Here is a 57,671-nt window from a genome sequence, read left to right as displayed (position 1 = left end):
GGGCCATGACTTCAGACCGAGCTATCAGAATATCATTCCCGTACTGAAAAGACTCGTACCGGATGCTGTTACAGTCGGATTGACGGCAACAGCGACTGAAGAGGTCCAGAAGAACATCCAGGAGCTTCTGATGATCGAGCAGCCGCATGTATTCACAACGAGTGTGGCACGGGAGAATCTGCACCTGAGCGTCGATCCCACCTATCAGCGTGAACAGTTCATAGAGTCGTATATCAGAAGCCACCCTGGATCACCGGGTATCGTCTATGCGGCAACACGTGCCGAGGTGGAGAAGATATCGCTTCATCTTGAAGAACACGGTATCCAGAATGTCATCTACCATGGCGGTCTCGGCAAAGAGGAGAGGAACCTCAATCAGAGGCTCTTCACTACAGGGGAAGTGGGCATCGCTGTTGCGACCAATGCTTTCGGAATGGGGATAGACAAGCCGGATATCCGCTTCATCATCCACCATAACCTGCCTGGTGACCTGGAGAGCTACTACCAGGAGATCGGACGTGCCGGCCGGGATGGGAAAGTGAGTGAATGCATCCTGCTGTCCAGTCCGCGGGATGTCAATCTGCACCAGTTCTTCATCGACCGTTCAAATTCCACAGAGCAGTACAAGGATCATATGCGTGCCAAGCTCGATCGCATGATCCAGTACAATCGTACAACCAAATGTCTGAGCAGTTTCATTACAAAATATTTTGATGCAGATGAGTATGTGGTCGAATGCCGGGAGTGTTCGAACTGCCTGAGTGAAAGCCGTACCTACGACATGACGATAGAGGCGAAGCTCGTACTGGATCTGGTGGCACAGAGCGAGATGCCTGTGACCAAGGAGCAGGCGATCCAGATACTCCGCGGGGAAGCGGCTGAAAATGTGCTGGCTTTCCAGCTCGATACACTGGGTGCGTTCGGCACCATGGAGAACTATCTGACGAGCGAAATCAACCATATCATCGAAGAGCTCATCTACAGGGGCTATGTGCATCTGAAGGCGGACCAGCTCCATATTGTGGAGAGGAGTCGGGAAGTACTGGGGGATGAAGCGACACTATATACAGTACCTTTCAGAAAGTACTTCAACGAGAAGGTCGACATCAGCACGGCCAGTTCGCCGAATGAGATACTGTATGAAAAGCTTGCGGATACAAGATGCCGGCTGGCCAGGAAGCATGGTATCCAGGAAGAGAATATCTTCACCGATAATATACTCAGGGAATTCGCCAAGAAAGTGCCCGAGACGAAACAGGATATGGTCCATATACAAGGTGTCGGCAACTATAAGCTCAAGCACTACTGCCCATACTTCCTCGAGACCATCACTGAATACAAGAAGCAGATGGCGGGGACAGAATAGAATAAGCCGGCCCATGGCCGGCTTATATTGGTGCTTATGGGGTGCTATCGTGCTTTCGGGGCCTGTTCCTCATGAACATGTAGAAGCCTGCCGAGAAGATGATGACATAACCGAGAATGGACAGCATATCCGGAATTTCGTTGAAGAAGACGATGCTGAAGATTGCCGAATACAGTATTGTGGAATAGAAGAATATGGAGATCTCCTTCGCTGGTGCATAGCTGTATGCAATGGTCAGGCCGAACTGTCCGAATGCCGCAAACAGTCCCGCCAGGACAAGCAGCCAGAACTGTGTCATGGTCATCGGCTCGAACTGCCAGATGAAGAATGGCAGAAGCACCACTGATGAGAAGAAGGAGAAATAGAATACCACTGTATAGAACTTCTCGCGGCTGCCGAGCACTCTTAGGACAGTGTAGGCCCCTGCAGCAAACAGTGCACCCAGCACGCCCACGAGAGCGTAGAGCGTGTCGCTCGAGAATGATGGCTTGATGATGAATATGGCACCGATGAAAGCGATGATGATTGCAATCATCTGGTACTTCCTTATGTACTCCTTCAGAAAGATGGCACAGAGGATGATGGTGAAGAAAGGGCTCAGCTTGTTGAGGATGTCCGCGTCACTCAGCACCATCCTGTCGATGGCGAAGAAATTGAGCAGGACACCCGCAACGCCGAATGCAGAACGCAGCATCAGAAGTCCCTGATTCTCTTTGCGACCAAAAAGCTTGGCTCTGTAGTACAATGCAAAAGAGAGGGAGACGAGCATTGCGACAAAGTTTCTGAAGAATGCCTTCTGGACCGTCGGCAGATCGCCGCTGTACTTTACAAGCAGTGCCATCAGGCTGAAGCCGAGGGAAGATATGAGAAGCGCGATGATGCCTTTTAAAGTATTATTCATGTGAAGGACTCTCCAGATTCATAATTAATTTCCAATTTATATTTTATTTCAGAGTTATATCGGGACATAATTTTAAAGAAAAAAATCAAAACAATTTTTGATACAGTATAACATACATATGGTGCGGATTCGGGTATATTTAAGTGACATTATTCCCAATGAAATGTCTATTTATGCCATTGATAATTATGGATGGTTATGGCATCATTGAACAAGTAAATCATATATGTTGTGTGTAAAATTTTCATAAGGCACAACATATTGTGTTTAATTCCCTGGGCAAAGGTGTAAAGAAAATAAGGTGGACTATATGATTGTCGGACGCAGGTTCGATTATTTTATTTTGCCAGAGTAAGGATAAAGGGGGGATGGCATGCTGATCGCATTCTATTCCATGACAGGAAATGTCAGGCGTTTTATCACGAATTCCGGAGTGGCCGAACAACATGATACTTATGAAATCCGGGCCGGGAACTGCCGGGAGCGCATAGAGGAGCCGTTCATACTTGTCACAGGCACCTATGGTTTTGGTGGTGTACCGGATGAGGTGAAGTCATTCCTCGAGGTGAATCACGGATCCATGCTTGCGGTCGCCTCAAGCGGCAACCGGAACTGGGGACAGAATTTTGCACGTGCAGGGGAACATATCAGCAACGACTATGGAGTACCATTGCTGATGAAGTTTGAGCTCCATGGGAATCAAAAAGACAGAGAAGAATTCATTGAAAAGGCAGGGGCTGTACATGAAAGTATTGGACGAGAAAAAATACAATCATATTGAATTGAACAACGAAGTGACGAAGCGCGATGATACGGGTTTCTATCAGCTGCATAAGGACCAGGAGGCACTGGCAGTATTCATGGAGGAGATCCAGGATAAGACGATCCATTTCGACACTGAACTTGAACGTCTTCATTACCTGGTGGATAACGACTTCTACTACAATCTGTTTGAGGAATATTCCGAAGCGGATGTCATGGAAATTTCGGACTATGCCGAAAGCATCCCTTTCCAGTTCAAAAGCTATATGGCTGCGAGCAAGTTCTTCAAAGACTACACATTGAAGACCAATGACAAGAAACAGTATCTTGAAGACTACAAGCAGCATGTCGTCATTGTCAGTCTCTATCTTGCGAGAGGGAACAAGGCGCAGGCGAAGCGTTTCGTCATCTCCATGATCGAACAGCGTTATCAGCCGGCAACACCGACATTCCTCAATGCAGGACGCGCAAGACGCGGGGAGATGGTTTCATGTTTCCTGCTCGAAGTGGATGATAGTCTGAACTCCATCAACTACATCGACTCTACAGCGAAGCAGCTCTCCAAAATCGGGGGTGGCGTCGCCATCAACCTGTCCAAACTCCGTGCACGTGGGGAAGCGATCAAAGGCATCGAAGGCGTTGCCAAAGGTGTACTCCCGGTAGCAAAAGCACTTGAAGGCGGATTCGGTTATGCCGATCAGCTGGGTCAGAGGCCTGGCGCTGGTGCAGTCTATCTGAACATCTTCCACTACGACCTGCCTGAGTTCCTGGATACGAAGAAAGTGAACGCAGATGAGGATCTTCGTCTTGCGACCATTTCGACCGGACTTGTTGTCCCGTCCAAATTCTTCGATCTGGCAAAAAACAATGATCCTTTCTATCTTTTTGCGCCACATACGGTTGAACGTGAGTATGGCCAGCCGCTCGATGATATGAATCTGGATGAGATGTACGATGAACTGGTAGCGAATGATAAAGTCAAAAAGCGCAGAATGGATGCGCGTGAGATGCTGAACACGATTGCCCAGACACAGCTGCAATCTGGATATCCATATATCATGTTCAAGGACAATGCCAATAAGGTCCACCCACTGAAGGATATCGGACAGATCAAGATCAGCAACCTGTGTACTGAAATTTTCCAACTTCAGGAAACATCCACAATCAACGACTATGGTACGGATGATGTCATCCGTCGTGACATCTCCTGCAATCTTGGTTCACTGAATATCGCCAATGTCATGGACTCCGGAAAAGTACGCGAATCCGTACATGATGGCATCGAGGCCCTGACTGTTGTCAGTGACTCCACAGCGATTGCCAACGCACCAGGTGTCAAAAAGGCGAACGATGAGCTGCATTCCGTCGGTCTCGGTGCAATGAACCTCCACGGCTACCTTGCCAAGAACAAGATCAGCTATGAATCCGAAGAGGCGAGAGACTTTGCCAACGTATTCTTCATGCTGCTCAATTTCTACTCTCTTGAGAAATCGATGATGATTGCCAAAGAGCGTGGCAGAACGTTCCAGGATTTCGATCGCTCCGACTATGCAACAGGCAAATATTTCGAACGCTACATCAATGAAGCGGTGGAACCGAAATCCGACAAGGTCGCAGCACTGTTTGCCGACATCCACGTGCCGACGCGCCAGGACTGGAAGGCCCTCTCTGAAGAGGTCATGGAATATGGGCTGTTCCACGCATATCGTCTGGCGATTGCACCGACGCAGAGCATCTCCTACGTACAGAATGCAACAAGCTCCGTCATGCCGATTGTGGACTCCATCGAGCGCAGAACATACGGAAACTCGGAAACGTTCTATCCGATGCCGTTCCTGTCTCCGGAGACAATGTGGTTCTATAAGAGTGCATTCAATACCGATCAGATGAAGATCATCGACATGATCGCAACAATACAGCAGCATATAGACCAGGGCATCAGCACCATTCTTTATGTGAATTCCGACATCTCTACAAGAGAACTCGCTAAACTATATATATACGCTCACCACAAAGGGCTGAAATCCCTCTACTATACAAGGAACAAACTGCTCAGCGTCGAAGAATGCACAAGCTGTTCCGTATAATCAATCGAGCGAAGACAAAGGAGTCATGACATGATTGCAGTAAACTGGAATAAAGAGGACGATATGACGAACGTCTTTTGGCGTCAGAACATCTCACAGATGTGGGTGGAATCGGAATTCAAGGTTTCAAAAGACCTTGGTTCATGGTCCAGCCTGACAGAAGACGAGAAGGAAACTTTCAAGAAAGTATTGGCAGGACTGACCGGGCTCGACACCCATCAGGCGGATGACGGCATGCCACTCATCATGCTCCATACAAAGGACCTGCGCAAGAAGGCGGTCTATTCCTTCATGGGCATGATGGAGCAGATCCATGCGAAATCCTATTCTCACATCTTCTCGACACTCCTGTCATCCAGGGAGACCAACGAACTTCTGGATGAATGGGTCATTGAAAATGAACACCTCAAATATAAATCCGATAAGATTGTACAGTACTATCATAAACTGTTCGGCAGAGAGGCCTCCGTCTATGATCAGTATATGGCACGTGTTGCCAGCGTATTTCTCGAGTCTTTCCTATTCTATTCCGGATTCTATTATCCGCTTTATCTTGCCGGTCAGGGCAGGATGACGACAAGTGGTGAGGTCATCAGAAAGATTCTTCTCGATGAATCCATCCACGGTGTATTCACGGGTCTCGATGCACAGTCACTGAGAGCAGAACTGTCTGCTGAAGAGCAGGCACGTGCCGACATGGAGATGTATGAACTCATGAAGGCGCTCTATGCCAATGAGGAATCCTATACGAAGTCCCTGTATGACAACCTCGGTCTGACGGAAGACGTACTCAACTATGTCCAGTACAATGCTAACAAAGCATTGGCAAACCTTGGCTTCGATCCCTACTTCGAAGAAAAGTCATTCAACCCGATCATCGAGAATGCACTGGATACGACAACGAAGAACCACGACTTCTTCAGTGTCAAAGGTGATGGCTATGTCATTGCACTCAATGTCGAGCCGATTCAGGATGAAGACTTCATCTTTGATGAAGTAAAATAGAAGCATTACTCTCCAGGTCCATTTTGGGCCTGGTTTTTTTATGGGCGTGCAGATCCAGGCAATTGTCTTGACAATTCATATGAATGGAATATGATTGAGGTAGAGTTTTTCAACTGAATACAATCATTCTTTCGGGGCAGGGTGGAATTCCCAACCGGCGGTAGGCCTTATGGCGAGCCCGCGACCTGCATCATTCTTTGATGGTGTGGCTGATCCAGTCAAAATTCTGGAGCCGACAGTGAGAGTCTGGATGGGAGAAAGAATTGCAGAACATACGATATGGATAGGTCTGTCCGATTTATCCACAACAGTAGGTTTTATTCAGCATTGCCTGACAATGCTTATTTCTGCATATATTTTTAAGCGCCGATGGATAACAATTCATCGGCGTTTTTTATATTCAGGAGGGAAAAACTTGAATCGATATATGAATATGGCGTTCGAAATGGCCCGCATGACCGTGGGCCAGACAGGAAAGAATCCTGCAGTCGGCGCCGTTATAGTCAAAGCAGGAAAAGTGATCGGAATGGGCGCGCATCTCGGCTACGGCAAGCCGCATGCAGAGCGGCAGGCACTCGCAAGCTGCAACGAAAGTCCGCAAGGTGCGGATATCTATGTCACTTTGGAGCCATGCTCCCATTATGGCAAGACACCGCCATGCACAGAAGCGATCATCGAAGCAGGAATCAGCAGAGTCTTCTATGCGTCAAAGGATCTCAATCCGAAAGTGAGCGGCCACAAGGTACTGCTGGATGCAGGTGTGCAAGTTGCGCACACACCGGATACAGCCATCGACCGGTTCTACGCACCTTTCTTCAGACATCTCGAGTCGGGCCGGCCGAATGTAACATTGAAGTGCGCCGTCAGCCTGGATGGCAAGCTTGCACTGGATGATGGCACAAGCACATGGATCACCGGTGAGGCGGCACGCACTGACGTCCACTATGAGCGGCATCTGCACGATGCCATTCTGGTCGGCGGCGGCACCCTCATGCATGATGATCCGAAACTGACAGCGAGAATTGAAGGTGGCGGAGATTCACCGGTGCCCGTCATACTGCTCGGGCGCGAAAAGCTTTCTGACGGACAGAAGATTCTCGATCATCCGAAACGGCCGATCATCTACACGGCGAATGAAGCAAATTTGAAATATGATGAAACCTGCGATGTCAGGGTCGGGGAATGGACACTCGATGCCATACTCGCCGACCTCTATGCCGAAGGCATCTCCTCTCTATTTGTAGAAGGTGGCGCCACGGTGCTGACATCGTTCATAAAGCAGCAGTTGTACGACCGGATATTGTTATACGTTGCCCCGAAAATATTCGGTGAATCGAGGCATGCACTATACAAGGAACAGATCTCCTCCATGGAGGAGATTGTCCAGCTTGAATTGATTGATGTTGAAAAGCTCGGGTCGGATCTTAAATTAACTTATGGAAAGGCTTGAGCACCATGTTTACAGGTATTATTGAGCAGATAGGAAAAGTGAAGGAAGTACAGGATACAGGAGAACATACGATATTCGAAATCACTACAGGTGCATTTGATGACCTGAAACTCGGAGACTCGGTCAGCGTAAACGGTACGTGTCTGACGGTGACCAGACTCACGGATGATGCATTTACAGTGGAGATGGTCAACGAGACGAAGCGGGTGACGAGCCTTGATCAGGTCGTCACCGGCATGTCCGTCAACCTGGAGCGTGCTCTGACGCTGAATACGCGTCTTGGTGGACATATCGTATCAGGCCATGTGGACGGCACAGGGGAGATTGTAGAAGTGCATAACGACGGCAGTGCAGTTGTCATGCATATTGCGTGCCCCCGGTCGCTTATGAAGTATATGGTACACAAAGGGTCGGTGACGATCGACGGCATCAGCCTGACATTGTTCGACATAAGTGTGGAGAATTCGGAGATCATCCTCAACCTGATTCCAGAGACGCAGGAGCGGACGACGCTCGCAGGCAAAACGGTTCATGACCGGGTCAATATCGAAGCGGATATGCTGATCAAGCACGTGGATCACCTGCTCGGCTTCTCCGGTTCAATGAAAGGCAATTCAATTGCGGAAATGGGTGAGCGGCATGTTTGATACGATCGAATCTGCTGTAGAAGATCTGAAGCAGGGCAAACTGATCATTGTAGTCGACGATGAGAACCGCGAAAATGAAGGTGACCTGGTCGGTATTGCAGAATACATCAGTGCCAGGGAAGTGAATTTCATGGCCACCCATGGACGGGGGCTGATCTGTACGCCGGTAACAGCTGAAATCGCGGAAAGGGCTGGACTCAACCAGATGGTGAACAACAACAGTGATCCGCATGGTACCGCCTTTACGACGTCCATCGACCACGTCTCGACCACAACCGGAATCAGTGCCCACGAGCGCCATGCGACAATGCAGGCACTGACTGCGAAGGACATCGGCCCCGAAGGCTTCAACGCACCGGGCCATGTATTCCCGCTGCTGTCCAGAAAGGGCGGCGTCATCGAGCGCATGGGCCATACTGAGGCGGCGACAGATCTGGCACGCCTTGCCGGCGCCGCACCGGTCGGTGTAATATGCGAAATCATGAATGACGACGGGACGATGGCCCGACTCGATGATCTGGTGGATTATAAGCAGGTGCACGGTCTTAAGATGATTACGATAGAAGACCTCAAGGATCATATGAAAAAGCATTCCGGCGTCACGCTCGAGAGCACCATCCAGCTTCCGACGGACTATGGCAGATTCAAAATGTATGGATTTGTCGACAATGATACCGGCAAGGAGCATCTTGCGCTCGTGCATGGTGAACTGAAACAGAATGCCATAGTCAGAATCCACTCCGAGTGCCTGACCGGTGATGTATTCCACAGCCAGCGCTGCGACTGCGGCGAGCAGCTCGATCGGGCGATGCATATCATCAATGAACAGGGTGGTGTCATCCTCTATATGCGGCAGGAGGGCCGGGGCATCGGTCTGATGAACAAGCTCAAGGCGTATGAACTGATCGAGCAGGGATATGATACTGTGAGCGCGAATGAACACCTCGGTTTCGATGCCGACCTCAGAAAATATGATGTAGCAGCAGAAATGCTGCACCAGCTCGGGCTCAGTGAAGTGACACTTCTGAGCAACAACCCGAGAAAGATCAAAGGTCTGGAAGAGGAAGGCATCAAGGTGAACCGCCAGAGCCATATCATCAAGGCCAACGTCAGCAACAAGGATTATTTGAAAACGAAAAAAGACAAACTCGGACATATGCTCTAGGAGGAAAAAACATGAATAGAATAGATACGAAAATGATCGGCACAGATCTTAAAATTGCGATTGTTGCAGGCAGGTTCAACGACTTCATCACATCCCAGCTTGTTTCAGGCGCGGAAGGTGCGCTCGTCAGCCATGATGTGAATACAGACGATATCGACCTCGTCTATGTCCCAGGTGCTTTTGAAATTCCACTGGCTGCGAAAACACTGGCCGAATCCGGCAACTACGACGCGGTCGTTGCGCTCGGATGTGTCATCCGCGGCAGTACGACGCATTACGATTATGTCTGCAACGAAGCGGCAAAAGGCATTTCCCAGGCTGGACTCCAGACAGGCCTGCCGGTCATGTTCGGCATCATTACAACCGAGAACATCGAACAGGCGATAGAACGTGCCGGAACAAAAGCAGGAAACAAGGGTGCGGAAACAGCACTTGGCGCCATAGAGATGGCCAATCTCATGAAGAAGATACGCTAGAATGAAAGAGCCGATCTAAATCGGCTTTTTATTTTGCCATGGATTTGCCATAATTACTTCAAACAACCTTCAATAAAAGAAAATTCAGCAGTGGATCATTCATGCTATGATTCTAGGTATGAGAGAAAAAGGGAGAGGATTATGTGAAGTTGAAACGACTACTGCCTGCTGCCATTCTGGCCATGGGCATCATGGCAGGCTGCGGTAATGAAGAGGCGCCTGCGGAAATGAACCATGACCATGCAAGCGAAGATGAAGTGCGGTCACTGGAAGTCGATCTTGAAGTGCCTGAAACGGCTGGAACAGGAGAAACGCTTGAATTTACAGCCCACGTCCACTCGAACGGTGAAGATGTACAGGACGCAGACAGTGTCATGTTCGAAGTGCTCGAAGGTGAGGAGAGCCTTGAAATGATCGAAGCGGAACATGATGAGAATGGCAACTACACAATCGAGCATACATTTGATGAAGCAGGCACGTATACAGTCATCTCCCATGTAGACGCATTCCAGCTCCATACGATGCCACAGAAGGAGATTACTGTGGAATAGCTGTGTTTTTCCTTCCGGATGCTGATTATTGTAATGAAGCCCTTTAGGGTTTACAATATGTATAGAAACTGGAAGCATAAATCAGGAGGAAAACATGAATTTGCAGGATAAAACTTATATTGTATCGAATGCTGTGACAGCGCTAGGAAAGGAACTCTCCATGCATCTGGCACAGCGGGGTGCAAACGTCATTCTGGCAGGTACTGAGCATGTGGAACTGGACAACCTCCTGGAGGCTATCCAAGGCAGTTCGGAGGGGAACCATAAGGTGGTTCTTCTGGAGCAGTCGAAGGAAATCGACTGGCTGGCTACTGTAGAAGAAATCGAGCAGGATTATAGTACATTGAACGGCATCATTCTCGTGCACACCATATTTACAGAGAACCGTTCCGTCTATGATGTCTCTTTTGATGAATTCAATACGGTGATGTATGAGCATGTATGGGGAACCTACCTCGGAATCCGTACACTGAGGCCATTACTTGAGGATGGCGGGAATGCCAAGATCATCAACGTGATCGGTCCATCATTCGAGGATGTATTTGAAAGAAACCTGTACTATACCGTCACAGGTGCAATCGAGGCATTGACACATTCCACTGCTGGTGAGCTGAGGAAGGAAGATGTGGATGTCTATGCATTGAGCTATCGTCCGCCATTCGGCGACGACGAGTCTCCGGAACGTACAAATCTGCAGGCGATCAATAAAGTCATGGCGATTCTTACAGGATCGGAAGATATCCCGAACGGAAACACCATAATCATCAGCTGATATTCAGCGGTATGCCACTCAAATTCAAATTGAGTGGTTTTTTGCTTTCTTCTCCTTGTTTCCCTTGAAAATATCATCTTTAAGTGTATAATTGTGGATATGATTATCGATGATAATCATTATCAATTAGGGTGGATTAATATGATACATAAACTTTTCAGATTGGACATCATGATTATATTATTGATTGTGTTATCCATCATTTCCATGTTTGTAGGGGTTGTCGATCTCGCTCCAGGAGATCTTTTCGACCTGGATGATAATCAGAAGAACATCATTCTGGATAGCCGGCTCCCAAGAACCATCGCCATCATCATTGCGGGGGCCTCTTTGAGTGTATGTGGACTGATCATGCAGCAGCTGACCCGCAACAAATTCGTTTCGCCTACAACGGCCGGGACAATGGACTGGGCTCGGCTCGGCATATTGATCGCACTGATGTTCTTCCCGACAGCAAGTCTTCTCGTGAAGCTGCTTTTTGCATCTGCATTGAGTCTTGCAGGTACGATTTTGTTCATGCAGATCATCCAGCGCGTCCAGTTCAAGGATGTTGTTTTTGTCCCGCTGATCGGACTCATGCTCGGCAATGTCGTCTCAAGTGTTGCCACCTTTCTCAGCCTGAGGACAAACTCGATCCAATCCTTGTCCAGCTGGCTGCAGGGAGACTTCTCGATAATCATATCCGGACGGTACGAAGTACTATACATAAGCGTTCCATTCCTGATTATCGGTCTGATCTATGCCAATCAGTTTACAATTGCCGGCATGGGGGAGGACTTCTCAAAAAACCTCGGGCTCAACTATAGACGGGTAATCAATATTGGTCTGCTTATCACTGCAGTAATTACAGCACTCGTTGTTGTTACTGTAGGCATGCTGCCTTTCCTCGGGCTTATTATTCCGAATATTATCTCAATATTCCGGGGAGACCACCTGAAGAACACCATTCTTCTGACTGCAGTACTGGGTGCAGTTTTTGTCATGATCTGCGACATTCTTGGCCGTCTGATCATATTCCCCTACGAAATATCCATAGGGTTGATGATCGGCGTCATAGGAAGCTTCATCTTCCTGATCATGATATTCAGGAGGGTGAAATCAAATGCTTGATAGAAAGAATAACCGTCTGCTGATAGTACTCTCAATACTTACGCTCGTCATCGGTGGATGCTATATCCTCTACCAGTTGAATTTCGACATACTGTTCTATCAGCTTCCTTCGCGTCTGAATCGGGTCGTAACGATGATCATCGTCGGTACAGCAATTGCCATCTCGACGGTAATCTTCCAGACAATCACCAGGAACCGCATACTGACACCATCCATCATGGGGCTCGATTCGGTATACCTGTTCATCCAGACAGTCATCGTATTCATCGGTGGGGCACAGTCCATACTGCTGATGAATGATTTCGTCAACTATATTGCAAGCATGCTTATACTTGTCCTGTTCACTGTGCTGGTCTTCAGGTATCTGTTCAAGTTTACCGGCAGCCATGTATTTCTTCTGCTGCTTATCGGAATCATCCTTGGAACATTTTTCAGCAGCCTGTCATCATTCATGCAGATGCTCATAAATCCGGATGACTTCCTCATCCTGCAGAGCTCGATGTTTGCATCTTTCAACGCAATCAATGAGTCGCTGATCTGGATCACCGGAGGGGTTGTACTGCTCATGCTGGTCATTGTACTGAAAGACTTCCATTCCTTGGATGTCATCGCACTCGGCAGGGATCACGCAGTGAATCTGGGCGTGAACTACGACAGGAAGATTTCGCAACTGCTGCTCATCATTGCAGTACTCGTGTCGGTAGCCACCGCCCTTGTCGGTCCAATCATGTTTCTTGGTCTTCTCGTTGTCAATCTGGCACATGAAATGTTCAGGACGTTCAAGCACCGCTACCTGCTTATCGGCAGTACACTGATTGCAGTCATTACACTTCTGCTCGGACAGATGCTGACACAGTACGTGTTCAAACAGGCGGTTGAAATCAGTGTCATCATCAATCTCGCAGGTGGCATATACTTCATCATACTAATGCTTAAGGAGAGTCGAAGATGATCGATCTTAAAGGGATTTCAAAAATCTACGGACAAAAGAAAGTGGTCAATGATGTTTCCGTCTCAATTGCCAAAGGTAAAGTTACTTCCTTCATCGGACCGAACGGTGCCGGTAAAAGTACGCTGCTGTCCATGGTGACACGGCTTCTCGACCAGGACAGCGGAGATGTGCTGCTCGAAGGCGAGAACATACTGCAGTCGCCGAGTGACAAGCTGGCAAAGAAGATCGCGATTTTGAAGCAGTCAAACAACCTTGATCTGAAAATAACAGTACGTGAACTGATCAGCTTCGGCCGCTTTCCATATACGAAGGGCAGACTCAATGACAAGGACCATGAAATCATCAATGAAGCCATCCGCTACATGGAGCTTGAAGATTTCGAGGACCGCTACATCGATGAGCTGTCCGGCGGTCAGAGGCAGCGCGTCTACATCGCCATGACAATCGCCCAGGATACGGAATACATCTTTTTGGACGAGCCGCTCAACAACCTCGACATGAAACACTCCGTCCAGATCATGCAGATTTTGAGAAGGCTTGTAAGGGAGCGCAATAAGACCATCATCATCGTCATTCATGACATCAACTTTGCATCCTGCTACTCAGATAATATCGTCGCGATGAAGGATGGCGAAGTCGTCATCAGCGGTAAGAAGGACGATGTCATACAGAAGCAGATCCTTGAAGATATATACGAGATGGATATCAATATCGAATGCATCTATGGCCAGCAGATCTGTGTCTATTTTGATGAACATAAGGACGCTTCCGTGGACGACTTCATCGAAGACCAGGTCCATCTCAGGGTGTAGTGCATCCCGGTGTACACTAAAGGAGGTGATGGGGACTTATCGGATATATGAATGTTTTTAGTGGGGGCTGAAAACACACTTTGGAAAGAGGAATGCAAAATGAAGAAACTATACTTATTGATTACTGTAATGATGATTATGATACTTGCAGCATGCAGCAGCACGGAAGAAACTTCCGAAGACACCGCAGCAGGCGCTGAAGAAAAAGAGACAGTGGCTGTAGAGAACAACTTCGCCATCTCAGGCGAATCGGCAGACGGAGAGGAAACAAGCGAGGAAGTATCAGAAACTGTGGAAGTTCCGGTAAATCCTGAAAAAGTGGCCGTATTCGACTATGGTGCGCTTTCTACGATCCACGCATTGGGAGAGGCGGAAAGTGTCGTTGGTCTTCCTAAAGGAGACGGGGGCAGCACACTGCCTGAACAGCTTGAGGAGTATAAGGGTGATGCATATGCAAATCTCGGCAGTCTGAAAGATCCGGATTTCGAAAAAATTGCAGAACTGCAACCTGAAATCATCATGATTTCAGGACGTCAGGCAAATTCCACAATCATCAGTGAGTTTGAAAAAGCAGCCCCGGATGCGCAGGTTCTCTATGTCGCACCTTCAACGGACAACTATTTTGAAGAAGTCAGACATTATACCCAGATGCTCGGCAAGATCTACAACAAGTCGGATGAAGCCGAAGCACTGATAGCAGATCTCGACAGTAAAATCGAGGAAGTGAAGCAGAAAGCTGCCGATTTTGACGAAACACTGCTATTTGTCATGGCAAATGAAGGTGAACTTTCAGCCCACGGACCAGGCGGACGCTACGGTTATCTCTATGATGAGCTTGGCTTCGCACCGGTAGATGAAGAAATTTCAACGACAAGACACGGACAGGCCATCAGCTATGAATATATCAATGATAGGAACCCAGGCATCATCCTCGCTCTGGACAGAGGCAGCGCAATCGGCGGACAGTCCGCTTCCAGCAGCGTGCTCGACAACGATGTACTCCAGGATGTGGATGCAATCAAGAACGACAGAGTCGTCGATCTGGATGCCAAACTCTGGTACCTTGCTTCAGGTGGCGTCGTGACGACAGTCGGTCAGCTTGAAGAGATCGAACAGGCACTTGAGCAGTAGACGGATATTAAAAGGCCCATCACAGTGATGGGCCTTTTTCCTATGCTGTCTAGATATGGTTTCCGGAGTTCCTGTACAATGGATCGCCGATGATTCTGACTTCACGGTTGAGCTCTACACCAAACTGACGATTTACAGTATTCTGTACGTGTTCAATCAGCGCTTCGTAGTCGCCTGCAGTCCCATGGTCGACATTGACCATGAACCCGGCATGTTTCCTTGAGACTTCGACACCGCCGATGCGATATCCCTGCAGTCCCGCTTCCTGGATGAGCTTGCCGGCGAAGTTTCCAGGTGGTCTCTGGAAGACACTGCCGCACGAAGGGAATTCCAATGGCTGTTTTGTTTCCCTGCGTTCCGTGAGGTCGGCCATACTGCTTTCAATATCGGCAATATCGCCCGGTTCAAGCTCGAATTTCGCTTCGACCACCACGTAGCCATTCTCCTGGACGATGCTTTTGCGATAGTCCAGCCCAAGATCTGCATTGCTCAATACGATCTTCTTTCCGGTTTCATCCAGGACGGTGACTTCAAGAAGGCAATCCTTGATCTCTCCACCGTAGGCACCGGCATTCATATACACAGCACCGCCGACACTTCCGGGTATGCCGCACGCAAACTCCAGACCGGACAGCGAAAGGTCCCGGGCGTAGTTCGAAACGTCTATGATGGCACGACCGCTGCCTGCAGTGATTATATTGTCCGACTCCGACAGGTCATCCAGTTCAAGCAGGTTCAGTACGATGCCACGGATTCCGCCATCACGAATGATGATGTTCGATCCATTACCGAGATATGTCACCGGTATATCGTTTTCATGGCTATACTCGAGGACACGGGAAGCATCTTCGATATCATGGACGGTAATGTGGATATCGGCAGGCCCGCCGGTACGCGTGTATGTATATTTTTTCAATGGTTCATAAAGTTTGATTTCAGAATGGTCCAGCAGAGCTTTCAGGTCTCGTTCAATTTGAGTATGGTTCACTATAATGTTTCCTTTCAGAAGAAAATGCTTAATACTATTATAAGGGAATGGGGGGCCGTTGCCAATCGAAGTTATGTCCGTTGTGAGGATTTAGGATGTATGCTATATTTTGTTTAGCAACCCGTGCACCGTGTCTGACTATACTACAGTGAAAGTGTGACTTTCTTTGCACAGAAAAATATTGATGAATGGTGTCCTTGTGCTGATGTTCGCGATGCTTGGTGCCGGTTGCGGCCCAGGTCTAAAAGAGAACTTCGAGGACTATATGACCAGCATGGAAGACGTTCATGCGCTGGATACTGAATACGAAAATAAAATGGGCCAGCTGGATATCGACGGTCTGCCAGAGGAGCTTTCTCCGAGAAATACGGACATCGATCTTGAAAAACTTACGGCAATCAGCGAAGCGCTGGACCAGGAGATCATGCCGGTGATCGAACAGATGAATGATAAGGTCGGGAATATAGAAGTCACGAATGACCAGCTTGCTGATCTGCATGATACTTATACTGAAAGTCTGGAAGTGAAGCAGAATTTCGTCCAAGGGCTGAATGACTATGTCGAGACATACGCATTGTCCGTCAGGTCGAATGAAGAACTCATACAGCTGAGTCAGGACTTTATGGAAAATCAGGAAGAACGGGATGAAGTGATCGATTCGGCCGGAAGCGGTGAGGAGGCTGAAGAAATCGATACGATCATCTCGCAGATCAATGAAAATAGTGCGGAGCTGGAAGCAGAATCTGAAATTCTTCAGCTGGATGAATCACAGGTCACCAAGATGGAGCACATAGAAAATGTGCTGCTGCCGCTGATCGATGGCCATATCCAGACGTTCAACCAGATGAACCTCGAAACCGACAGTGCTGTCCGTGTACGCAGTCTGACGCTCGAGATGTACTATGGGTTCAGAAAATACTACCAGGAACGCAAAAGTTCCATGGAGTACAACAATCGACTCCAGGAACTGCAGCTTCAGAATATACTGCCGCTCAGGGAAACCTATGAGCAGCTGGACGAGGACTATAATGCCCAGGTAGAAGAAATAGAGAGCGAACTGTAGGTTCGCTCTCTATTTTTCTTTGCGTTCTTTGGACTGTCCAGGATGCATCGGGTGGTTCGGGTCCTTCTGGATCTTTGATATGAAGATATTTCTGAGAATTACAGTAGTAATCCAGAAAGCAAATACAGCAAGAAGGATAAAAGATACTGCCCTGTTATTTTCAAAGTCGAGCATGAACAGCAGGACGACAATCAGCAGAGCTGCATTGATCGTATCCAGAAATGTCCATCTCTTAAGTGATCGATTATTCATGTCATGCCTCCAATCCATGTCATTATATCATAATGTAGAACGCGATTTGCTAAAATGAAAAATAAATGATAAGTTATTAACAGTTTAATGAGAAGGTGATGAAATGCTGACGAAAACAACATCGATTGAATCATTTCAAAAGTTGTTGCAAACGAATAAAGATTTCTTTTTTATGAAACATAGTAGTACATGTCCGATATCGGCCACTGCCTTCGAAGAATTTCAGAAGTTCCATTATGAAAGGGATATGGATGGCTATTACCTGGTCGTTCAGGACCATCGCAAGCTGTCAAACTATATTGCTGAGCATTTCGATGTCAGACATGAATCTCCACAGGCTTTCTACTTCGAGGATGGAAACCTCAAGTGGAACGACTCCCATCAGAATATTACACTCAGTAATCTTTCATCAGTTGAGGATTAGAGCCAGGGTTGCCAAGCGCAATCCTGGTTTTTATATGGGATTGAACATGACACGGTTCTGCCCATACTTCTTTGCTGCATGAAGCATATCGTCGGCTTCCTTGAAAAGAATTCCTTTCGTATCGGAAGATACGGTCTGATAGGCGATGCCGATGGACACGGTCAGATGGACGGTTTCCCGGTCGCTGATATGAAAATGCGCCCTTTCCACGCTGTTCCGGACGGCTTCCGCCAGCCTGACGGTCTTATCGAAGGAAAGATCCGGCATGATCATCGAGAACTCTTCTCCACTGCTTCTGAACAGCATGCCGCCATTCGGCACATAGTTGTTCAGAAGGTGGGCCATCTGTCTGATCAGTGCATCTCCGGATGCATGGCTGTGCTGTTCATTGATCAGACTGAAATTGTCGATGTCGATGAGCAGGAGGCTGATTGTCCTGCTTGTGCCGAGCATCTCTTCGGTGCTGTTATCAAGCGCCTTCACATTTCCAAGCTGGGTGAGGAAATCCTTGTATTCCTCCTCCTCGTACCGCTTAAGCAGACCCAGTATCTTATTGATATCCTCATACATCATCATGGCAAAGAACATCACGATTGTACTTGCCGATATGAATACCGCTACCTGGAAAAGCGTAAGCGGCTGGATGAAAAGATGGATGAGCAATCCATACAGTGCTGTAAATAGGATGACTGCTGCGGTCAGTTCCTTCAGCTTCTGAAAATCGAGAAACGGCAGTACCAGCATGATCAGCACATAAAGTATGAGAAATACAAGGTAGGGCTGCCAGTCGAAATTGAAGATCAGGTGATGGAACAGAAAAACGGCTCCAACGGATACGATCATCAGATAGGGGACGCTGTATTTGACGAGAATGAGCAGTGGGATGAAGTAGAGACTGAAACCCATCCCTTGGATTTCAATCGGCACCATGAGCAGCAGTACCGACAGGGTGGTCATCAGCAGCGCCTGGAATATGTCGGAATCAATGGTCCGGCGGTCTTCCAGATACTGAAGGCGGTGGAACAAGTATATGCCGCTGATGGTAATTGATATATTGAGTACAAAATCAATGAGCATATACTCTCTCCTCCTGTCCTGACTATTCCAGTTCCAGATTCTGGCGCATTTCATTCCTTACCTGATTGTAGGATTCATCGTTCGGCAGGAAGTACCATAGGCCGTCATCCAGTCTCTGATCCGTCCCTTCAAGCGTCAGACGTTCGATGTTGCGGGCCGGCTCCTGATAATTCGAACGCAAGGCGTTCAATTCACCGAATGGCACGTCCGTTCTTACATTGTTGGAAAGCACATCAAGAATGGAGTTGAAGTTTGTAATTGTCTGGACACTCAATATTTCCTGGGCAATGCTCTGTGCAATAAGCTGCTGTCTCATCTGTCGCCCGGAATCTCCGCCAGCACCTTCGGATTTTCTACTCCTTGAGAATGCGAGCGCCATGTCTCCATCCATTTCATATGTCTCTCCTGCTGTAAACTGGTAGCCTGACTGCTGGAATGTATCCTGGCTCGTTACAGTGACACCGCCGATGGCATCGATGATGGTTGTAAATCCATCCATGTTGATGGAAACGAAGTGGTCGATCGGCATATCAAGGAAGTTTTCGACAGTATCCACTGCCATTTCAGGACCGCCATAGGCGTACGCATGGTTGATCTTCTCGACAGTTCCCCGTCCTGCGATTTCAGTCTGTGTATCGCGCGGAATACTGACAATCTTCCCCTCGTCCGTATTCGGGTTCAGTGTAACAACCATGATTGTATCGGAACGCTGTCCCATTCCGCTTTCGTTGCGCTGCTCATCATCATCCGTTCCAAACAGTGCAACGGAAATCGGATCCTGGTTTCTGAAGCTGACTTCCGTTTCCCTGAGTTCGGAAGTCGAACTGGAGAATTCGTCATCAAACACCTGGTTGGCTGCACCTTTCAATTGGAAGTATACATAGGCGGCGATTCCGGCAAATACGATGACTGAAATCAGAATCACTGCAATCAGCACCTTCAGTACTGGGTGCATTCGTCTTTTCTCTGTTCTTTTCATTAGTAGATCTCCTTTGGCATAGTGACATAATTATACAACGAATCGACTATCAATGAAAAATATAAATGTACAAAAATGGGTGGACACACCATAAATAAAGTGGAATGTGATATAGTGGATTGGAAATATTTAAGACGGTGATGATATGTATACTCTATTCCTATTGACGGTGTCGTTTCTGATTTCCCTGATTCTGATGCCGATTTTCATATGGGGTAGTCGGCGATTTGGTTTCGTCGACCACCCAAATAACAGAAAAGTCCATGTAAAACCGATTCCATACATGGGGGGTGTGGCAATACTCATCTCCTTTGCCATAGGAGTTCTCATATCCCGCCCGATCGAGGCTGAATACAAAGCACTCATCATTGGCGGGATTGTCATTGTCGCAGTCGGCATCGTGGATGATAAATATGACCTGAAGCCGGGTCTCAAGCTGATCGGACAGATTGCAGCCGGACTTGTACCGGTTGCACATGGCATTGTCATCGACCGGATCACGCCTTTTGGTGTGGAGATCGAATTCGGCATTCTGGCCATTCCGATTACGGTTCTGTGGATTGTCGGCATCATCAATGCCATCAATCTTGTGGATGGGCTTGATGGACTGGCCACGGGTGTATCCGTCATTGCACTATCGACCATCGGATTCATCACCATACTGCAGGGCAATATTTTTGTCATGATGATATGCGTCATCCTGATCGGCGCCTGTCTTGGCTTTCTGGTGTACAACTTCCATCCGGCAAAAATATTCCTCGGAGACAACGGGGCGATGCTGCTCGGCTTCATCATCAGTGTGGTCTCCCTGATGGGTTTCAAGAACATTACATTGATTTCACTGTTCTTTCCGATCATCATACTGGCGGTGCCGTTCATAGACATGTTCTTTGCAGCATTGAGACGGTATCGGAGCAATGTGTCACTCGTCAAGGCCGATCGGAGCCATCTCCATCATCGGCTGCAGAACCTCGGCTATACCCATACTGAAAGTGTCGTGCTGATCTATTTCATTGCGGCACTGTATTCAGGAGCCAGCATCATTCTCTACCTTTCCACAATTCCGGGAGCGATCATCATCATACTGCTGCTCATCCTCACGACAGAAATCATTGTGGAGGCGACCAATCTGATCGATACGAATCGGCGCCCGGTGCTGGATTTTGCCAGGCGGCTGTTCCACCGTATTTTCCTATAGTTATTCCACGGCACTTTCGGCCCGGATCATGTCCAATGCTTCCAGGCTGAAAGTGTCTTTTGTGATTTCCTGGACACGTGCCAGAAACTGATCTGCTTCATTCTGCCTGACGTGTACTGTATAGGTGACCTTGTCCGTATAGGCGGTGTCCTTGATGGTGATGTCCGATCCTTCGAGTTCATGCTCGAAGCGGTTCGTATACGTATAGTCCATGGTGATCCTGTACGGCAGTACATCGATCTCCACTACTTTGCCCGCCGCGCTGACAGCGTCCGCCGCACTGCCTGAATACGCCCGGATCAGACCGCCTGCACCGAGTTTTATACCGCCGAAGTATCGGGTGACCACGACTGTTACGTTATATAGGCCCTCCCTTTTCAGCACTTCGAGAATCGGCACACCTGCGGTTCCGGAAGGCTCGCCATCATCATCGGCTTTCTGTATCAGCGCACTCTGTGTAATGATGTATGCACTGCAGTTATGGTTGGCGGCTTTATGCTCCTGCTTGATCGAATCGATGAAGGCCTTTGCCGCAGCCTCCGTCTCCGTACGCGCGATATGGGCGATGAACCTTGACTTGCTGATCACCGTTTCGGTGTTCAGATCCACCCTGTTCATATATTGCTGTTCCATGTATGTTCACCTCTAGAAAATATAGTAACACATGGACGGAATCGATAGGGGTGTAGTAAACTGAATATTGAGTGTGAATGGTGAAATTGGAGGAAGCAGTATGAAAATTGCGGTAGTAGTGGATTCAACATCCTATCTTCCAGGAAGATTGAAAGAAAAGTACGATATTCGTACCATCCCGCTGAATGTCATCATCGGGGAACAGTCATACAAAGAGGATGAAGAGATCGGCAATGACACCTTTTTCGACAGGATGCGCGAAATGGAGGAGCTGCCGAGAACGAGCCAGCCATCGATCGGCGACTACATCCTTCTGCTCGAATCCTTGAGGGAGGAAGGCTATACCGATGTCATCAGTGTCCATCTCTCAAGTCAGATCAGTGGTACATACCAGAGTGCAATGACAGCAGGACAGAGTGTGGAGGGCATCGAAGTCCACGCAATCGATTCCGAAATCGCATGCTATGTCCAGGGTTTCCTGGCGCTTTACGCCGCACAGAATAAAGACCGGATGCCGCTTGATGATCTTCTGGGCCAGCTTGAGGAAATGAAACGGCGCAAGAATACGAATGCATATTTCATAGTGGATACGTTGTCGAACCTTCAGAAAGGTGGGCGCCTGACGAATGCACAGGCACTGATCGGCAGTCTGCTCAAAGTGAAGCCTATTCTCGAATTCGAATCAGCCAGAATCGTACCATTCGAAAAGATACGGACGAAGAAGAAGGCGATGAAACGGGTGGAGGAAGTTTTCGCTGAAGAAATGGCGCTTCATAAAGACAAGCCAGTTACAGCTGTGATCATCCACAGCAACGCTGAAGAAGAGGGCCGGCGATGGATGGACAGTCTGAAACAGCAGTATCCCGGGATCACTTTCAGACTGAGCTACTTTGGTCCGGTGATTGCGACGCATCTTGGTGAGGGTGCGCTCGGTCTCGGCTACACCACCTATGAGGTGGACACGGAATATTGAATGACAGGTGGAGACGCAGCTATTTTTGCTGCGTCTTTTTTTATTATTATTAAGCAGGGAGGCAATTGATGATACTGGATCATAGAGGAGATGCCATATATAGAACAGCTGGAGTGGACGTGAAAGGGCCGCTGTGCCATCGATGCGGCAACACATCAAAAAAGTACTTCTACAGCTACGACGCACCGTTCGATGGGAGCCGGGTGACCTACTGCATGAAATGCATCAACCTTGGGCGTTCCGACAGCATGACGCCGCTCAGATGCAACCCGACTGTAAGAAGGAAGACTGCCAGTCCATATACGCTCGATTTCGAGCTCAGCAGTCAGCAGGCCTATGCTTCAGACCGTATCATGGATGCACTGAAGACAGGCAGATCGCTGCTGCTCTATGCTGTAACGGGTGCGGGAAAGACGGAGATGACGTTTCAGAGCATAGAATGGGCACGTGAGGCGGGGTTGAATGTTGCTTTCATCTCCCCGAGAATAGATGTGGTGAAGGAGGTGCATATCCGGCTCGGACAGGCATTCGTGTCGAGTGGCATCGATCTGATGTATGACGGTGTCAAACAGGTCCATGACTACCAATTCACCGTGTGTACGGTGCATCAGCTGTTCAATTTCATCGATCACTTCGATTTCATCATCGTGGACGAGACGGATGCCTTTCCATTACCGGAGGATCCCATCCTCATGCAGGCCATCCGCCGCGCTTCGACCCGTGCAGCAACCCTGATATTCATGACGGCGACACCATCCAGACAGCTGATCCGGGAAGTGGGGAAGGATGGTGTCATTACACTGCCAAGACGATACCACGGCCATGATCTGACCATGCCGAAGATGGTCTGGCATGACATCAGACGAGATCTCAGCCGGGACAGAGCCCCGAAGAAGCTGATGAACCTTATCAGGGATATTCTTGATGCCGAAAGGTTCGTGCTGGTCTTCGTTCCTGAGATTTCATTGATGGAGGCGCTGTTCAAAGTGATACATGAAGTGTTCCCCGAGTCCGCGGCCGTCCATAGCGGTGATCCTGAAAGAAACCACAAGGTTGAAAAGATGCGCAATAAGGAGATCAAAGTACTTCTGACGACTACGATTCTTGAGCGGGGTGTCACTTTCGACAGACTGGATGCGATCATCGTGCATGCCGAAAGATTCAATATGGAAAGCCTGATACAGATGTGCGGGCGGGTCGGCAGAAAACAGACCGACCCGGTGGGGAACATCTGGTTCTTCGCCCACTATCAGACGGGCGGCATCCGCCGCACATTCAGGACGATCCGCGAATTCAATGCAGCACGGGTGGATGCATGATCTGCTACTGCTGCCATGAAGCGCTTGCGGTCCAGCTGGACATCGTCAATCTGTTCAGCAAGCAGGTACCGCTGTGTGAAAAATGCCGCAGGGAGATTTCCGTCTGGCGGCCTGGCCGGCGCTGCGCTTCCTGCCACCGGAGAATGTCGGATGAGGAGGTGGAGTGCCTCGACTGCCTATTTCTTCTGGAACGATATCAGCCTCCAGGGAAGACGACATGTCTGCTCGATTACCATGAAATGAACAAGATGCTGTTCCATCGCTACAAGTTCATGGGCGACTGTGCACTGGCGGAAATAATTGCCATGTTTCTGCCGGGCCACTATGGGGAATATGATGTAATCACTCCAATTCCCATTTCCACTCAGCGCATGACGGAGCGTGGATACAACCAGACGGCGATGGTGCTTGATGCCAAAGGCATCCAGTACGAAGAACTGCTCGGGACCAGCAGGGTCAAGCGCCAGTCGGAACTTGGCAAAAACGACAGAAGTCGACAGGAGAACCCATTCTTCATCAGTAGACCGGCTGGAATCGAAGGCAGACGCATCCTTGTTGTCGATGATATATACACAACAGGGATCACAGTCCATCAGGCGATGGAGAAGCTCCACGCTTTCAGGCCTGCTGCTATCGACGTGTTAACGTTTTCAAAAGCCTGAGGATTTTGGTATAATGGGACTAGGAAGAATAACGTACTCAAGGAGGGGTTTCATCATGATCAGATGTGAAATTCGTGGAGAAAATATTGAGGTAACAGATGCAATCAGAAACCACATTGAGGAGAAGGTGGGCAAGCTGGAACGTTACTTCACAAATGCTCCAAATACACACGCCCACGTCAACATCAAGACCTACAGTAACAAGAAGGCGAAGACCGAAATTACAATCCCTATGAAGGACCTTACATTAAGAGCGGAAGAGAGGCACGATGACCTCTATGCTACTGTTGATCTGGTCATAGACAAACTGGAGAGGCAAATCAGGAAACATAAGACGAAGATCAACCGTAAATTCAGGGAAAAGAACCCTGAGCAGGAATTCTTCGCAGCGCTCGAGGCAAATGCCAGTGGTACGACTGAAGAGGAAACTGACGAAGGAATGGACATTGTGCGTTCCAAGCAGTTCCAGCTGAAACCGATGGATTCCGAAGAGGCAGTATTGCAGATGAATATGCTTGGTCACGATTTCTTTATCTTCAACGATAGGGAAACCGAAGGCACAAGTATTGTCTATAAACGAAATGATGGCAAGTACGGCCTGATTGAAACAAATTAGAAAGCCTGTTTAGAAATAGGCGACAGAAAACCCTGACTGCATGCAGTCAGGGTTTTGCCATGATGGCGATTCGTTTTATTTTTACCCTGTTTAGTGCTATTATTATTAGATGAATTAACAGTGAGATATAGCGAGGGAGAGAAATCCATGGGTATTTTGGACAAAGTCTACGACGGCAATAAACGGGAGCTGCGCTCTCTTCGGAAGACTGCCGATAAAGTGGAAAGCTATAAAGAAGAATTCGCCGGACTCAGCGATGAACAGCTGCAGGCGAAAACGGATGAATTCAAAAGCAGAATCAGTGAGGCCAAAGATGAAAAGCAGCAGGATAAGCTGCTCGATGAGATATTGCCGGAAGCATTTGCAACTGTCAGAGAAGCCGCAAAGCGTACCCTCGGTCTCGAACCCTACCCGGTTCAGATCATGGGGGGCGTTACGCTGCATAAAGGCGACATCGCTGAGATGAAGACAGGTGAAGGTAAGACGCTTACCGCGACAATGCCGGTATATCTGAATGCACTGACGGGCGACGGTGTCCATGTCATCACAGTCAATGAATACCTGTCCGCCACACAGATGGAGGAGATGTCGGTACTATACAATTTCCTCGGACTGAGCGTCGGATTGAATCTGAATGCTAAAAACAGCGAAGAGAAGCGGGAGGCATTTGCTTCCGATATCACTTATACGACGAATAATGAACTCGGCTTCGACTACCTGCGGGATAACATGGTCACATACAAGAAGGACCGTGTGCTCAGAAAACTGAACTATGCCATCATTGATGAAGTCGACTCCATCCTGATCGATGAAGCGCGTACACCACTGATCATTTCAGGCAAGGCCGACCAGTCGAATACGCAGTATATCCAGGCGAACCAATTCGTCAAGATGCTCAAGGAAGATGAAGATTTCACCTATGATATCAAGACAAAGAATATCCAGCTGAATGATGAAGGCATGGAAAAGGCCGAGAAATGGTTCAAAGTGGACAACCTGTATGATGTGAAGCATGTCAATCTGCTCCACCATATCAACCAGGCACTGAAGGCACACTTCTCCATGCAGAACGATATCGACTATGTCGTGGAAGATGAAAAGATCGTCATTGTCGACCAGTTCACTGGACGCAAGATGAGCGGCCGCCGCTTCTCGGATGGTCTGCACCAGGCAATCGAAGCAAAAGAAGGCGTGGATATCCAGAACGAATCGAAGACGATGGCATCCATCACATTCCAGAACTTCTTCAGGCAGTTCAACAAGCTCTCCGGCATGACGGGTACAGCAAAGACCGAGGAAGAGGAATTTCTGAACATCTACAATATGAAGGTGACGGTCATACCGACGAACCGCCCGATTGCCAGAACCGATCATACGGACAAGATCTACTCGACGAAGGAGAATAAATTCAAGCATGTTGTCGAAGAAGTGGTCGAGCGCCACCGCAACGGACAGCCTGTGCTGATCGGTACTGTAGCAGTCGAGACCAGTGAGTACATTTCCGAGATGCTGCGCAAGAAGGGTATCCGTCATAATGTTCTCAATGCGAAGAACCACGAGAGAGAGGCCGAGATCATTGCCAACGCCGGCAATAAGGGTGCTGTGACCATCGCGACCAATATGGCCGGACGTGGTACGGATATCAAACTCGGCGATGGTGTCAAGGAGGCCGGGGGTCTCGCTGTCATCGGTACCGAACGCCATGAATCGAGACGTATAGACGACCAGCTCCGCGGACGTTCCGGGCGTCAGGGAGATGTCGGTGTCAGTACGTTCTACCTGTCGCTCGAAGACGATCTGATGAGACGCTTCGGGTCGGAGCGCATGCAGAATACGATGGAGCGCCTCGGCATGGCAGAGGAGGAGCTGACATCGAAGATGATCTCAAGAGCGGTCGAATCTGCACAGAAGCGGGTGGAAGGCAACAACTTCGATGCTCGTAAACGACTGCTTGAATATGATGATGTATTGAGACGCCAGCGGGAGATCATCTATCAGGAAAGAAATGAAATCATCGACAAGGAAGATGTCCGCGACCAGCTCATGGGCATGATAGAGTCTTCCATCGAGCGTACGGTCAGCTACTATATACTGGATGATGAGGAACTGACGGACTACGAGCAGTTCATCCGGACGGTCAAAGATACGTATCTTTCTGATGAAAGCATCGAAATCACCGATATCAGAGGCCGCGAGAATGAAGAGATTGCTGCTCTGATTCTCGGTAAGGTCGATAATGAACTGTCGGCGAAGGAAGAGAAGCTCGGTACGGAAAGAATGAGACTATTCGAACGGATGATGATGCTGCGTACGATCGACCAGAAATGGGTGGAGCACATCGACAGCATGGACCAGCTCAGAACAGGCATCCATCTCCGCTCCTACGGACAGATCAACCCGCTGCGTGAATACCAGAATGAAGGTCTGCAGATGTTCGAGGACATGCTTGTGTCGATCGAAGATGACACTGCCAGATATGTTCTGAAGACGGAAGTGAAGTCCGATGAGGAAATCAAGCGGGAACAGGTCATCTCAAAAGGTGAAATGCAGGCTGGAGACAGCAAGGAAAAGGTCAAAAAGGGTCCGGTCAAGAAGGAAATGCGCATCGGACGCAACGACCCCTGCCCATGCGGCTCAGGAAAGAAATATAAAAATTGCCACGGTAAATAGACGAAAGAGGGATAATTATGGAATTGCATGAGATAAGACATTTCATTGCGGATATGCACGGGAAGCTCGATGACTTCAGGGGGTCTCTTTGACTTAGAGGAAAAAGAGACTCAGATTCGTGAGTATGAAGAGACGATGGCCGACCCAAGCTTCTGGAACAACCAGGAAGAGGCACAGAAGGTCATCGACAGCAACAACAATCTGAAAAAAGTGGTCGACGAGTTCCGTGAAATCGAAGCGGCAGTAGAGGATATCGAAGTATCGTACGAGCTGCTGAAAGAGGAGACCGATGAAGACATGCATCTGACGCTCGAGGAGAATGTCGATCAGGTCAAGGCGAGAATTGAAGCATTTGAACTGAACATTCTGCTGAACAGTGAACATGATGCACTGAATGCCATCCTTGAGCTTCACCCGGGAGCAGGCGGCACAGAATCCCAGGATTGGGCACAGATGCTGCTCAGGATGTATCAGCGCTATGCCGACCAGCAGGGCTTCAAAGTGGAGACGCTCGACTACCAGTCCGGGGATGAAGCAGGCGTCAAAAGTGTGACACTGCTGATCAAGGGACTCAACAGCTATGGGCTGCTCAAGGCGGAGAAAGGTGTCCACCGTCTGGTGCGCATCTCTCCATTCGATTCATCAGGCAGGCGGCATACTTCCTTCGTATCATGTGAAGTGACGCCCCAGTTTGAAAATACGGATATCAAGATAGAAATAAAACCTGAAGATATCAGCATCGACACATATCGCGCCAGCGGTGCTGGTGGACAGCACATCAATACAACCGATTCCGCAGTCCGCATCACGCACCACGAAACCGGCATCGTCGTTACATGCCAGAACGAGCGGTCACAGATCAAAAACCGGGAGCAGGCCATGACGATGCTCAAATCGAAATTGTACCAGCGCCAGCTGGAAGAGCAGCAGGCCGAAATCGATGCAATCAAAGGCGAGCAGAAGGAGATCGGGTGGGGCAGCCAGATACGTTCCTACGTATTCCACCCTTATTCCATGGTCAAGGACCACCGCACCAATGTGGAAAGCGGCAATACGGATAAAGTGATGGATGGAGACATCAGTCCTTTCATCGATGCCTACCTGCGGTCTACAATGGACGAAAATTAGAAGTGCAGATGCCTGTCCCGAAGGGGATGGGCAATTTTTATTCTATGGATACGAGGAACGAACGCGTCCAGAACAGTCACGGGATTTTTCATTAAATATCCATGATATGGTTTGAATGATCCGTGAATTAGGGTATGGTGCTACTATAAGCTGAAATCATCACCGGAGGATGTTTCTATCATGCCGTAAATGAAGTTCATCAGTAGCAAGCATGCCTGCATCCAGGGCATGCAATTATGATGCCGCGTATAAGAGACATACGATGTATTGAAATTTTCCAATCAAACCAGCAGAGGAGAATGAATGATGAAGAAGTTTTGGATACTTATGAGTTTTGCAATGGTGCTCGTACTTGGTGCCTGTGGTGGCAATTCTTCTGATGAAGGTACGGATCCTGATGCCGTGGATGAGACAGGAACCGAGCAATCAGAAGAATCGACGGAAGAGTCGACAGAGGAGGAGTCAAGCAGTGAAGAAGGCGATTCCGGTGCAGCTGCAGGGGATGCACAGCTTGCCCAGGAAGTTTATCAGCAGAACAACTGCATGGGTTGCCATGGTCAGAATTTGGAAGGCGGCAGTGGTCCGGCTCTGACTGATGTCGGCAGCAGACTTTCAGAAGATGAGATCCGTACGAGGATTGAAGAAGGTGGAGACGGAATGCCAGCGGGTCTGGTAACTGATGAAGAGGAACTGGATGCAGTGGTGCAATGGCTTTCCTCCCAGACAGGTGAATAGAAATATTACAGATTGAATCGGATGGGTGTTCAGATAGGCATTAATGGATGTGAGGACACCGTAAAGAAAACCGGCTGAGCATTGGGCTCAGCCGGTTTTGTCTTTTGTATACATGGGAAACCTGCAAGTATTACAGTGTATTTCAGTCTTTTCGTTTATATTACAAGTGGATTACAAACCCCCACAAAGTAATTTTTGTGTGCTATAGTGTTCAACGTAATCAGGACGGCATGAATTTACACATTCTTAACAATAGACAGAGTACCCGGTCGGGTCATAATATAAACAATAATTTTATCAAGGGTTTTTAGGAAATTAGGAGGATTTACTTATTATGAAGAAAACATTGCTATCAGTTGCAACGGTAACAGCACTTACAGGCATAGCGTCACACAACATCTCTGCAGCAGAATATACAGTACAGAATGGTGACACACTTTGGGGTCTGGCAAATGAAAGTGGTACATCCGTATCCACCCTCAAAGAAGTGAATGAACTCTCAGGAGATCTTATCTTCCCTGGAGACGTCATTGAGCTTGATGCTGAAGAGAAAGCTGCTGAAGAAGTAGTTGAAGAAACTGATAACGGTACATATCTCATTCAGCCAGGAGATACACTTTTCAAAATCGGCCAGAAGTTCAATGTCGACTATCATCAGATCATGGAATGGAACAACCTCTCCTCTGACCTGATCTACGCTGGCAAAACACTGATCGTTGCTGCAAGCGCAGCGCCGGTTGTTGAAGAAGCACCAGCAGTTGAGGAAGCGCCAGTTGTTGAAGAAGCACCAGCAGTTGAGGAAGCACCGGTTGTTGAAGAAGCACCAGCAGTCGAGGAAACTCAAGTGGTGGAAGCAGCACCAGCAGTTGAAGAAACTGTAGAAACTGTTCAGGAGCAGCCATCTGCACCAGCAGCACAAAATAATAACCAGCAGGCACAAGCGGCAGCAGAACAGCGTGCAGCAGAGCAACGTGCAGCAGAACAGCGTGCAGCTGAACAACGTGCGGCAGAACAACGTGCAGCAGAACAGGCTGAAGCTGAACGTCAGCAAAGAATCGAACAGCGTCAGGCTGAACAGGCAGCGGCAGAACAGCGTCAGGCAGAGCAGGCACAGGCTCAGCAAGTTTCCACTGGTGGCAACGCAGCAGCAGTTGCACACTCCGTAGCAGCCGGCAAATCCTATGTATATGGCGGCAACTCTGCAACAGCAGTGGACTGCTCCGCATTTGCACAGCAGTTCATGAAAGCATACAAAGGCAAGAGCCTTCCAAGAACTGCAGCAGCTCAGATGTCTGTTGGTACACCAGTTTCAAACCCGCAGCCGGGTGACCTTGTATTCTTCAACGGTGGATCCCACGTTGGTGTGTACATCGGCAACGGCCAGATGGTTGATGCACTCAACCCATCAGCAGGTGTTGGACAGCGCGCAGTAAGCTATGTACATGGTACAGTCGACGGATACTTCAGATACTAATATATATGAAATCTTTCAAGGTCAGAACTCTGTTCTGGCCTTTTTTGCATGTCTGAACAATGTAAGCATCGAGATGTTATGTTAAACTAGGCTAAATAAATAATAAGGTTTGTTGAAGGATGAAAATGAAAAATATCATTATAGTACTTGTACTCGCTGCATTCTTCATTCTCGTCGGCGCAGGTATAGCCGCGGTGATCAATATTTCGGAAGAGGGGCTCAGAGACCAGTCTCTCGAAACGCTGCAGAATTCCGAAGGACGTGACAATCACCACGCAGTCGGTATGAATATAATGGAGGAGCAGGTGGAAGGTGTCATCAATGACTCCGAATCTCTCGAATCGATCATTCGATCCAATGAAGTGACTGTCATCAACTTTTTCGCTTCATGGTGTGATCCATGCCGCAGGGAAACGCCGGAACTGAATGCATACCACCAGTCCCATGAGAATGAACCGGTAGAAGTCGTCGGCATCAATGTGGACGATAAAGCATCTAACAGGGATGCCTTTCTGGAGGAATTCGATGTCCAGTATCCGGTATATGAATTTACAGACGAATCTGCATCGATCGATGCACTCAAGACCAATCTGATGCCGACCACTTTCTTTGTAGACCAGGAAGGTGAAATTGTCAGAGCCTATATCGGCGAAGTGGAGCAGCAACTGATCAATAACTATATAAATTACGTCAAGGAGGAGTCCTAATGGGTGTTCACCAGTATTTTAAAAGTCTGAACGATCTTGAGAAACTGATCCGGTGTCCTGGTAAGTTCAAATACCAGGAGCACAATGTTGCGGCGCACTCTTTTAAAGTGACAAAGATTGCGCAGTATCTGGGAACAGTGGAAGAACATCATGGCAGTGAAATCGACTGGAAAAGTCTTTACGAAAAAGCACTGAATCATGATTATCCTGAAATATTCACAGGAGATATCAAGACACCGGTCAAGTATGCTTCCGGAGAGCTCAACACGCTGTTCAAGGAAGTGGAGGAAAGCATGACGACACGCTTCATCGAGGAGGAGTTCCCGCCTGAATACCAGGCAATCTACATGAAGCGTCTGCAGGAAGGGAAGGATGGTACGCTGGAAGGGCAGATCCTGTCGGTAGCAGACAAGATCGATCTGCTATATGAATCCTTCGGTGAAATCCAGAAACGCAATCCGGAGCCTCTGTTTTTCGAAATATACGAAATGTCGCTGATCACCATCAAAAAGTTCTCCCATCTTGTCTGCGTCCAGGATTTTCTCGACAATATACTTACAGACATGCTGAAAGAGCGTTTCATACCAAAAACTGAGCTGATGGACATTACAGAGTCCATCATGGACAAGGAGATCTGATGAATGGCGCTTTACTGGTATATGATGGCGATGGTCGTTCCAGCGGTTACTGTTGTGGTCTTTGCAAGACTGACACGCAACAAGTTCATTGCCGTTCTATTGACGTTCGTCATTTTCGGCGTATCGATATATCGAGGGTTCTATCATTCGGAATGGGTCATTTTTGTTGATGCCCTGTCCATAGTCATCGGCTATATGCTGGTGGAGATTTTCCAAGTAGATCAAATAGATGAAGAATAGAAATAACCGAACAAATGTTTGTTATTTCTATTTTTATTTTGGTAGAATAGTGTGTGAGTAAAAAATGGGGGAAGAGTTGAATGGCAAAATTCGAAGTCGTTTCCAAATTCAAACCAGCAGGCGATCAGCCTAAAGCGATAGCAGAACTGACAGAACAGATCAAATCCGGAAACAGGCACCAGACACTGCTCGGTGCGACAGGTACCGGAAAGACATATACGATGAGCAAGGTGATCGAGGCGGTCGGCAAACCGACGCTGATCATCGCGCATAACAAGACCCTTGCCGGCCAGCTGTACAGCGAATTCAAGGAGTTTTTCCCGAATAACCGGGTAGAGTACTTCGTCAGCTATTACGACTACTACCAGCCGGAAGCCTATGTGCCGCAGACGGATACATTCATCGAGAAGGATGCACAGATCAATGACGAAATTGACAAGCTGCGCCACTCGGCGACAAGTTCGCTTTTTGAACGGGATGATGTCATCATCATTTCTTCCGTCAGCTGCATCTACGGTCTCGGTAATCCGGAAGAGTACAAGGACATGGTTGTCAGCGCGCGGGTCGGCATGCAGATGGACCGCAATGAATTTCTGCGCAAGCTGGTCGATGTCCAGTACGCACGCAATGATATTGATTTTAGACGGGGAACATTCAGGGTAAGAGGAGATATAGTGGAAGTATTTCCAGCTTCAAGGGATGAACAGTGCATCCGTGTCGAATTTTTCGGCGATGAAATCGACCGCATCCGGGAAGTGAACCATCTGACAGGTGAAGTGATGGCGGAACGGGAGCACTTTGCAATCTTCCCGGCCTCCCACTTTGTTACACGTGAAGAGAAGATGAGGGTGGCCATCGAACGGATCGAGAAGGAACTGGAATCCCAGCTCAAGATTCTGCGTGATGATAACAAGCTGCTTGAAGCACAGCGTCTTGAGCAGCGGACCAATTATGACCTTGAGATGATGCGGGAGATGGGATTCTGTTCAGGCATCGAGAACTACTCGCTGCACCTCACGCTGCGTCCGATGGGGTCAACGCCTTATACCCTGCTCGACTACTTTGATGATTTTCTGATCATGATAGACGAATCCCACGTGACAGTCCCGCAAATACGCGGCATGTACAATGGTGACCAGGCAAGGAAGAAAGTGCTGGTCGACCATGGATTCAGACTGCCGAGTGCACTGGACAACCGTCCGCTCATGTTCGAAGAGTTCGAATCGAAGGCACAGCAGCTGCTCTATGTATCCGCAACACCAGGCCCATATGAAATGGAGCATACCGAAAAGATGGTCGAACAGATCATCCGGCCGACGGGTCTGCTGGACCCGACAATCGATGTGCGTCCATCCGAGCATCAGATAGACGATCTGCTTGAAGAGATCGTCGCACGTACCGAAAGGAATGAGCGGGTGCTCATTACGACGCTGACGAAGAAGATGTCCGAGGACCTGACCGCTTACCTGAAGGAGTCGGGCATCAAAGTGCAGTATCTGCACTCTGAAATAAAGACATTGGAACGTATCGAAATCATCCGTGAACTGCGCATGGGAACTTATGATGTGCTGGTCGGCATCAACCTGCTTCGTGAGGGCATTGATATTCCTGAAGTATCACTCGTTGCAATACTTGATGCCGACAAGGAAGGGTTCCTGCGCTCGAGCCGTTCCCTCGTCCAGACCATTGGACGTTCCGCACGTAACAGCAACGGCCACGTCATCATGTACGGTGACAAGATCACCGACTCCATGAGATATGCCCTTGACGAAACACAGCGGCGACGCGAAACGCAGATGGCATTCAATGAAGCCCATGGCATCACACCACAGACCATCCAGAAGGAGATCCGGGATGCCATCAGTGCAGAAGTCGAAGTGAAGGAAGACAGGGATGAAAAGGCGGGCAGCAAACGCAAAAAAGCCAAGATGACGAAGAAGGAAAGAGAAAAGGTAATGACTCAGCTGGAAGCAGACATGAAACAGGCAGCAAAAGACCTCGACTTCGAGACCGCTTCGGAACTGAGAGATGCATTATTTGAACTGAAAGCAGAAGGGTGATCATTTTTGAAAAATAAAAATATCAGCATCAGAGGCGCCAGACAGCATAATCTCAAAAATATCAATGTCGATATTCCAAGGGACCAGCTTGTTGTGATGACAGGGCTGTCGGGCTCCGGCAAATCATCGCTTGCGTTCGATACGATCTATGCTGAAGGGCAGCGGCGCTATGTCGAATCATTGAGCGCCTATGCCAGGCAGTTTCTCGGACAGATGGAGAAGCCGGATGTGGATTCGATTGAAGGATTGTCTCCTGCCATCTCCATCGACCAGAAGACAACAAGCAACAACCCCCGTTCGACAGTATCGACAATCACCGAAATCTATGATTACCTGCGTCTGCTCTATGCACGAGCCGGGACACCATACTGTCCGATCCATGGAATAGAGATTACGTCACAGACCATACAGGAGATGGTCGACCAGGTCATGACGCTTCCCGAGCGCTCCAAGATCCAGGTGCTTGCGCCAATTGTACGCGGCAGGAAAGGGATGCATGAAAAGATTTTCGAACAGCTTGCGAAAGAAGGCTATGCACGTGTCATCGTCGATGATGAAATGCATGATATCGAGTCTGTTCCAGAACTGACGAAGAACAAGAAGCACAGCATCGATGTCGTCATCGACCGTCTGGCTGTACGCGAAGGCATCGAAGCACGTCTCAGCGACTCGATGCAGACTGCTCTTGAAAAAGGTGAAGGGAATGTCACTGTCAATGTAATCGATGGTGAGGATATGCATTTCTCCGAGCACTTCTCCTGTCCGGAATGCGGATTCACCATTTCAGAGATGGAACCGAGGCTCTTTTCATTCAACGCACCTTATGGTGCGTGCCCGGACTGTGACGGCCTTGGCATGAAGATGGCTGTGGATGAGCGACTTGTCATTCCGGATCCTTCACTGACACTCGAGGAAGGGGCACTGAACCCATGGCAGCCGATCAGTTCGGACTACTATCCGACACTGCTCAGACAGACGTGCGACCACTTCGGCATCGATATGCAGAAGCCGTACAAGGATCTGACAAAGAAAGAGAAGAATATCATACTGTTCGGCTCAAAAGGTGAGATGATCAGCTATACCTTCAACCAGAACAACGGGGTTGCCCGGACACGCAAGATGCCATACGAAGGCATCATCAACAATATCGAGCGCAGATATAAGGAAAGCCCTTCGGAGTATACACGGGATGTCATGAGCAGATACATGCGGGAGATCGAGTGCAAGACGTGCGACGGCTACCGTCTCAATGCAGAAGCGCTGGCAGTCAAAGTCGATGGCCGCCATATCGGCCAAGCAGTCGATGAGCCTGTCAAAGAGGCGCTGCAGTTCTTCAGCAATCTGGAACTGTCCGAGAAGAACCGTCAGATTGCCGCACCGATTCTTAAGGAAGTCAATGAACGTCTGACCTTTCTCTTCAACGTCGGCCTCGACTACCTGACGCTCAATCGTCGCAGCGGAACCCTTTCCGGCGGCGAAGCCCAGCGCATCCGTCTGGCCACCCAGATCGGCTCCAGGCTGAGCGGCGTGCTCTATATTCTCGATGAACCTTCAATCGGTCTGCACCAGCGGGATAACGACCGCCTGATCAGTACACTGAAGGACATGCGTGATCTCGGCAATACGCTCATCGTCGTCGAGCATGATGAAGATACGATGCTCGCAAGCGACCACCTGATCGATATCGGTCCGGGTGCCGGCGAACACGGCGGCCAGATCATGGCACAGGGGACACCTGAAGAAGTGATGAATGATGACAATTCCATCACCGGCCAGTACTTGAGCGGCAAGAAGAAGATTCCGCTGCCTGAAGCATACAGGAAGCCGGATATGAAACGCAGCCTCGAAATAAAAGGCGCCAAGGAAAACAATCTCAAAAACGTAAACGTCAAGATTCCGCTGTCTGTACTGAATGTCGTCACAGGCGTATCAGGTTCAGGCAAAAGTACACTGATCAATGAAATCCTGTACAAGGGTCTGCATACTAAACTCTATAAATCCAAGCATATACCAGGTGAGCACAAGGAGATCAAAGGTGCTGAAAATATCGAAAAGATCATCGATATCGACCAGTCCCCGATCGGTCGGACGCCGCGAAGCAATCCGGCAACATATACGGGTGTGTTCGATAATATACGCGACGTGTTCGCCCAGACCAACGAAGCAAAAGTACGCGGCTATCAGAAGGGCCGCTTCAGCTTCAACGTCAAGGGTGGTCGATGTGAAGCCTGCAGAGGTGATGGCATCATCAAGATCGAGATGCATTTTCTGCCGGATGTGTTCGTACCATGTGAAGTATGTGATGGAAAGCGTTATAATAGAGAGACACTGGAAGTGAAATATAAAGATAACAGCATTGCAGATGTACTGGCAATGACAGTGGAGGAAGGGTACTATTTCTTTGAAAACATGCCCAAGATCAAGCGCAAGCTCAAAACACTGCTCGATGTCGGTCTCGGCTACGTCCGTCTCGGACAGCCTGCCACAACCTTATCCGGTGGGGAAGCACAGCGTGTAAAGCTGGCTTCCGAGCTGCATAAGCGTTCTGACGGGAAGTCGCTCTATATACTGGACGAACCGACGACAGGACTGCATTCCGAGGATATCGGCAAGCTGATCACCGTCATGCAGCGGCTGGTCGACAATGGTGACACCGTCATTGTCATCGAGCATAATCTGGATGTCATCAAAGTGGCAGATCATATTACCGACCTTGGTCCTGAAGGTGGTGATGGCGGAGGCACGATTGTTGTGAATGGTTCCGTCCAGGAAATCATGGCAGAAGCGGACAGCTACACAGGCTATCATCTAAAAAAATGGTTGGATAGAAACCATCAGGGGGATTGAAATGGATAACAAAGACCGTATTTTAAAAATGCTGGAAGAAGGAAAGATCACATCCGAAGAGGCATTGCGCCTGCTGGACGCAATGGAGTCCAAGTCGGACCAGGACCAGACTTCCCACCAGCAGGCAGGTGCCGGACGCAAGAGCAGCCGGCGCCAGACCAGCGACGGACCGAAAGATGTTTTCCAGCAGTTCGTGAATGAGTTTCAGAAATATGTCAACAGCGACAAGGCCAACGAAGCGTTCAACCAGGTCAAGAACAAAATGGAGAGCCAGAAGCAGACGGCACAGCTCTACAAGACTTTTGAAAAAGCATTCGACGGAGTCAAGAACAGCACCATCGATTCGATGTTCACACAAGGTTCGAAAAACCGACTGATCGAGACAGTCGAAGACAGCTACTCCAATGTATCCATCGACATTACGAACGGCAATGTCAAAGTGGTGCCGACAGACAAGGTGACCACTGCAAAATTCGAAGTGACACCATTCTACCGCAAGCTGGATAATGATAGGAACTACTTCCAGGACATCATCTGCGAAGTGAAGAACGATGAACTCCTCATCTTTTCCGATATCCGGACGGCGCGGGTCAATGTGGAACTTCAGATCAATCCATCCATCATCAATCGTCTGATCGTATCCGGATCGAACGGCAATGTCAGTATCGAAAGCCAGGAGTTCAGCGATCTGACAGTCGACCTGCTGAACGGCAATATCGAGCTCGATGCTGTTTCCAGCAATAATGCATTCGTGCGTACTTCAAGAGGCAACATCGATGTAAGAGAAGGGGCACATGGTGCCCTTGAAATGATTTCGATGCTCGGTACCGTCAATACCGAGACGCTCAATGCACAGGATGTCACTGTTTCATCCAACGGTTCAGTGAACATCTCACTCCAGGAGCACACGGAATCTGCGACCATCAATGCAAATATGGGCAGCATCAATATCAATGTGCCGCATGGCCGTGCACTGGAAGGCAGACTGAGTACAGTCGTCGGGCAGATCAACTATCCGCCTGATCTGGATGTCAGATTCATGAAGTCCCAGGATATCGGTTTCAAGGAACTCATGCTTGTCAACCAGTCGGATGACAAGGCGATGCTTCTTGAAGTGGGTACCAAGTTCGGCAGTGTAACACTGCACCGCAGCTGATGAAAATATGGCAGTAGCTGAAAACCCTGCATGAGTGCAGGGTTTTTCTTCATTTCTGTGTCTATCATACATAACCAAATGTGACTGGGGTGTGAATAAAAAACCAAATGCACATGAAATGATCCATCTTTACAACCCGATATATTGAAAATGATTTTTTGTTTCTTTATAGTTGAGGTAACAAATCACCGAGGTGACGGAATGCTTACAGTTAAGAAAATCATAGATAAATTCAATTTGAAGATCATCTCCGGTAACGAAGGCATCGATAAGGAGATTGTCAATATAGATGTATCAAGGCCCGGACTTGAAGTGGCCGGCTATTTCTCCCACTATTCATCCGACCGGGTACAGGTGCTCGGGATGACGGAGTCCTCCTTCTTTGAGCGTATGCTGACAGAGGAGGAACGTGAGGACCGTTCAAAACGTCTATGCCGCAAAGAGACGCCATGCATTATTGTGACACGCAACCTCGGAGCTCCACTTGAACTGATCGAGGCATGCAACCAGACGCATATCCCGCTGCTGGTCACGGAAGACAACACAACAAACTTCATCAGCCGCATGTCGAACTTTCTTGAGAAGGCACTGGCGCCTGAGACGAACATGCACGGTGTGCTGGTCGACATATACGGCATCGGTGTGCTGATCACCGGTGAAAGCGGCGTCGGCAAGAGTGAAACCGCCCTTGAGCTTGTGAAGAACGGTCATCGTCTTGTGGCGGATGATAATGTCGAAATCAAGGAAGTATCGAAAAATGTACTGATGGGATCGGCACCACCGCTCATCCGAAACCTGCTCGAAATACGCGGGCTCGGCATCATCAACGTCATGACCCTTTTTGGTGCAGGCAGCATCCTCGAAGAAAAGCGTGTCATGCTGAATGTCAGCCTTGAACCTTGGGAGTCCGACAAGACATATGAGCGCCTCGGTCTGGATCAGAAGAAGATGCGCATCCTCAATTCCGAGATCGATCAGAAGACGATTCCGATCCGGCCGGGCCGAAGCCTGGCAGGCATCATAGAAGTGGCCGCGATGAACCACCGCATGCAGCATATGGGATATGACGCTGCCCAGGAATTCAACGATAGGCTGAACCGGCAGATTCAAGTCAACGGAGGAATGATCGATGATCTATAGTACACCACCATTCAGTCCGATCGCATTGGAACTCGGACCGCTCAACATATACTGGTACGGCATCATCATTGCCTCAGGCATGCTGCTCGGCTACTTTTTCGCCAACCGGGAATCAGACAGGAAAGGACTGCCTGAAGGGCTGTTCATGGACATGATGTTCTATATCATCATCACCTCCATTGTCTGTGCAAGACTATACTATGTCGTCTTCCAGTGGGACTACTACAGCCAGAACCCGATTGACATCATCATGGTGAACGAAGGCGGGATGGCCATCCACGGTGGTCTGATCGGCGGTTTTCTTGCTGGTGTCATCTACAGCCGCATCAAGGGCTTCAGCTTCTTCCAACTTGCTGATATTGCCGCACCAAGCATCATATTGGGCCAGGCGATCGGACGCTGGGGGAACTTCATGAACCAGGAGGCCCACGGAGGCGAAGTGACTCGTGAATTCCTTGATTCGCTTCTGCTGCCTGACTGGATCATCAACCAGATGTACATAGATGGTGCATACTACCACCCGACGTTCCTGTATGAATCGGTATGGAATATCATCGGCTTCGTCCTGCTGATACTGATCCGTCCGAAGCTGAAAATAGGGCAGACGATCCTGCTCTACCTGATCTACTATTCTGTAGGGCGTTTTTTCATCGAAGGCATGCGCACGGACAGTCTGATGATCGGCGAGAGCCTGCGTACAGCCCAGTTCATTTCAATTCTGCTGATTGTTGCCGCTTTAGCGGTATGGATCTACCGCAGCATTAAGTACAAGCTGCCGAAGTATGGGGAAACAGAAGGCGTCTATAAAGGAAGATGATGGATGAGAAGAGTGAAGAGGATAAAAGCGGGTGCAATAAACCCGCTCTGGCATATGTATCGTACGGTGTCGAGGTTCAAAGTCGCTAAAAACTTCATTATAATTGAGCTTGGTCGATACTGTCCTTCGACGATATGGAAGCATCGGCTGTATGCGGGACTGCTCGGAATGAAGCTTGGAGAGAACGTTTCGCTTGCTTTCAAAGCCATGCCGGATCTGATGTATCCGGAGCGCATCCACATTGGCAAAAACAGTATAATCGGTTATAATACAGTAATATTGACGCACGAATATCTGGTGGATGAGTACAGGGTCGGAGATGTACGCATCGGGCATGATACCATGGTCGGTGCGAATGTCACCATTCTGCCGGGCGTTGTCATCGGAGATCATGCAGTCATCGGTGCAGGCAGTGTCGTATCAAAGGATGTTCCCGATCATTCAATCTGCTATGGCAACCCGCTTATAGTAAGGAGTAGGAATAATGAATAGGAAAGTGATTCCCTTTGAACAGAATGGAGAGTTCCATTTTAATCAGGGACTGAAAAAAACTGAACAGAATAAGAAGCATGCGGCACTGAAAAGTTTTCAGAAGGCCTACGAGCTCGATCGGAACAACCTGGCCTACCTTTCCCAGTACGCGTACCTGCTTGCTGAAAATGGACGTGGAGCAGAAGCTGAACATATATTGATAAACGCCTTCATTCAGCATCAGTATGATGCTGAATTTTATTTTATATTGAGCCAGCTCTATATCATCATGAACGACCCGAACAAGGCGTTCCTTTTCGGCGTGGAGTATGTAAAGTATGCACCTGATTCCGGGTATGATGAAGAGCTCGAGCAGATGTTCGAAGTGAGCATCCAGGATGAGGATGAAGTGGAGCGTGAAGCCACGCGCTTCACCGGCCAGCATCTGTTCCAGCATCTCTTCATGAATGCACGTATTGAGGAGGCACTCGACTTTCTCAGTACGATTCCCATATCCATCCAGGAGGAAAGGGAGTTCCGCAACCAGAAGGCGATGGCAGCCCTGTTCCTGAACCGCTTCGAAGAGGCGCATGAACTGCTCGAGCAGCTGCTCAAGGAAGACCGGACGGATATGCATGCACTGAGTCATATGACACTGCTCTACTATCATACAGGGGAAGAGGAGAAGTACCGGGCTTTCCTGAAAAAGCTCGAAGTCGTCCAGCCGCTTGATGACGATGCCAGGTTCAAAGTCGGTCTGGTACTCAATTTCCTGCAGCAGCATGCGCGCTCCTACGAACTGCTCCATCCACTCTACAAGGATCAGGTATTCATCAGCTTCCAGCTGCTGCATGCACTGAGCCATGCGAGCTACCATATCGGCAAAGTCGAGGAGTCGCGGATGTTCTGGGATAAGATGCAGACATTCCACCAGGTAAGTGAAATGCACAGCCCGTGGAAGCGCCATGAAGCGACAGCACGCATCACACAACTGGAAACGGAGTACCTGAAGGATGATGATCCGTACAGGAGACTGCTCGGGCTGTACAAGATTTACAATATTGTACCGCGCGACGCCATACTCGGCCATGAAGTATGGGATACCATCGAAGCGCTCGAAGATTACGAGAAGCTCTACATTTCATTTCTATTCCAGGGCCTGAAACTGGTCCGGCTCGGGCGCATGCATAAAGGTCTCGAAGCCATGACGCAGGCAGGCTATGAAGATGAGGATGACCAGCTGGCATGGATAGAGACGTTCCATACGCTGTACGACAGCAAGGTGGAACTTGAGGACATCAGTGCATTCACAGCCGCCACCCTATACTTCCACCAGCGCGGCAGAAAGATCAGCAAGCGGTCGCTCGTCGACAGTTTCGATACGAGCCTCTACCGGCTGAACAAGGCACTTGAAGCCGTCAGGCAGATTTAATGAAATACGGCTCGAATTTCTGTATAATATTTTAGAGTCGATATAGAAGAAAAGGAGTTTTGTCTCATGACTGAAGAAAATATCTATGATGTTGTCATCATCGGCGCAGGACCGGCAGGTATGACAGCTGCTGTCTATGCTTCCCGTGCCAACCTGAAAACGGTCATGCTGGAACGCGGCATGCCGGGCGGACAGATGGCAAACACTGAAGAAGTGGAGAACTTCCCGGGATTCGACTTCATTACAGGACCGGAACTATCCACTAAAATGTTCGAGCATTCCCAGAAATTCGGTGCCGAATATAAATATGGAGATATCAAATCCATTGAAGACCATGGAGAAATCAAAGTACTGAAAACAGGCAGTGAAGAGATTCACACGCGTGCGGTCATCATTGCGACGGGTGCCGAATACAAGAAGGTCGGTGTCGAAGGCGAAGATACGCTCGGCGGCCGTGGTGTCAGCTACTGTGCTGTATGTGATGGGGCATTCTTCAAAGAGAAGGAACTGGTCGTCATCGGTGGGGGCGACTCCGCAGTGGAAGAAGGCGTCTTCCTGACCAAATTCGCGAGCAAAGTGACGATTGTCCACAGAAGGGATCAGCTGCGTGCGCAGAAGATCCTTCAGGATCGTGCGTTCAAAAACGATAAGATCGATTTCATCTGGGATACGGAAATCCAGTCCATCAATGGCGAAAACCGTGTTGAAAGCGTGACACTGCTCGATAAGAATACCGGTTCCGAGTATGATTATAAAGCAGATGGTGTCTTTGTATATGTCGGAATGAAGCCTCTGACAGCACCATTTGAAGGCTTAGGCATACTGAATGCGCTCGGTTACGTGGAAACAAATGATGAAATGGAAACAGCCATACCAGGTATTTTTGCAGCCGGCGACGTGCGCAACAAGACATTGCGCCAGATTGTCACTGCAACTGGAGACGGCAGTATCGCCGCCCAGAATGTACAGCATTATATTGAACATCTTGCAGATATGCAGGAAAGCAAATAACCACCTCCCCAGGGTTCCTCCTGGGGAATTTTTTTGTAGTACAGATGAGCTGGCAGGTTGAAAACAGAGTCTGGTATGCGTATCATATGTTATTGCTACAAAGCTTCTGACATGATTTAATTAATAGAAAGCACACATAAAACTACTTAAGAGGACGTGGGGCAATGAAGCAGCTGATTATTGTAACAGGCATGAGCGGCGCCGGAAAATCCGTAGCCATCGAAGCACTGGAGGATATGGGATACTTCTGCATCGACAACCTGCCGCCCATCCTGCTTCAGAAAGTGGTCGAACTGATGGAGACGACGGACGGCCAGATGGATCGTGTTGGTCTTGGCATCGATCTGAGAGGCAAGGAATTCTTCGACCGCCTCGTTGCAGAGATCGAAAAGCTGAGGGACCACCCGGATCTCGCTCTGGAAATCTTTTTCATCGATGCTTCGGATGATCGCCTTGTCACACGCTATAAGGAAACCCGCAGGGCCCATCCGCTGGATCATGAGATGAATCTGCTGGATGCCATTACGAAGGAGCGCGAGCTGCTGGATGAACTGAAAGGCCATGCGACACATATTCTCGATTCGACAAATACATCGGCAAAGGAACTCAGAGGCATGATGTTCGACAAGAATGCCGGTGAGAACCGCCCCGTGTTCAATGTGAATGTGATGAGTTTCGGTTTCAAGCACGGCATTCCGATTGATGCTGATCTTGTATTCGATGTGCGTTTTCTGCCGAACCCGCACTATGTCGATGTACTGCGTCCCCAGACAGGACTGGATAAGCCGGTGTCGGACTATGTCCTGAAGTGGAAGGAAACGAAAGTATTCTATGCCAAGCTCTATGATCTGCTCAAGTACATGCTCCCGCAGTTCATGAAGGAGGGCAAATCCCAGCTCATCATCGCCATCGGATGTACCGGTGGCCAGCATCGTTCGGTGACGCTTGCTGAGAAGCTGGTGCATGATATCAGTGAGGATTTTGATTTTGCAATCCGGGCGGTGCATAGGGATGCGCCGGTCAAAGGTTCAGAAAATGAAAAAGATTAGGATCACACTTGTCGGTGGCGGAACAGGTCTCAGTGTACTGGCCAGAGGCTTGAGAAAATATCCTGTTGATATATCCGCCATCGTATCCGTCGCTGATGATGGCGGATCGACCGGAATCATACGTGACCAGATTGATATGCCGGCACCGGGGGATATCAGAAACGTCATGACCGCACTGAGTGATGTGGAAACGAAACTTGAGAACCTGTTCGCCTACCGCTTCAGAAAAGAGGCGCTTGGCGGCCATGCGCTCGGTAATCTGATGCTTGCCGCCATGTATGACATGACAGGCGACTTCGCTGTCGCTGTCAAAGAACTGAGCAAAATTCTCAATGTGAAAGGGACGGTCATTCCATCGACCAACATCAGTCCAAAGCTTGCCGCAAGGATGGCAGACAATTCGATCATCGTCGGAGAGAGCTACATTCCGGAAGTGAAGCAGAAGATAGAGGAAGTCTACCTGATACCGAATGACACTGTAGCGACACCGGAAGCCATCGAGGCCATCGAAAAGTCGGATGTCATCGTCTTTGGACCGGGCAGCCTGTACACAAGCATCATACCGAACCTCATACCTGAAGGGATGAAGGAGGCAATCGGCAAGGCGCGGGGCATAAAAGTATATGTATCCAACATCATGACCCAGATCGGGGAGACTGTCGGCTATTCTGCAGCAGATCATCTGGACGCAATCAACAAGCATATGGGACACAATGCCATCGATTTCATCATCCTGAATGAAGAGGACATCAAAGGTCGCATATCCGACTACTACAACCGCAACGATATGACCACTGTGGAAAGCGACAGGGAGCGTCTGAAAGAGATGGGCGCGACTGTTGTAACCGATCATCGACTCGTCGAAATCGATGCAGAAGGTGCAGTGCGCCATGATAATAAGGTGCTGGCGGAGATCATATATGATATTGCCCTCAGGGAAATCAGCACACTGCAGTATAAGAAATAAACGATAAGGGCGTGATCGCATGTCATTTGCTTCCGAGATGAAAAATGAATTATCTAGGATCGAAGTGGAGCCATGCTGCATGAAGAGTGAACTGTCCGCACTCATCAAGATGAATGGGGCATTGAGCCATTTCAACGGAGAATGGATCATCAACATACAGACTGAAAATGCGGCGATAGCCAGAAGGATATTCACACTGATCCGTAATCTCTACGGGGTGGAAATAGAACTGCTCGTACGCAGAAAGATGAAGCTTAAAAAGAATAATGTATATATATCGCGCATCAAGAAGGACAGCAGGAAAGTGCTTGAGGATCTCGACATCATGAAGGACGGCGTGCTCTCCCATGAGGTCAGTGATACTGTCAAAAAGAATGAATGCTGCATCCGCAGCTACCTGCGCGGTGCTTTTCTTGCCGGAGGGTCAGTTAATAATCCTGAAACATCGGCCTACCACCTGGAAATATTCTCCCTGTATGAGGAACATGCAGAAAGTCTGACCGAACTGATGAACGGCTATGAGCTCAATGCCAAACATATAGAACGCAAACGGGGCTATATCACCTACTTGAAGGAAGCGGAGAAGATTGCAGAATTTCTGAGTCTGATCGGCGGCTATCAGGCACTTCTCAAGTTCGAGGATATCCGGATTGTCAGAGATATGAGAAACTCGGTCAACCGGCTCGTCAACTGCGAGACGGCCAACTTGAACAAGACAATCGGTGCGGCGATGCGCCAGGTTGAGAACATCCAGTTCATTGATCAGGAGATTGGTCTTGAAGAACTGCCCGAACGGCTCAGGGAAATCGCACGGCTGCGTGTGGAACATCAGGATGTGTCTTTGAAGGAGCTCGGAGAAATGGTGTCGACAGGCACCATTTCAAAGTCCGGCATCAACCACCGGTTGAGAAAGCTGGATACCATCGCAGACAAGCTGAGAAGCGGCGAAGAGATCATATTCAAATAAAAACGCGTGTACTTATAATCAAGTACACGCGTTTTGCCGTTTCAGATATGATCAGTCGGAGACCGTCTTCTTCTTGTCTTCAAGGTCGAAAATATTCTCAAGCGCGATTTCCAGAGTAGGGAAAACAAATTTGAAGTCATTTTCCATCAGGACTTCCGGCAGTACATACTGGCCTTTAAGAACCAGAATGGATTGTTCCCCGAGAATCTTTTCAATCAGAAAAGCCGGTGTCTTGAAGAAATCCGGACGGCCAAGCGCGGAACTCAGATATTTGGAGAAAGTTTTCTGTCTCAACGGCATCGGTGCTGTCATGTTGACTGGACCTCTGATGCTCGAATGTACGCCGGTATAGAGGAGGGCATTGAGCACATCGTCGATATGGATCCAGCTGTACCACTGTTCCCCGCTGCCAAGAGGTCCGCCCGCACCCAATCGGTATGGTATGCTCATTTTCGGCAAGGCACCTTCCTTTGAATCAAGGATGAGTCCGAAGCGGGCACAGACCACCCTGACGCCGAGGTCCTCGAATTTTTTGGCTTCATTTTCCCATGCAGTCACTACAGTCGATAGGAAATCATGCGCTGCAAACGTATCCGATTCCGTATAGCGTACGCTTTTGCTCGCAGGATAGTAATTGATGCCGCTGGCACTGACAAGCGCACCCGGTGTGACTTCAGCCTGTGCCGCATAGCGTCTGAGCATGCGTGTCACATCCATTCTTGAATTATAGATGGCTTCCTTATGTTCATCCGTCCACTTATCCTGGAGTGAAGCCCCGGCAAGGTTGTATATGACATCAACTTTAAGCGGCATCTCATCCATCCATGCATCATCCTCCGGATGATCCGGGTCGTACTTTACATAATGGACATATGGATGATCGGAAGTGCGCTCGCTGCGGGTGAGTATATAGACATGATCGTATTCCTGCTTCAAAATCTCTGTCAGCCTTGATCCGACAAATCCTGTGCCGCCCGTAATCAGTACATTCATATCATCACGCTCCTTAATGTGATTATAACCTCTACGCACAGATCATAACCGATTTTTGGTCAAAAAAATAAAAAAGCCGGAAAATCTTCCGGCTTTTCGGGCAGTCCTCGACTAGCCCTGGAGTTTTTCAGGCTCCATGACTTCATCGACAAGACCGTATTCTTTTGCTTCTTCTGCTGTCATGAAGAAGTCGCGATCCGTATCCTTCTCGATTTTATCGAGAGGCTGATCCGTACGTTCAGCAAGAATCTTATTGAGCTTCTCACGTGTTCTCAGAATGTGCTTGGCTGCGATTTCGATTTCAGTCGCCTGACCTTGCGCACCACCGAGTGGCTGGTGGATCATCACTTCAGCGTTCGGCAGGGCAAACCTTTTGCCTTTGGCGCCTGCTGCCAGCAGGAAGGAACCCATGGATGCCGCCATACCGAGACAGATTGTCTGTACGTCCGGCTTGATGTGCTGGATTGTATCGTAGATTGCCATGCCGGCTGTAACGCTGCCGCCTGGTGAGTTGATATATAGGAAGATATCCTTTTCAGGGTCCTGAGCCTGCAGGAAGAGCAGCTGGCTGACTACGGAGTTTGCAACATTGTCATCGATGCCCGTACCGATCATGATGATCCTGTCCTTCAGCAGTCTCGAGTAGATGTCATAAGCACGTTCCCCGCGGTTTGTCTGTTCAATAACTGTAGGAATGAGATTCATTGTATTACCTCCTGGTATTGTGTTTGGCTTTCTTTCACTGATTCAGTTATACCATATTAGTCAAATAAGGTCAAAAGAAACACTTTGTGTAGAGAAGAGTAAAATTAAGGCTTTAATTCATTCTTATTTATTGCTATACTTATATTTGCTTTATTGCGTTCCGAAATATAATTTAATCATACCCCCGTGGTGTAATGGATAACACGTAAGATTCCGGTTCTTGAGATGGGAGTTCGATCCTCTCCGGGGGTGTTAGATCGAGGTGGGCCGTGTGAGTGGCGAACTTGAGGTTATGGAAGCTCCAGATAAAGTCCTTAGCGAAGATTTTGTGCGCGATGTATTCTACATTGCCGTCAATTGTGGCAAGATGCTGCTGGAAAGTGGAGCTGAAACATATCGGATTGAAGATACGATGCTGCGCATCGCATCCAGTTACGGTATTGAAAATGCCCAAGTATTCGTCACTCCCACGGTCATTATTTTTTCCATGAACGATTATGCGCTCACACAGACGGTACGCATCGATGAACGGGCCAACAATCTGGAGAAGATAATGAGCGTCAATGAGCTGTCGAGGCGTATTTCGGCAGGTCTGCCACTCAAGCGGGCAATCAGCAGTCTGGAAAAAATCCATAATACCGATTTTTTCCCCTTCTGGCTGGTTGTTCTCTCCGGTGGTGCCATCGGTTTTCTATTTCTGCTGCTTTTCGATGGTACAGCCGCCGACTTGCCGGCTGCTTTCATCGCCGGTGCCGGTGGGGTTTTCATCATGGAAGGCATCCAGCGCTATACAAGGGTCAAATTCTTTACTGAATTCTTCGCTGCCCTCTATATAGCGGTTGTTTCGATTGCGCTTGTCGAAAGCGGTTACGGCACCATGCTCGATACCATCATCATTGCCGGTGTCATGCCGCTTGTGCCTGGAGTACTGATTACGAATGCAATCCGGGAGATGATCCGCGGCCACCTGATGGCCGGCGTGATCAAAGGCGCGGAAGCCGCTCTGACGGCCATTGCCATCGGTGCAGGCGTCGGTCTGGTATTCCTGCTGGTATAGGAGGCGCACGAATGATCTATTTCTATCAATTTGTACTGAGCTTCTTCGCTTCTGCAAGTTTCGGCGTCCTCTTCAATGCGCCGAGGAAGGCACTGGCCAGCTGCGGCGTTACAGGGGCATTCGGCTGGCTTGTCTTCTACGCTTGCCGGGAAGCCGGGATGGATCTGATCCTGGCTACGTATCTGGGTGCAATCGCACTATCCATGATCGCAATCTTCTATTCACGCCATAAAAGAATGCCGATCATTGCGTTCATCACCTGCGGCATCATTCCGCTGGTGCCCGGCGGCCTTGCATATAATGCCATGCGTCACGTTGTACTGAAAGACTATATGACTGCTTTGGAGTATGGATTTGAAGCCGCACTGATTTCATTGGCCATCGCGATGGGCATCATCAGTACCGAAATGATCGATCAGGTATTGCAGGCAGTCAGAAAGAAACTGAAAAAAGAAAGGGTATGAATATGCTGGAACTGACATATTATACAAGAAAGAAATGTCCTTTATGCGATGAAGGAAAAGAACAGATCAACCTTGCACTGTCCGAACTCAGGTACAATGATGTCCAGATGAGGACTTTGGATATAGATGAGGACGAAGTGCTGCAGGAGGAATACATGATTCGTGTACCTGTGCTGATGCATGAAGGCAATGTCGTCCAGGAAGGCATCATCGATTTCGCCTATGTCTATGATTACTTGAAGACCCACCTGGGTAAATAACAGAATAGCGAAAGATAAATAATTGCATTATTTAATATGTATGATATATTAAGTGTGTAATTATTTTTTGTCCCTAGTGGGACGTAATACGTCTCACTTTAACGAGAGGTGTTGAGTCTCATGTGGCAAAAGCTATTGGACATCCAGAAACGCATAGCGCCGGAAATCATCATGGAATTGCAGAAACGCTCAAGCATACTGAAGCAGATTGAATCGCATCAGCCCATCGGACGCCGGACACTTGCCAGACAGCTCAACATGACGGAAAGGGTTCTGAGGAAGGAAGTGGATACACTTCAGAATCTCGACCTGATTGTCATTGATAAAAAAGGCATATCCATTTCCCGAGCGGGTATTGAAGTATTGCAGGATCTTTCACCTTTCATGACGACGCTCGACCGCAGAACGGATCTTGCACGCAGATTGAAGGAGAAGTACGCACTACAGGATTTCTTCATCATTCGTGGTGACGCCGATGACAATCCTGAACTTCAGCAGGCGCTGCCGAAGCTGATGGCCGAAGAGCTTCAGAAGATGCTCTTTGATGGCGCAGTCATTTCTGTAGCAGGCGGCTCTACGATGGCAAATGTAGGCAACCATCTCAAACCTGTCAAAGAGCATGTACTTTTTGTACCGGCCCGCGGCGGGCTCGGGGAAGAGATCGGCAACCAGGCGAATTCCATCGCAAGCCGTCTTGCTACTGCTGCCGGTGGGGAGCACAAGGTGCTCCATGCCCCTGATAACGTCGGAGAAAATGTCTTCGAATCACTGAAGGCCGAGCCTTCGGTGATGGAAGTTGCTGAACTGAACAGGAAGTCGCATTATGTCATCCACGGCATCGGCGAAGCATTCACAATGGCACACCGGCGGAATGTAAGCCGGGAGACGCTCTTAGAGCTTGAAGAGAAGGAAGCAGTCGGTGAAGCCTTCGGCTACTACTTCAATGCTTGTGGCGATATCGTCAGCAAAGTCAGAACGATCGGCCTTCAGCTCGAAGATCTTGAAAGCAAGCAGGCCATACTTGCCGTTGCCGGAGGCAGCAGCAAGAAGGAGGCGGTCGGCGCCTACATGAAGATTGCACCGAAGAATACCGTACTTTTCATTGATGAGACCATCGCGCAATTTCTGTTGGATAGCAAATAATATTATATATGAAATCAAGGAGGCCATTAAACATGGTTAGAGTAGCAATTAATGGATTTGGACGTATCGGAAGACTGGCAGCGAGAGAAATTCAGAATTACGATGATATGCAGGTAGTTGCAGTAAACGATCTTACAGATGATGATTTCCTTGCACACCTTTTCAAATATGATACAACTCAGGGACGTTTTGAAGGCGAAGTCGAGCAGATTGAAGGCGGCTTCAAGATCAATGGCAACGAAATCAAGTCCTTCAACCAGAAAAACCCGGCAGAACTGCCTTGGGGCGATCTCGATATCGATGTTGTACTGGAATGTACAGGTTTCTTCACAGATGAAGAAGGCGCAAGAAAGCACATCGAAGCTGGCGCGAAGAAAGTACTGGTTTCAGCACCAGGCAAAGGCAATATGAAAACAATCGTCTACGGTGTCAACGAAGATGTACTCGATGGATCAGAGGAAGTTGTTTCCGCTGCTTCATGTACAACGAACTGCCTGGCTCCAGTTGTCAAAGTGCTGAACGACGAGTTCGGTATCCAGAGCGGACTGATGACAACAATCCACGCATATACAGGCGACCAGAATACACTGGATGCACCGCACCCTAAAGGCGACTACCGCCGTGCACGTGCAGCAGCAGTGAACGTTGTGCCTAACTCCACAGGTGCTGCAAAAGCAATCGGTCAGGTGCTTCCTGAGCTTGAAGGCAAGCTTGACGGTGGTGCGCAGCGTGTACCGGTACCAACAGGTTCCCTGACAGAAGTAACAACAGTACTTGAAAAATCAGTCACAGTTGAAGAAGTGAACGAAGCGATGAAAAATGCTGAGAACCCTTCTTTCGGCTATAATGAAGATCAGATCGTCTCTTCTGACATCATCGGCATCAAAGCAGGTTCACTCTTCGATGCGACACAGACACGTGTCCTTGATGTAGACGGCAAACAGCTCGTACGTACAGTTGCATGGTACGACAATGAAATGTCCTATACTGCCCAGCTTGTCAGAACACTTAACCACATGGTGAAAAGCAATCAGTAAGTTTGATTAATAAAAACGGGCGGGGAACCGCCCGTTTTTATTTTATTCCGATTTATAGATGGGTATAATGAAGATGAACAGAAAAGCATAGGAGGCACGGCAATGAAAAAAACTGTAGAAGATGTTGAACTGAAAGGCAAGAAAGTATTGCTTCGCGCTGACTTGAATGTCCCGATGTCGGATGGGGAAATCACGAACGACAACCGTATTGTACAGGCACTCCCTACAATCAGGTATATCATTGAACAGGGCGGAAAGGTCATTCTTTTCTCCCACCTCGGCAAAGTGAAGACGGAAGAGGACAAGAAGGATAAGACGCTGCAGCCGGTCGCTGAAAGACTGACCGAACTGCTGGATACGGATGTCGCATTCGTTCCCCACACACGTGGAGAAGCGCTTGAACAGGGTATCAGCAATCTTGAAGATGGCGGCATCCTGATGTTCGAAAACACCCGTTTCGAAGATATCGATGGCAAGAAGGAAAGCGGCAATGACCCGGAACTCGGCAAGTACTGGGCATCACTTGGTGATATCTTCGTCAATGATGCATTCGGTACAGCACACAGAAGCCACGCTTCGAATGTAGGCATCGGCAATAATCTGGAGACAGTATCCGGCTACCTCATGCAGAAGGAGATCGACTTCATCGGCGGTGCAATCGATGCGCCTGAACGCCCATTCGTCGCCATTCTCGGTGGTGCAAAAGTATCCGATAAGATCGGTGTCATCAAGAACGTACTCGATAAGGCGGACCGTGTCATCATCGGTGGCGGCATGGCCTATACATTCTTCAAGGCACAGGGCAAGGAGATCGGCAAGTCGCTTCTTGAAGAAGACAAGGTGGACATGGCCAGAACACTGCTCGAGGAATCAGGCGATAAGATTGTGCTGCCTGTCGATGTCGTTGCAGCAGAAGACTTCGCTCCTGATGCCAAGCATAGAACGGTTTCTGTAGATGAAATTCCTGCGGACATGGAATGCCTCGACATTGGTGAGAAGACGGTTGAGAGATTCAAGGAAGTACTTGAAGGTGCGAAGACAGTCGTATGGAATGGGCCGATGGGCGTATTCGAAATGGAGAACTTCGCCAAAGGTACAATCGGTGTATGCAAAGCCATTGCTGAACTGGATGAGGCGACAACAATCATCGGTGGCGGCGACTCTGCAGCTGCAGCCATGGACCTTGGATATGCGGACGATTTCTCTCATATCTCTACAGGCGGCGGTGCATCTCTTGAGTATCTGGAAGGCAAGGAACTTCCAGGGCTTTCCGTAATCGACGATAAGTAGACAGCGTTTGATTTCAACAATATGAGGAGGAAGATTATGAGAACCCCATTTATAGCAGGAAACTGGAAGATGAACAAAACGATTTCAGAAGGCAATGAATTTATTGACGCACTTGGCGAACTGCCGAGAAGTTCCGAAGTGGAAAGCGCAATATGTGCCCCATTCATCCACCTGCCTTCACTGGTTGAAAAGACGAAAGACTTGGAAATCGGCGTCGGTGCACAAAACAGTCATTTCGAAGACAGTGGTGCATTTACGGGAGAAGTTTCTCCATCCATGCTCAAGGACATTGGCGTACAGTACGTCATCATCGGCCACTCCGAGCGCAGGGAGCACTTCAATGAAACGGATGAGACAGTGAACAGGAAGGCGCATGCACTCCATGCCAAAAATCTCGTACCGATCATCTGCTGTGGCGAAACGGATGAAGAGCGTGAATCGGGCAAGGCGACGGACAAGGTGAAGGATCAGATTTCAAAAGCATTGGATGGCTTGACTGAAGACCAGGTCAAAACATCCGTCATTGCATATGAGCCGATCTGGGCGATTGGTACAGGCAAGTCTGCAACAAGCGAAGATGCCAATGAAATGTGCGGTATCATCCGTGAAACGATCGCTTCGCTATACGATGATGGGACGGCGGAAGCGGTGCGCATCCAGTATGGTGGTTCCGTAAAACCTGAAAACGTCAAGGAGTATATGGCACAGGCGCATATTGATGGTGCACTCGTCGGTGGCGCCTCCTTGAAGCCTGATTCCTTCGTTCAACTGTTGGAAGGTGCTAAATAATGTCCAAACCAGTAGGTCTGATCATTCTCGATGGCTTCGCCAACAGGGATGAGGAAAAAGGAAATGCCGTCAAAGCGGCCGACAAGCCCAATTTCGACCGGTTCTTCGAAAAGTATCCGCATAACGAGCTTCTGGCAAGCGGACTTGACGTCGGCCTGCCGGAAGGCCAGATGGGGAATTCCGAAGTGGGTCACCTCAATATCGGTGCTGGACGTATCGTCTATCAGAGTCTGACAAGAATCAACAAATCCATTGAAGATGGGGACTTCTACAATAATGAAGTACTCCTCGATACGATGCAGCATGTCAATGATAATAACAGCGCTCTGCACGTCATGGGTCTTTTGAGTGACGGCGGCGTCCATTCGCACTATGAGCATATGTTCGCCATACTCAGGATGGCCAAGGAAAAGGGAGTGGAAAATGTCTATGTCCATGCCTTTCTGGATGGTCGGGATGTTTCGCAGGACTCTGCCATCAGATATGTTCAGGAATCCGAAAAGCGTTTTGAGGAGATCGGCATCGGTGAGTTTGCCACAGTAAGCGGCAGATATTATGCCATGGACCGCGACCAGCGATGGGACCGGGAGGAAATGGCCTATCAGGCGATTTCAAATGGTGTCGGCAAGAGGTATGCCAGTGCCGAAGCCGGCATCAGGGCAAGCTATGATGAAGGCATCTATGACGAATTCGTCAAGCCGTTCATCGTTTTCGGACATGATGGCGACTACGACCGGGGCGTGATGAATGATGATGCAGTCATCTTCTACAACTTCCGTCCCGACCGTGCTGCACAGCTGTCCGAAATCTATACCAACCAGGAATTCATGGGATTCGAGATCGACAGGAAGTACTCCGATCTTAAATTTGTCACTTTCACCAAGTATAGTGATAATGTACTGGCAGACGTTGTATTTGAAAAGAAGGACATCGTCAACACCATCGGTGAGGTTGTATCGAAAGCCGGGAAGCAGCAGTTGCGCATTGCAGAAACCGAAAAGTTCCCACATGTCACCTACTTCATGAGCGGGGGACGCCACAAGGAATTTGACGGTGAACGCAGAGTGCTTGTGGATTCGCCGAGAGTGCCGACGTACGATTTGAAACCGGAAATGAGCGCCTACGAGGTAAGGGACAGATGTCTTGAGGAGCTTCGTAAAGAAGACCTTGATATGGTCATCCTGAACTTCGCCAATCCGGATATGGTCGGCCATAGTGGTATGCTGGAGCCGACAGTCAAAGCCATTGAAGCGGTGGATGAGTGTCTCGGACCGATTGTGGACGAGATCATCGCCCAGGGCGGAACGGCAATCATCACGGCGGACCACGGCAATTCGGACGAAGTGACAACGATCGATGGAGAACCGATGACTGCACACACGACAAACCCTGTGCCGGTAATCGTCACCAGAGAAGGCGCAGAAGTGAAAAGCGGTCGTCTGGCGGACCTTTCCCCGACGATTCTTGATCTGATGGGGATTGAACAGCCGGAAGAAATGACAGGAGAAAGTCTGATCAGATGATTATTGCCGAAAAGTACATCTTTTCGGGTAATAATATAGAAACCAACAAAAAAGGAGACATTGCTATGCCATTAATTACAGATGTTTATGCACGTGAAGTTCTTGACTCCCGGGGCAATCCGACAGTCGAGGTGGAAGTACTGACAGAAAGCGGCGCTTTCGGTCGCGCACTGGTTCCTTCAGGTGCTTCCACAGGAGAATACGAAGCTGTTGAACTGCGTGACGGAGATGACACACGCTACCTTGGAAAAGGTGTCGAAGAAGCAGTTGAGAACGTCAACGAAGTCATTGGACCTGAACTTGTCGATGGCGAATTCAGTGTACTTGAGCAGGTGTCCATCGATAAGATGATGATCGCACTTGATGGTACTGAAAACAAAGGCAAGCTTGGCGCCAATGCCATTCTTGGTGTATCAATGGCTGTAGCAAAAGCAGCTGCAGATTTCCTTGGACAGCCACTCTACAAATATCTGGGTGGATTCAATGCAGTCCAGCTTCCAGTACCGATGATGAACATCATCAATGGCGGGGAGCATGCGGATAACAACGTGGACATCCAGGAATTCATGATCATGCCGGTCGGTGCGGAATCATTCAAGGAAGGCCTGCGCATGGGGGCTGAAATCTTCCACAATCTGAAAAAGGTACTTAAAGATAAAGGCTACAACACAGGCGTCGGTGATGAAGGTGGATTCGCACCGAACCTCGGTTCCAACGAGGAAGCACTATCCACAATCATCGAAGCAGTGAAAAAAGCCGGATACAAGCCTGGAGAACAGATCCGTCTCGCAATGGATGCTGCATCCAGCGAGTTCTATGATCCGGATACAAAGAAATATGAGCTTAAAGGCGAAGGCAAATCGTACACATCAGAAGAGATGGTCAACTGGTATGCTGAAATGATCGAGAAGTATCCAATCATCTCAATTGAAGATGGACTGGACGAGAATGACTGGGAAGGTACAAAACTTCTGACAGAAAAACTCGGTTCAAAAGTCCAGCTTGTCGGTGATGACCTCTTCGTTACAAACACGAAGAAGCTTGCCCGTGCCATCGAAGAAGGCGTCGGCAACTCCATTCTGATCAAAGTGAACCAGATCGGTACACTGACAGAGACTTTCGAAGCAATCGAAATGGCAAAACGCGCGGGATATACAGCAGTCATCTCCCACCGTTCCGGTGAAACAGAAGATACGACAATCGCTGACATCGCTGTCGCTGTCAATGCAGGACAGATCAAGACAGGTGCACCATCCCGTACTGACCGCGTAGCAAAATACAATCAGCTCCTCAGAATCGAAGACGAGCTGTTCGAAACAGCAAAATACTCAGGACTTGCTTCATTCTACAACTTGAACGAGCAATAGTTCCTTCCCCCTGATTGTAGGGCATTCCCCAGACCGGAAAATCCGGTCTGGGTTTTTTCATCTTCATTTCAGAATGGATGGATATGATATAATTCGGGAAACAGGTAAAGAATGGAGATGGCGATGATGAAACGTCTTTACACAATTGGAGAAGCACTGATCG

57 protein-coding genes, 1 tRNA gene and 1 riboswitch (2 of these 59 cut by a window edge) are annotated in these 57,671 nt (G+C 48.7%); of the genes, 50 read left to right on the top strand and 8 right to left on the bottom strand.

Going from position 1 to position 57,671, the window contains the following annotated elements; genetic code table 11:
• Positions 1 to 1,366, top strand: the 3' portion of a protein-coding gene (gene recQ / locus J4760_RS09225) for a DNA helicase RecQ (RefSeq protein WP_237605499.1). It extends 425 nt beyond the left edge of the window; only the last 1,366 of its 1,791 coding nucleotides appear in the window; the start codon falls outside the window, past its left edge; the stop codon is at positions 1,364 to 1,366.
• Between the two features lie 34 nt (positions 1,367 to 1,400).
• On the opposite strand, the gene J4760_RS09220 is transcribed toward recQ, so the two are convergent.
• Positions 1,401 to 2,267, bottom strand: coding sequence for a DMT family transporter (locus J4760_RS09220; protein ID WP_145290626.1), 867 nt, complete (start codon positions 2,265 to 2,267; stop codon positions 1,401 to 1,403).
• A 373-nt stretch (positions 2,268 to 2,640) separates the two neighbouring features.
• Between J4760_RS09220 and nrdI the strand changes: the two genes are divergently transcribed.
• From nrdI to J4760_RS09155, 13 genes are all read left to right on the top strand, one after another.
• A complete protein-coding gene (gene nrdI / locus J4760_RS09215; RefSeq protein WP_145290629.1) occupies positions 2,641 to 3,048 on the top strand; it encodes a class Ib ribonucleoside-diphosphate reductase assembly flavoprotein NrdI in 408 nt (135 codons plus the stop codon).
• Complete coding sequence (gene nrdE / locus J4760_RS09210; protein WP_237605498.1) at positions 3,011 to 5,116, top strand: class 1b ribonucleoside-diphosphate reductase subunit alpha; 2,106 nt, start codon at positions 3,011 to 3,013, stop codon at positions 5,114 to 5,116. The genes nrdI and nrdE overlap by 38 nt, the downstream gene beginning before the upstream one ends.
• Positions 5,117 to 5,146: 30 nt before the next feature.
• A complete protein-coding gene (nrdF, locus tag J4760_RS09205; RefSeq protein ID WP_145290636.1) occupies positions 5,147 to 6,121 on the top strand; it encodes a class 1b ribonucleoside-diphosphate reductase subunit beta in 975 nt (324 codons plus the stop codon).
• Between the two features lie 123 nt (positions 6,122 to 6,244).
• A riboswitch (FMN riboswitch) is annotated at positions 6,245 to 6,387 on the top strand.
• Between the two features lie 149 nt (positions 6,388 to 6,536).
• Positions 6,537 to 7,571 (top strand): bifunctional diaminohydroxyphosphoribosylaminopyrimidine deaminase/5-amino-6-(5-phosphoribosylamino)uracil reductase RibD, encoded by a 1,035-nt coding sequence (gene ribD / locus J4760_RS09200; RefSeq protein ID WP_237605497.1) that lies wholly within the window; start codon positions 6,537 to 6,539, stop codon positions 7,569 to 7,571.
• Positions 7,572 to 7,576: 5 nt separating this feature from the next.
• Positions 7,577 to 8,218 carry a riboflavin synthase gene (locus J4760_RS09195; RefSeq protein ID WP_237605496.1) on the top strand — a complete coding sequence of 214 codons (642 nt, stop codon included), beginning with the start codon at positions 7,577 to 7,579 and terminating at the stop codon, positions 8,216 to 8,218.
• The gene (ribA, locus tag J4760_RS09190; RefSeq protein WP_237605495.1) at positions 8,211 to 9,383 is read left to right on the top strand and encodes a GTP cyclohydrolase II; all 1,173 of its coding nucleotides are present in this window, start codon (positions 8,211 to 8,213) and stop codon (positions 9,381 to 9,383) included. The genes J4760_RS09195 and ribA overlap by 8 nt, the downstream gene beginning before the upstream one ends.
• 11 nt (positions 9,384 to 9,394) lie before the next feature.
• The gene (gene ribH / locus J4760_RS09185) at positions 9,395 to 9,859 is read left to right on the top strand and encodes a 6,7-dimethyl-8-ribityllumazine synthase (RefSeq protein ID WP_145290644.1); all 465 of its coding nucleotides are present in this window, start codon (positions 9,395 to 9,397) and stop codon (positions 9,857 to 9,859) included.
• A 143-nt stretch (positions 9,860 to 10,002) separates the two neighbouring features.
• On the top strand, positions 10,003 to 10,410 hold the full coding sequence (locus J4760_RS09180; RefSeq protein ID WP_237605494.1) for a FixH family protein: 408 nt from the start codon (positions 10,003 to 10,005) through the stop codon (positions 10,408 to 10,410).
• Positions 10,411 to 10,504: 94 nt separating this feature from the next.
• Positions 10,505 to 11,182: an SDR family NAD(P)-dependent oxidoreductase gene (locus tag J4760_RS09175; RefSeq protein ID WP_145290646.1), complete on the top strand. Its 678-nt coding sequence runs from the start codon at positions 10,505 to 10,507 to the stop codon at positions 11,180 to 11,182.
• Between the two features lie 141 nt (positions 11,183 to 11,323).
• Positions 11,324 to 12,292, top strand: coding sequence for an ABC transporter permease (locus J4760_RS09170; protein WP_145290649.1), 969 nt, complete (start codon positions 11,324 to 11,326; stop codon positions 12,290 to 12,292).
• Positions 12,285 to 13,244 (top strand): iron chelate uptake ABC transporter family permease subunit, encoded by a 960-nt coding sequence (locus J4760_RS09165; protein WP_145290653.1) that lies wholly within the window; start codon positions 12,285 to 12,287, stop codon positions 13,242 to 13,244. Before J4760_RS09170 ends, J4760_RS09165 begins: the two co-directional genes overlap by 8 nt.
• Positions 13,241 to 14,056: an iron ABC transporter ATP-binding protein gene (locus tag J4760_RS09160; protein ID WP_145290654.1), complete on the top strand. Its 816-nt coding sequence runs from the start codon at positions 13,241 to 13,243 to the stop codon at positions 14,054 to 14,056. The genes J4760_RS09165 and J4760_RS09160 overlap by 4 nt, the downstream gene beginning before the upstream one ends.
• Positions 14,057 to 14,155: 99 nt before the next feature.
• Positions 14,156 to 15,187 carry a siderophore ABC transporter substrate-binding protein gene (locus J4760_RS09155; protein WP_145290657.1) on the top strand — a complete coding sequence of 344 codons (1,032 nt, stop codon included), beginning with the start codon at positions 14,156 to 14,158 and terminating at the stop codon, positions 15,185 to 15,187.
• 49 nt (positions 15,188 to 15,236) lie between these two features.
• On the opposite strand, the gene murB is transcribed toward J4760_RS09155, so the two are convergent.
• Complete coding sequence (gene murB, locus J4760_RS09150; RefSeq protein WP_370637561.1) at positions 15,237 to 16,178, bottom strand: UDP-N-acetylmuramate dehydrogenase; 942 nt, start codon at positions 16,176 to 16,178, stop codon at positions 15,237 to 15,239.
• A 163-nt stretch (positions 16,179 to 16,341) separates the two neighbouring features.
• Here murB and J4760_RS09145 point away from each other — a divergent pair, with 163 nt between their 5' ends.
• On the top strand, positions 16,342 to 17,238 hold the full coding sequence (locus tag J4760_RS09145) for an EMYY motif lipoprotein (protein WP_237605493.1): 897 nt from the start codon (positions 16,342 to 16,344) through the stop codon (positions 17,236 to 17,238).
• Positions 17,239 to 17,247: 9 nt separating this feature from the next.
• On the opposite strand, the gene J4760_RS09140 is transcribed toward J4760_RS09145, so the two are convergent.
• A complete protein-coding gene (locus J4760_RS09140) occupies positions 17,248 to 17,490 on the bottom strand; it encodes a hypothetical protein (RefSeq protein WP_145290664.1) in 243 nt (80 codons plus the stop codon).
• A 103-nt stretch (positions 17,491 to 17,593) separates the two neighbouring features.
• On the opposite strand from J4760_RS09140, the gene ytxJ reads away from it, so the two are divergent.
• Entirely contained in the window at positions 17,594 to 17,914 is a 321-nt protein-coding gene (gene ytxJ / locus J4760_RS09135; protein WP_237605492.1) for a bacillithiol system redox-active protein YtxJ, read from the top strand.
• Between the two features lie 30 nt (positions 17,915 to 17,944).
• On the opposite strand, the gene gdpS is transcribed toward ytxJ, so the two are convergent.
• The gene (gdpS, locus tag J4760_RS09130; RefSeq protein ID WP_237605491.1) at positions 17,945 to 18,991 is read right to left on the bottom strand and encodes a GGDEF domain-containing protein GdpS; all 1,047 of its coding nucleotides are present in this window, start codon (positions 18,989 to 18,991) and stop codon (positions 17,945 to 17,947) included.
• A 22-nt stretch (positions 18,992 to 19,013) separates the two neighbouring features.
• Positions 19,014 to 19,970 carry an LCP family glycopolymer transferase gene (locus tag J4760_RS09125; RefSeq protein ID WP_237605490.1) on the bottom strand — a complete coding sequence of 319 codons (957 nt, stop codon included), beginning with the start codon at positions 19,968 to 19,970 and terminating at the stop codon, positions 19,014 to 19,016.
• A gap of 145 nt (positions 19,971 to 20,115) precedes the next feature.
• Here J4760_RS09125 and J4760_RS09120 point away from each other — a divergent pair, with 145 nt between their 5' ends.
• The gene (locus J4760_RS09120; protein WP_145290677.1) at positions 20,116 to 21,168 is read left to right on the top strand and encodes a glycosyltransferase family 4 protein; all 1,053 of its coding nucleotides are present in this window, start codon (positions 20,116 to 20,118) and stop codon (positions 21,166 to 21,168) included.
• Here the strand turns inward: J4760_RS09120 and J4760_RS09115 are convergent, their stop codons facing one another.
• A complete protein-coding gene (locus J4760_RS09115) occupies positions 21,169 to 21,801 on the bottom strand; it encodes a YigZ family protein (protein WP_237605489.1) in 633 nt (210 codons plus the stop codon).
• Between the two features lie 100 nt (positions 21,802 to 21,901).
• Here J4760_RS09115 and J4760_RS09110 point away from each other — a divergent pair, with 100 nt between their 5' ends.
• The 22 genes from J4760_RS09110 to whiA all read left to right on the top strand — a co-directional run bounded on the left by J4760_RS09110 (position 21,902) and on the right by whiA (position 46,880).
• Complete coding sequence (locus J4760_RS09110) at positions 21,902 to 22,774, top strand: DegV family protein (RefSeq protein WP_237605488.1); 873 nt, start codon at positions 21,902 to 21,904, stop codon at positions 22,772 to 22,774.
• 68 nt (positions 22,775 to 22,842) lie between these two features.
• The gene (locus J4760_RS09105; RefSeq protein ID WP_237605487.1) at positions 22,843 to 24,093 is read left to right on the top strand and encodes a DEAD/DEAH box helicase family protein; all 1,251 of its coding nucleotides are present in this window, start codon (positions 22,843 to 22,845) and stop codon (positions 24,091 to 24,093) included.
• A complete protein-coding gene (locus J4760_RS09100) occupies positions 24,090 to 24,755 on the top strand; it encodes a ComF family protein (protein WP_145290688.1) in 666 nt (221 codons plus the stop codon). The genes J4760_RS09105 and J4760_RS09100 overlap by 4 nt, the downstream gene beginning before the upstream one ends.
• Positions 24,756 to 24,810: 55 nt before the next feature.
• Positions 24,811 to 25,371 (top strand): ribosome hibernation-promoting factor, HPF/YfiA family, encoded by a 561-nt coding sequence (hpf, locus tag J4760_RS09095; RefSeq protein WP_145290691.1) that lies wholly within the window; start codon positions 24,811 to 24,813, stop codon positions 25,369 to 25,371.
• 147 nt (positions 25,372 to 25,518) lie between these two features.
• Positions 25,519 to 28,041, top strand: a complete 2,523-nt coding sequence (gene secA, locus J4760_RS09090; protein ID WP_145290693.1) for a preprotein translocase subunit SecA — start codon at positions 25,519 to 25,521, stop codon at positions 28,039 to 28,041.
• A 17-nt stretch (positions 28,042 to 28,058) separates the two neighbouring features.
• Positions 28,059 to 29,169 (top strand): peptide chain release factor 2 gene (gene prfB / locus J4760_RS09085; protein WP_145290696.1). Its coding sequence is split into 2 segments (ribosomal slippage): positions 28,059 to 28,130 and positions 28,132 to 29,169, totalling 1,110 coding nucleotides; the frame shifts between segments, so codons are not numbered across the junction.
• A 306-nt stretch (positions 29,170 to 29,475) separates the two neighbouring features.
• Entirely contained in the window at positions 29,476 to 29,904 is a 429-nt protein-coding gene (locus J4760_RS09080; protein WP_145290699.1) for a c-type cytochrome, read from the top strand.
• Between the two features lie 334 nt (positions 29,905 to 30,238).
• Positions 30,239 to 31,378: a LysM peptidoglycan-binding domain-containing protein gene (locus J4760_RS09075; RefSeq protein WP_237605486.1), complete on the top strand. Its 1,140-nt coding sequence runs from the start codon at positions 30,239 to 30,241 to the stop codon at positions 31,376 to 31,378.
• Positions 31,379 to 31,503: 125 nt separating this feature from the next.
• A complete protein-coding gene (locus J4760_RS09070; RefSeq protein ID WP_237605485.1) occupies positions 31,504 to 32,085 on the top strand; it encodes a TlpA disulfide reductase family protein in 582 nt (193 codons plus the stop codon).
• Positions 32,085 to 32,723, top strand: coding sequence for a YfbR-like 5'-deoxynucleotidase (locus tag J4760_RS09065; protein WP_237605484.1), 639 nt, complete (start codon positions 32,085 to 32,087; stop codon positions 32,721 to 32,723). The genes J4760_RS09070 and J4760_RS09065 overlap by 1 nt, the downstream gene beginning before the upstream one ends.
• 3 nt (positions 32,724 to 32,726) lie before the next feature.
• Complete coding sequence (locus J4760_RS09060) at positions 32,727 to 32,963, top strand: DUF2198 family protein (protein WP_237605483.1); 237 nt, start codon at positions 32,727 to 32,729, stop codon at positions 32,961 to 32,963.
• An 80-nt stretch (positions 32,964 to 33,043) separates the two neighbouring features.
• On the top strand, positions 33,044 to 35,023 hold the full coding sequence (uvrB, locus tag J4760_RS09055) for an excinuclease ABC subunit UvrB (RefSeq protein ID WP_145290713.1): 1,980 nt from the start codon (positions 33,044 to 33,046) through the stop codon (positions 35,021 to 35,023).
• A 6-nt stretch (positions 35,024 to 35,029) separates the two neighbouring features.
• The gene (gene uvrA, locus J4760_RS09050; RefSeq protein ID WP_145290716.1) at positions 35,030 to 37,870 is read left to right on the top strand and encodes an excinuclease ABC subunit UvrA; all 2,841 of its coding nucleotides are present in this window, start codon (positions 35,030 to 35,032) and stop codon (positions 37,868 to 37,870) included.
• Position 37,871: 1 nt separating this feature from the next.
• Positions 37,872 to 39,026 (top strand): DUF4097 family beta strand repeat-containing protein, encoded by a 1,155-nt coding sequence (locus tag J4760_RS09045; protein ID WP_145290719.1) that lies wholly within the window; start codon positions 37,872 to 37,874, stop codon positions 39,024 to 39,026.
• 201 nt (positions 39,027 to 39,227) lie between these two features.
• The gene (hprK, locus tag J4760_RS09040) at positions 39,228 to 40,166 is read left to right on the top strand and encodes an HPr(Ser) kinase/phosphatase (RefSeq protein ID WP_145290721.1); all 939 of its coding nucleotides are present in this window, start codon (positions 39,228 to 39,230) and stop codon (positions 40,164 to 40,166) included.
• Positions 40,156 to 40,983 carry a prolipoprotein diacylglyceryl transferase gene (lgt, locus tag J4760_RS09035; protein WP_145290724.1) on the top strand — a complete coding sequence of 276 codons (828 nt, stop codon included), beginning with the start codon at positions 40,156 to 40,158 and terminating at the stop codon, positions 40,981 to 40,983. The genes hprK and lgt overlap by 11 nt, the downstream gene beginning before the upstream one ends.
• A 3-nt stretch (positions 40,984 to 40,986) precedes the next feature.
• Positions 40,987 to 41,475 (top strand): acyltransferase, encoded by a 489-nt coding sequence (locus J4760_RS09030; RefSeq protein ID WP_237605482.1) that lies wholly within the window; start codon positions 40,987 to 40,989, stop codon positions 41,473 to 41,475.
• On the top strand, positions 41,468 to 42,886 hold the full coding sequence (locus J4760_RS09025) for a tetratricopeptide repeat protein (RefSeq protein WP_237605481.1): 1,419 nt from the start codon (positions 41,468 to 41,470) through the stop codon (positions 42,884 to 42,886). Before J4760_RS09030 ends, J4760_RS09025 begins: the two co-directional genes overlap by 8 nt.
• Positions 42,887 to 42,952: 66 nt before the next feature.
• Entirely contained in the window at positions 42,953 to 43,897 is a 945-nt protein-coding gene (trxB, locus tag J4760_RS09020) for a thioredoxin-disulfide reductase (RefSeq protein WP_237605480.1), read from the top strand.
• 164 nt (positions 43,898 to 44,061) lie between these two features.
• Positions 44,062 to 44,946 carry an RNase adapter RapZ gene (gene rapZ / locus J4760_RS09015; RefSeq protein ID WP_145290735.1) on the top strand — a complete coding sequence of 295 codons (885 nt, stop codon included), beginning with the start codon at positions 44,062 to 44,064 and terminating at the stop codon, positions 44,944 to 44,946.
• Positions 44,933 to 45,913, top strand: a complete 981-nt coding sequence (locus J4760_RS09010; RefSeq protein ID WP_145290738.1) for a gluconeogenesis factor YvcK family protein — start codon at positions 44,933 to 44,935, stop codon at positions 45,911 to 45,913. The genes rapZ and J4760_RS09010 overlap by 14 nt, the downstream gene beginning before the upstream one ends.
• A 19-nt stretch (positions 45,914 to 45,932) precedes the next feature.
• Positions 45,933 to 46,880: a DNA-binding protein WhiA gene (whiA, locus tag J4760_RS09005; RefSeq protein WP_145290741.1), complete on the top strand. Its 948-nt coding sequence runs from the start codon at positions 45,933 to 45,935 to the stop codon at positions 46,878 to 46,880.
• 51 nt (positions 46,881 to 46,931) lie between these two features.
• Here whiA and J4760_RS09000 read toward each other — a convergent pair whose 3' ends face one another.
• Positions 46,932 to 47,873, bottom strand: a complete 942-nt coding sequence (locus J4760_RS09000) for a TIGR01777 family oxidoreductase (protein WP_145290744.1) — start codon at positions 47,871 to 47,873, stop codon at positions 46,932 to 46,934.
• Between the two features lie 111 nt (positions 47,874 to 47,984).
• Positions 47,985 to 48,578 carry an ATP-dependent Clp endopeptidase proteolytic subunit ClpP gene (clpP, locus tag J4760_RS08995; protein WP_145290747.1) on the bottom strand — a complete coding sequence of 198 codons (594 nt, stop codon included), beginning with the start codon at positions 48,576 to 48,578 and terminating at the stop codon, positions 47,985 to 47,987.
• A gap of 180 nt (positions 48,579 to 48,758) precedes the next feature.
• Between clpP and J4760_RS08990 the strand changes: the two genes are divergently transcribed.
• The 11 genes from J4760_RS08990 to J4760_RS08940 form a co-directional block, all read left to right on the top strand.
• Positions 48,759 to 48,830, top strand: a tRNA-Arg gene (locus J4760_RS08990).
• Between the two features lie 19 nt (positions 48,831 to 48,849).
• Complete coding sequence (locus J4760_RS08985; RefSeq protein ID WP_237605479.1) at positions 48,850 to 49,635, top strand: threonine/serine exporter family protein; 786 nt, start codon at positions 48,850 to 48,852, stop codon at positions 49,633 to 49,635.
• Positions 49,636 to 49,646: 11 nt separating this feature from the next.
• A complete protein-coding gene (locus J4760_RS08980) occupies positions 49,647 to 50,099 on the top strand; it encodes a threonine/serine exporter family protein (protein WP_145290753.1) in 453 nt (150 codons plus the stop codon).
• A 2-nt stretch (positions 50,100 to 50,101) separates the two neighbouring features.
• Positions 50,102 to 50,359: a glutaredoxin family protein gene (locus J4760_RS08975; protein ID WP_145290810.1), complete on the top strand. Its 258-nt coding sequence runs from the start codon at positions 50,102 to 50,104 to the stop codon at positions 50,357 to 50,359.
• A 120-nt stretch (positions 50,360 to 50,479) separates the two neighbouring features.
• Entirely contained in the window at positions 50,480 to 51,502 is a 1,023-nt protein-coding gene (locus tag J4760_RS08970) for a sugar-binding transcriptional regulator (RefSeq protein WP_237605478.1), read from the top strand.
• Positions 51,503 to 51,534: 32 nt separating this feature from the next.
• Positions 51,535 to 52,539 (top strand): type I glyceraldehyde-3-phosphate dehydrogenase, encoded by a 1,005-nt coding sequence (gene gap, locus J4760_RS08965; protein WP_237605477.1) that lies wholly within the window; start codon positions 51,535 to 51,537, stop codon positions 52,537 to 52,539.
• Positions 52,540 to 52,641: 102 nt separating this feature from the next.
• Positions 52,642 to 53,829 (top strand): phosphoglycerate kinase, encoded by a 1,188-nt coding sequence (locus tag J4760_RS08960; protein ID WP_145290760.1) that lies wholly within the window; start codon positions 52,642 to 52,644, stop codon positions 53,827 to 53,829.
• A gap of 36 nt (positions 53,830 to 53,865) precedes the next feature.
• A complete protein-coding gene (tpiA, locus tag J4760_RS08955; RefSeq protein WP_237605476.1) occupies positions 53,866 to 54,618 on the top strand; it encodes a triose-phosphate isomerase in 753 nt (250 codons plus the stop codon).
• Complete coding sequence (gene gpmI, locus J4760_RS08950; RefSeq protein ID WP_237605561.1) at positions 54,615 to 56,141, top strand: 2,3-bisphosphoglycerate-independent phosphoglycerate mutase; 1,527 nt, start codon at positions 54,615 to 54,617, stop codon at positions 56,139 to 56,141. Before tpiA ends, gpmI begins: the two co-directional genes overlap by 4 nt.
• Positions 56,142 to 56,206: 65 nt before the next feature.
• The gene (gene eno / locus J4760_RS08945; protein WP_237605475.1) at positions 56,207 to 57,508 is read left to right on the top strand and encodes a phosphopyruvate hydratase; all 1,302 of its coding nucleotides are present in this window, start codon (positions 56,207 to 56,209) and stop codon (positions 57,506 to 57,508) included.
• Positions 57,509 to 57,634: 126 nt separating this feature from the next.
• Positions 57,635 to 57,671 carry the beginning of a carbohydrate kinase family protein gene (locus tag J4760_RS08940; protein WP_237605474.1) on the top strand. The gene runs 929 nt beyond the window's last position, so the window shows 37 of its 966 coding nt (coding positions 1–37); the start codon lies at positions 57,635 to 57,637; its stop codon lies beyond the right edge, outside the window.

It is taken from the genome of Salinicoccus sp. ID82-1, assembly GCF_021991715.1.
Lineage (GTDB): Bacteria > Bacillota > Bacilli > Staphylococcales > Salinicoccaceae > Salinicoccus > Salinicoccus cyprini.
The sequence above is the reverse complement of the archived record's forward strand: the minus strand, read 5'-3'. Positions and strand labels throughout refer to the sequence as shown.

What these genes read in the sequence shown, in the direction of transcription:
- J4760_RS09220 (WP_145290626.1), bottom strand. Translation starts at nt 2,267, where the DNA reads ATGAATAATACTTTAAAAGGCATCATCGCGCTTCTCATATCTTCCCTC.
- nrdI (WP_145290629.1), top strand. Translation starts at nt 2,641, where the DNA reads ATGCTGATCGCATTCTATTCCATGACAGGAAATGTCAGGCGTTTTATC.
- nrdE (WP_237605498.1), top strand. Translation starts at nt 3,011, where the DNA reads ATGAAAGTATTGGACGAGAAAAAATACAATCATATTGAATTGAACAAC.
- nrdF (WP_145290636.1), top strand. Translation starts at nt 5,147, where the DNA reads ATGATTGCAGTAAACTGGAATAAAGAGGACGATATGACGAACGTCTTT.
- J4760_RS09195 (WP_237605496.1), top strand. Translation starts at nt 7,577, where the DNA reads ATGTTTACAGGTATTATTGAGCAGATAGGAAAAGTGAAGGAAGTACAG.
- ribA (WP_237605495.1), top strand. Translation starts at nt 8,211, where the DNA reads ATGTTTGATACGATCGAATCTGCTGTAGAAGATCTGAAGCAGGGCAAA.
- ribH (WP_145290644.1), top strand. Translation starts at nt 9,395, where the DNA reads ATGAATAGAATAGATACGAAAATGATCGGCACAGATCTTAAAATTGCG.
- J4760_RS09175 (WP_145290646.1), top strand. Translation starts at nt 10,505, where the DNA reads ATGAATTTGCAGGATAAAACTTATATTGTATCGAATGCTGTGACAGCG.
- J4760_RS09170 (WP_145290649.1), top strand. Translation starts at nt 11,324, where the DNA reads ATGATACATAAACTTTTCAGATTGGACATCATGATTATATTATTGATT.
- J4760_RS09165 (WP_145290653.1), top strand. Translation starts at nt 12,285, where the DNA reads ATGCTTGATAGAAAGAATAACCGTCTGCTGATAGTACTCTCAATACTT.
- J4760_RS09160 (WP_145290654.1), top strand. Translation starts at nt 13,241, where the DNA reads ATGATCGATCTTAAAGGGATTTCAAAAATCTACGGACAAAAGAAAGTG.
- J4760_RS09155 (WP_145290657.1), top strand. Translation starts at nt 14,156, where the DNA reads ATGAAGAAACTATACTTATTGATTACTGTAATGATGATTATGATACTT.
- J4760_RS09140 (WP_145290664.1), bottom strand. Translation starts at nt 17,490, where the DNA reads ATGAATAATCGATCACTTAAGAGATGGACATTTCTGGATACGATCAAT.
- ytxJ (WP_237605492.1), top strand. Translation starts at nt 17,594, where the DNA reads ATGCTGACGAAAACAACATCGATTGAATCATTTCAAAAGTTGTTGCAA.
- gdpS (WP_237605491.1), bottom strand. Translation starts at nt 18,991, where the DNA reads ATGCTCATTGATTTTGTACTCAATATATCAATTACCATCAGCGGCATA.
- J4760_RS09125 (WP_237605490.1), bottom strand. Translation starts at nt 19,970, where the DNA reads ATGAAAAGAACAGAGAAAAGACGAATGCACCCAGTACTGAAGGTGCTG.
- J4760_RS09120 (WP_145290677.1), top strand. Translation starts at nt 20,116, where the DNA reads ATGTATACTCTATTCCTATTGACGGTGTCGTTTCTGATTTCCCTGATT.
- J4760_RS09115 (WP_237605489.1), bottom strand. Translation starts at nt 21,801, where the DNA reads ATGGAACAGCAATATATGAACAGGGTGGATCTGAACACCGAAACGGTG.
- J4760_RS09110 (WP_237605488.1), top strand. Translation starts at nt 21,902, where the DNA reads ATGAAAATTGCGGTAGTAGTGGATTCAACATCCTATCTTCCAGGAAGA.
- J4760_RS09105 (WP_237605487.1), top strand. Translation starts at nt 22,843, where the DNA reads ATGATACTGGATCATAGAGGAGATGCCATATATAGAACAGCTGGAGTG.
- J4760_RS09100 (WP_145290688.1), top strand. Translation starts at nt 24,090, where the DNA reads ATGATCTGCTACTGCTGCCATGAAGCGCTTGCGGTCCAGCTGGACATC.
- hpf (WP_145290691.1), top strand. Translation starts at nt 24,811, where the DNA reads ATGATCAGATGTGAAATTCGTGGAGAAAATATTGAGGTAACAGATGCA.
- secA (WP_145290693.1), top strand. Translation starts at nt 25,519, where the DNA reads ATGGGTATTTTGGACAAAGTCTACGACGGCAATAAACGGGAGCTGCGC.
- J4760_RS09080 (WP_145290699.1), top strand. Translation starts at nt 29,476, where the DNA reads ATGAAGAAGTTTTGGATACTTATGAGTTTTGCAATGGTGCTCGTACTT.
- J4760_RS09075 (WP_237605486.1), top strand. Translation starts at nt 30,239, where the DNA reads ATGAAGAAAACATTGCTATCAGTTGCAACGGTAACAGCACTTACAGGC.
- J4760_RS09070 (WP_237605485.1), top strand. Translation starts at nt 31,504, where the DNA reads ATGAAAAATATCATTATAGTACTTGTACTCGCTGCATTCTTCATTCTC.
- J4760_RS09065 (WP_237605484.1), top strand. Translation starts at nt 32,085, where the DNA reads ATGGGTGTTCACCAGTATTTTAAAAGTCTGAACGATCTTGAGAAACTG.
- J4760_RS09060 (WP_237605483.1), top strand. Translation starts at nt 32,727, where the DNA reads ATGGCGCTTTACTGGTATATGATGGCGATGGTCGTTCCAGCGGTTACT.
- uvrB (WP_145290713.1), top strand. Translation starts at nt 33,044, where the DNA reads ATGGCAAAATTCGAAGTCGTTTCCAAATTCAAACCAGCAGGCGATCAG.
- J4760_RS09045 (WP_145290719.1), top strand. Translation starts at nt 37,872, where the DNA reads ATGGATAACAAAGACCGTATTTTAAAAATGCTGGAAGAAGGAAAGATC.
- hprK (WP_145290721.1), top strand. Translation starts at nt 39,228, where the DNA reads ATGCTTACAGTTAAGAAAATCATAGATAAATTCAATTTGAAGATCATC.
- lgt (WP_145290724.1), top strand. Translation starts at nt 40,156, where the DNA reads ATGATCTATAGTACACCACCATTCAGTCCGATCGCATTGGAACTCGGA.
- J4760_RS09030 (WP_237605482.1), top strand. Translation starts at nt 40,987, where the DNA reads ATGAGAAGAGTGAAGAGGATAAAAGCGGGTGCAATAAACCCGCTCTGG.
- J4760_RS09025 (WP_237605481.1), top strand. Translation starts at nt 41,468, where the DNA reads ATGAATAGGAAAGTGATTCCCTTTGAACAGAATGGAGAGTTCCATTTT.
- trxB (WP_237605480.1), top strand. Translation starts at nt 42,953, where the DNA reads ATGACTGAAGAAAATATCTATGATGTTGTCATCATCGGCGCAGGACCG.
- rapZ (WP_145290735.1), top strand. Translation starts at nt 44,062, where the DNA reads ATGAAGCAGCTGATTATTGTAACAGGCATGAGCGGCGCCGGAAAATCC.
- J4760_RS09010 (WP_145290738.1), top strand. Translation starts at nt 44,933, where the DNA reads ATGAAAAAGATTAGGATCACACTTGTCGGTGGCGGAACAGGTCTCAGT.
- whiA (WP_145290741.1), top strand. Translation starts at nt 45,933, where the DNA reads ATGTCATTTGCTTCCGAGATGAAAAATGAATTATCTAGGATCGAAGTG.
- J4760_RS09000 (WP_145290744.1), bottom strand. Translation starts at nt 47,873, where the DNA reads ATGAATGTACTGATTACGGGCGGCACAGGATTTGTCGGATCAAGGCTG.
- clpP (WP_145290747.1), bottom strand. Translation starts at nt 48,578, where the DNA reads ATGAATCTCATTCCTACAGTTATTGAACAGACAAACCGCGGGGAACGT.
- J4760_RS08980 (WP_145290753.1), top strand. Translation starts at nt 49,647, where the DNA reads ATGATCTATTTCTATCAATTTGTACTGAGCTTCTTCGCTTCTGCAAGT.
- J4760_RS08975 (WP_145290810.1), top strand. Translation starts at nt 50,102, where the DNA reads ATGCTGGAACTGACATATTATACAAGAAAGAAATGTCCTTTATGCGAT.
- J4760_RS08970 (WP_237605478.1), top strand. Translation starts at nt 50,480, where the DNA reads ATGTGGCAAAAGCTATTGGACATCCAGAAACGCATAGCGCCGGAAATC.
- gap (WP_237605477.1), top strand. Translation starts at nt 51,535, where the DNA reads ATGGTTAGAGTAGCAATTAATGGATTTGGACGTATCGGAAGACTGGCA.
- J4760_RS08960 (WP_145290760.1), top strand. Translation starts at nt 52,642, where the DNA reads ATGAAAAAAACTGTAGAAGATGTTGAACTGAAAGGCAAGAAAGTATTG.
- tpiA (WP_237605476.1), top strand. Translation starts at nt 53,866, where the DNA reads ATGAGAACCCCATTTATAGCAGGAAACTGGAAGATGAACAAAACGATT.
- eno (WP_237605475.1), top strand. Translation starts at nt 56,207, where the DNA reads ATGCCATTAATTACAGATGTTTATGCACGTGAAGTTCTTGACTCCCGG.